The following is a 49885-nucleotide window of genomic DNA, read 5'->3' on the forward strand; positions in this document are numbered from 1 at the left end:
GGGCTGGCTGCGCGCCCGCCGCTGGGTCGCGGTGCCCGTGTTGTTCGTCGAGCGCACTTCGCACCGCGACGGCGTCGCCCGCGCCAAACTGCTCGCCGAGGGCGCGGAGTGGCCGACCACCGGGCTCTGGATCGTCCAGCGGGCGCTGTTCACGTTGCTGGCGGTCCCACTGCTGGCCATACCGCTGTTCGTCTCGGATTTCTCCGGCACCCACCGGTGGCCGGTACTCGTGCTGACCACATCGGCGGTCCTGCTGCTGACGGCATTCGGCGAAGTGGTCGAGGCTTCGTCACGCGTGGTCTGCTACGTCGACCGCCGCTGCCGCCGAGAGGGATTGGACATCCGCATTCCCCGGAGGGAGGCGCAATGAGCGATCCCGCGACGCCAGGGCAGCGGCCGGCCGAGGTCGTGCTGTCCAAAGGTCCGCACACCACGAACGCCCCGGCGCCAGGCACCCCGCGGCTCGGCGCCGCCGCCGAACACCGCGCCGCAGCCGAAACCGCCGCGCGGCAGCGGGACTTCGATCGCGCCCTGCGGGAACGTTTCCGCGCCGTGCTGCGCGGCCTGGAGCAGGGCGGCGTGCTCGAGGTACGGCGGTCGCGCACCGCGCGGGAGACGGCCGACGACGTGACGACCGCGCTGCCGCTCGAGACCGCCACCGAGATCCAGCCCGCCGCACGCAGCTTCGACGAAGTGGTCTACGGCGGACGCCGCGCCACCGAGGACGAATACCGCAGGCTGGAGTACGCCGATCGGTTCTCCGCATCCGCTCCGCCGCCCGCACCGGAACCGGTGGAGATCGAGGCGGTGGAGCAGGCGCCGCGCGCCAGGCGCAGGCTGCCGCCGCTGCCGAACCTGCTGCGCGACCCGAAGTTCTGGGCGGCGCTCGCCGCGACGGCAGCGGTGTTGCTGCTGGTCTACGGCGCCCTGCAATCCTGCGGAGCCCCGGTCGCGCCGACCGCTCCGCCACCGCAACCGCCGCCGGATCTGCCCGATGTCCCCCCGCCGGACCGCCCCGGCTTCGGGACGGGTGAGGACGCGATCTGGGACCGGCTGCCCGCGCCGGTCTTCTACGGCGGCGTGCAGTTCCTCATCGCCGCCGCGGCGGTGGTGTGGTGGCGTGCCCGCAGACGGGGCGCTCTGGTCCGCGAGCCGCGGCCGGTCGAGGTGGCCGCGAACGAACTGCTCGCGGGCCAAGCGGCGTTGTACCGCCGCTCGAAGGACCACGAGCACGTCGCGGGGAAGCTGCGGGCGGCGACGCTGCGCCGCGTTCGCGCACCGCTCGGCATCACCGCCGACACCCCGCCGGACCGGGTCGCCGCCGTGATCGCCGCGCGGATCGGGGCCGACCCCGGCCGGATCGGCGCCGCCCTGTTCGGCCCGGTGCCCGACCCGGCGACCCTCATGGTGGTCGCCGCTCAGCTCGAACGGATCGAATCGGAGATCGGATGAGACGCCGTCGCGCGAGCATCGTCCGGCTCATGGCCTGCGGGAACGCCCGCGAACCACAGGAGAAGCGATGACCAGCACCGAAACCACCCCGACGGCCGAGCAGGCCGGCGCCGCGTTCCACGCCCTGCGCGCCGAGATCGGCAAAGCGGTGGTCGGCAACGACAACGCGGTCATGTACCTGGTGCTCGCCCTGCTGTGCCGCGGCCACGTACTGCTCGAAGGCGTGCCAGGGGTGGCCAAGACGCTGCTGGTGCGGGCGCTGGCCACGGCGCTCGACCTCGAGCACGCGCGGGTGCAGTTCACCCCCGACCTGATGCCGGGCGACGTCACCGGGTCGCAGATCTACGATCCGCACTCCGCCGAGTTCACCTTCCGGCACGGTCCGGTGTTCACCAACCTGCTGCTCGCCGACGAGATCAACCGCACGCCGCCGAAGACCCAGTCGGCCCTGCTGGAGTCGATGGAGGAACGCCAGGTCTCGGTGGACGGAAAGCCGCGGCCGCTGCCCGATCCGTTCGTCGTCGTCGCCACCCAGAACCCCATCGAGCAGGAGGGCACCTATCCGCTGCCGGAAGCGCAGCTGGACCGGTTCCTGTTCAAGGTGGACATCCACCTCCCCGGCCGCGACGACGAGTTCCGCATCCTGCAACGCCATGCCGCGGGCTTCGACCCGCGCGACCTCACCGCCGCTGGACTGCGCCCGGTGGCGGGGCCCGCGCACATCGCCGCCGCGCGCGCCGCGATCGCGCAGACCACGATCAGCCCCGAGGTGCTCGCCTACACCGTCGACGTGTGCCGGGCCACCCGCACCTCGCCCGCCGTGCAGCACGGCGCGTCGACCCGTGGCGCGACCGCGCTGATGGCGGCCGCCCGCGCGTTCGCCTGGCTCAACGGACGCGGGTTCGTCACCCCCGACGATGTGAAAGCTGTCGCCGTCGCCGTGCTGCGGCACCGCCTGCACCTGCGTCCCGAAGCCGAACTGGACGGCGTGACCACCGAGGGCGTGCTGTCGTCGCTGCTGCTCGCGGTTCCGGTCCCGGTGTAGCCGATGGTCGTCACCGGTCGGCTGGCCGCCGCGGCAGGCGTTGCGGCCCTGTTCGTCACCCTGGTCCTGCCGTCCGTGCTCGGCGTGGTGCTGGTGACCTGTGTCCTGGCCGCCGGGCTGCTCATCGATCTGGGCGCCGTGGGGCGCGCGCGGGACCTGGCGCTTTCCCGCGAAGCACTGACCACGGTGCGGCTCGGGCGCTCCGTCGAGGTGGAACTCGTCGCGGTCAACACCGGGGCGCGCCGACTGCGCGGGACGGTATGGGACGACTGGCCCGGCAGCGCACGCGCCGAGAACCGCGCGCACGACCTGGATCTCCCCCCTGGCACCAAGGTCCGTCTCCGCACCACGCTCACGCCCACCTACCGCGGCGACCGGGTCGCGGGCCGGGTCACGGTGCGGCTGATCGGCCCGCTCGGACTGGCGGGCAGGCAGACGAGACGAGACGTGCCGGCCCGGGTGCGGGCGCTGCCCGCGTTCCGCGCGGAACGGCTGCTGCGGTCCAAAGTCAAGAGGTTGCAGCATCTCGACGGCCGCAATCTGGCCGACCTGCGTGGTCAGGGCACCGAATTCGACTCCTTCCGCGAATACGTCGCCGGGGACGACGTGCGCGCCATCGACTGGCGCGCCACCGCCCGCGCCACCGACGTCCTGGTCCGCACCTGGCGTCCGGAGCGCAACCGGCACGTGCTGATGCTGCTCGACACCGGCCGGGTGAGTGCGGGGCGGGTCGGGGACGGTACGCGCCTGGACGCGAGCATCGAGGCCGCCCTGCTGCTCGGCGGACTGGCCGCCGCCGCGGGCGACTCGGTCGACCTGCTCGCCTACGACCGCCGAGCGCGCGCCGAGGTGCGCGGTGCGGGCGGAAGAGGTTTACAGGCGAAGCTGCTGCACGCGATGGCCGGAATCACTCCCGCTCTCGTCGACACCGACAGCGCCGGACTGGTGCGGGCGGCCGTTCAGCGCGCCCGCAGGCGCAGCCTGGTGGTCTGGTTCACCAGCCTCGACGGCGCCGCCGTGGAGGAGAACCTGCTGCCCGTGCTGCCGGTCCTGGCGCAACGGCACCGCGTGCTCATCGTCTCGGTGACCGATCCGGATGTCGCCGCGGCGGCCACCCGGCGCGAGGCCCTGAACGACCTCTACGCCGCGGCCGCCGCCGAATCCGTGCTCGCCGAACGCGCACTGGTCCAGGAATCGCTGCGCCGCACCGGGATCGCGGTGGTCGCGGCGTCTCCGGAACGACTGCCGGAGGCTCTGGCGGACGAATACCTGGAACTGAAGCGATCCGGAACCCTCTGAGTCCTACCCGCCGCGCCGCGCTCTCGTCGAAGAGCGTCCTCGCGCGCCCGCCGAGGAGGATCATGACCCCATGGCCTCAGATCTCGCCGCCTTCGTCCGCGGATTGCCCAAAGCGGAACTGCACCTGCATCTGGAAGGGACGCTGGAGCCGGAGCTGAAGTTCCGCCTCGCCCGGCGCAACGGCATCGAACTGCCGGAGAAGAGCGTGGACGAGGTCAAGCAGACCTATCGATTCCACGACTTGACCTCGTTCCTCCAGGTCTACTACCCCGCGATGCGCGTCCTCCAGCGCCCGGAGGACTTCCACGACCTCGCCTTCGACTATCTGCGCCGGGCCCATGGCCAAGGCGTGCGTCATGCCGAACTCTTCTTCGATCCGCAGGCGCACACCGGGCGCGGAGTACCGTTCCCCACGGTGATCAGCGGATACCGGTCGGCGATCGCACGGGCGCGGCGGGAGCTGGGGATATCCGCCGAACTGATCCTGTGTTTCCTGCGCGACCATTCCGCGGAGTACGCCATGGCGACGCTGCTGGAGGCGCTGCCGTACAAGAGCTGGATCCTCGGCGTCGGGCTGGATTCCGACGAGCGGGGCAACCCGCCGAGCAAATTCGCCGCCGTCTTCGAGCGCGCCCGCGCGGAAGGCTTCCTGCTGACGGCGCACTGCGACATCGACCAGCCGGATTCGATCGAGCACATCCGCCAAGCGCTGGAGGACATCGCCGTCGACCGCATCGACCACGGCACCAACATCGTCGAGGACGACCGTCTGGTCGAGTTGGCCGCGTCCAAGGGGATCGCGCTCACCTGCTGCCCGGTGTCGAACTCCTTCGTCACGGCGCGGATGAAGGCCGAGGAGATCGTCGGACTGCTGAACCGCGGGCTGATGGTGACGGTCAACAGCGACGACCCCGCGTACTTCGGCGCGTACGTGGCAGGCAACTACCTCGCGCTCGCCGAGGAGGGCGATCTCGGGGTGGATCAGCTGGCCGAGTTGGCCCGCAACTCGTTCCGCGCCTCCTGGATCACCCCCGCCCGGCAGGACGCCTATCTGCGCGAGATCGACGACTACGTGGCGGCGAACGGCTGACCGGCGGGCGGCGGGAACACCGGGAACAGCGGCCGCGGCAGCACCCGGCGCTGTCGTTCGGCGACGACCGCGCCAAGCACCTGCGCCGGTGGATACCCGGCCGGTGGCGCGACCCGCAACCGGTCGCACACCTCGGCCACGAGGTCCGTGCCCAGGTGGTGTTGTGCCTCGGGCGTCAGCGTGCGCAGGCGTGTGAGGTACTGCCGCACCGCGAGCGCGAGGTCTTCCGGTAGCCCGGAGAGTTCGAGCTGCGCGCTCCAGCCGGCCAGCCACGGCGGCGCGATCGCCAGCGCAGGCGGCGGCAGCGGGCGTTGCGCGTGCACGACCACGGTGCCGGCGAGCACGTCACCGATCCGCCGCGCCCGCGGCGAGCACATCGAGGTGAGCACCGCGATGGCGCCGAACCCGCCGAGCATCCAGAAATCGACGAGCGCGCCGGCGAGGCCACGGGTGAGCGCGTGCCGGAAGTCGATCGGCCCGCCGTCGTCGCGCACCACCCGCAGGCCGAGCATCAGTTTGCCCAGCGTCCGTCCCCGCCAAGCGGTCTCGCAGGCCACCGGGTATCCGACCAGCACGGTCACGATGGTCACCAGGACCACCACGTCCAGCCAGGCCGAGTCGACGCCCGCGGGCAGCAGCAGCGTGACGATCGCGAACAGCAGCACGAACCCGAGCGCGCACTGGGCCAGCACGTCGATCAGGAACGCGGTGGCCCTGGTGGGGATCCGGGCGATCGGCAGTTCCAGGGCCACTGCTTCGCCGGTGGTGAACTCAGCCATGTCGATAGCATTCTTGCGACCGGCGGGAGTGGGAGGCAACCGAATGGACGTGGACGCGTACAGCCTGGCGCACCGCAGGGCGTGGGACCGGCTCGACTACTTGTCCAAGCGGGGCAAGCTGACCGGCGCGGAGGCGGACGAACTCGTCGTGCTCTACCGCCGCACCTCCCAGCAGCTGGCGCGGTTGCAGTCGCACAGCCCCGACCCGGAGCTGATCGCCGGCCTGAGCGCTCTGCTGGCGCGTGCGCGTGGCCGGGTGCTCGGGACGCGAGCCGACACCTGGCAGGAGATCGGACGGTTCTTCACCCATCGCTTCCCCGCCGCGCTATACCGGTCGTGGCCGTGGTGGGCCTGCGTGGCCGCGGTGTTCCTGTCGGTGTCGGCCGGGTTGGCCGTTTGGGTGGATCGGTTCGATTCCGCTCGGGAAGTGCTCGGGATTCCCGACGACACAGGCAGTCTCACCGCACCGGGCGGCGCGTTCGAGACCTACTACTCGGAGCATCCGCAGGGGGCCTTCGCCGCGCAGGTGTGGACCAACAACGCGTGGGTGACGGCGATCGCCTTGTTCACCGGCGTGCTGATTCTGCCCGCGGTCTACCTGCTGTTCATGAACGCGCTCAATCTGGGTGTCAGCGCCGGGTTGATGGCGGAGGCGGGGCGGCTGGATTCGTTCTTCGGCTTCATCCTTCCGCACGGCACGCTGGAGCTGACCGCGGTGTTCGTCGCGGGTGGCGTCGGCTTGAAACTCGGTTGGACGCTGGTCGATCCGGGGCGGCTCAGCAGGGTGGAGGCGGTGGCCAGGCAGGGTCGGGCGACCGCGACCGTCGCACTGGGCCTGGTCGGAGTGCTGCTGGTGTGCGGCTGTATCGAAGGTTTCGTGACGCCGAGCCCGCTGCCAGCGCCGCTTCGCATCGCGGTCGGGTTCATCGCCGAGGCGTTGTTCCTGGTGTACGTGTTCGGAGTGGGCCGTCGCGCGGTCAAGGAGCAGGCGAATCCTGCCGCCGATGAAGCGAGCGGTGAGCCGGCTACTGTGATGCAGCCAACATTCAGCACACGCTGAGCGAAGTGACTGGGACAATCGGCAGCTAAGTGGCGCCAGATCCGTTCGGAAGTCCCCCATTTGAGTTCCGCTGGCCGCAGCGAGTCGCTGCTCTAGCTGCGGCCAGCGTTACCGTCAACTCTACACAATCGTTACCCCTACGCAACCCTCCCTGCCGAGGTCAAGCGTATTAAGCAGCACCCCAGCAAACCCTTGCGGCAGCACCGTTCAGCCCGGTTCCAGCTAACCGCATGCGATCCTCGCGACCGTGGTTTCGGCGATCGGACAGCGCTCCGGCGACACCGCGCGAATAGTCGCCGCGAATGCTTTCCGGCAATGAATCGGGATGCGACACGGGCGTTAGCCGAGCGATTGGATAGACCCCTCCATGGTTGCTGGCACCCCACCCCACCTGCACGTTCATATGCACGAAGGTCAGTTGCTGAGCACCGCCCATTAGAAAGAGACCACAAGTTTGTTTACGCGGTAATAAACCGGGTAAAGACATAGCGGCACACCGGGAAGACCGGGCAGTTCCCCGACGGGCTCCGCATTAACCAGTGAGTGAAAAGGATCTGGTTCACCCAGGCGGAACGCTCGATTCAGCACCGGGGCCGCAACCATAACGGGCTGTGTGATCTTCGCCTCACCTGCCGTTACCAGGCGTCGCGCGGCGTGAAATCGGCACGATGACAGCCGACTTGGAGAGACGTGGGTCACACTCCGCCCCTCCCCCGCGCCACCGCCCGCCGGGGCAAAGAATCACCTCGTCGAAGTGACCTGAATCACATCTAGGGTGATAAGGGGCCTCAACCGACGCGAAGTATCCCCGTGACCGTGCCTTGCAGCAGATGGCGGTCCTGGGTGATCAACGGCGCGGTCTGCAGCGGATCGTCGACGATGGTGCCGGGGAGCGGGTGCGATGCGACGACCACGCCGGTCTCGGGATCGATGACGGTGAACACGTACCCGTCCATGGGCGTGGTCCGGTCGGGACCGACGCGAGCGACCGTGTAGAGCGCGCTGTCGGCGGTGGACAACCGCGGAACGGCCGCACTGCGGATCGCGTTGTCCCACACCACGTGACATCCGTCGGGGGCGACGTCGACCCGCGTCATCCCGCCGGTGAACGGAGCGTTCGGCGGCGACGCCGGTCCCGCTCCCTCGGGCAACGCCGGATACGGATAGCCGTAAGTGCTCGCGACGAAGACCGAACGGCCGATCCCGACCGGCGAATTCTCGCTTCCCGGCCCGCCTGCGCCGAGCACCGCAGCCGTGCACACCAATTCACCGGTCCCGGAACGGAACACCAAGACATGCACCTGTCCGTCGGCGTTGTCGACGATGGTCAGATAGTCGGCGCCGGTCTCGGGACCGAAGTAGGTGGGCGTCGACCCGGTGCCCCAGCTGAGCTGTCCCGGTTTGCGCGCCGATCCCCGGTCGTAGGCCGCGCGCCACGCGATCTCCGGAGCGCCGGACGCGCCGACCCGCAGTTCGTACAGCGCATGCGTCGTCGCCACGGCGACCGGCCCGCGCGGGGCCGCTGAGATGCTGTTGGCGACCTGTTCCCCCGCGGGCAGCGTCAACGCGGTGACCCGCCCGGCCGGGCTGACGAATCCGACGACGCCGCGGCCGGTCGCGAACCACACATTGCCCGACCAGTCCGGGACGAGTCCCGTCACGTTGTCCCCCTGCGGGATCACCGGTCCTAGGTCGGCGGACTCCTCACCGATCAGCCGCCATGTCCCCGCCGCGTCCCGCTCGTGCCGCACCCGGAGCAACCGGTCGGTGCCGTCCACGACCACCAGACGGTCGTCCTGATCGAGATAGGCGTACACACCACCGAGCAGGCTGCCCTTGGTCAACGGCAGGGCGGCGAGCGAGGGCGCCAACGGGCCGGGCGCCGCCGGATCGAGCAGATGCACCGTCGGCGTCTGTCCCGCGATCGCGGTGCACAAGGCGACCACGAGCCGGTCCGATCCCTCCAGCAGGGTGGGACACGCCGAGGCCAGCGGGTACGCGCCGACCGCGGCGGCGCGTACGTCAGGACCGGCGAGCGGCGTCGCGTCCGAGGACCCCGCGTCGCCGTGCATGGTCGCGCCGCCGATCGGCCCGAGGAACGGATTCGGCGGCGCGAGCGGCCCCCACGGTCCGGCCGCCGAAGCGGGCTGAGTGGGCAGCAATGCCAGCACGCAGGCGGCGAGGAGAGTCATCGGCCGACGCATCGCGGTCCTCTTTCGCTGGGCAACGCGGTCTCCGAACGGACACCGGAGAGAACAGTATTCAAATCTTCGCCGCGCCACCCCGCCGGCAGCGGTCGATACGATGACGCGCATGAACTCGGTCCGAGCCCGTCTGTTGTCCGCCCTCGCCGGTCAGCTCGGGAATCCGCACGGAGCGCTCGGCAAAGGCGTCGCCTTCGTGCTCAACCGCAGCAACAAGGCCGCCATCGCCGGGGCGGTGCGGGCCGCCGACGTCGCGCCGGGCGGCGCCGCGGCCGACGTGGGGTTCGGTGGTGGAGCGGGGCTTTCCCTGCTGCTCGATCGAGTCGGCGCGAGTGGCGTTGTGCACGGTGTGGAGATCTCCGCCGACATGCTGGCTCGCGCCCGCTCGAAGCACGGAAGCGACCTCGCCGCCGGTCGCCTGCGGCTGGTGGAGGGTTCGCTCACCGCGCTGCCGCTGCCGGACGACAGCCTCGATGCCGCGATCACCGTCAACACCGTCTACTTCGTGCCGGACCTGGCGGCGGCCTGCGCCGAACTCGCCAGGGTGGTCCGGCCGGGCGGCCGTCTCGTGATCGGCATCGGCGATCCGGACGCGATGGCGAAGCTTCCGTTCACCTCGTACGGATTCACCTTGCGCCCGGTGCCGGAGGTGATCGCGGCGCTGGAACAGGCGGGCTGCGCGGTGGAGCACCGGCGGCTGGGCAGCGCGCCGATTCCGCACCATCTGCTGGTGGCGACGCCCCGCTGACCTACATCAGCGCGCCGCCGTCGACCCTGATTTCGGTGCCGGTCATGTATTTGCCGTCGTCGGAGGCGACCATGGCGACCACACCGGCGATGTCCTCCGGCGAGCCGAGCGCGCCACCGTTGAGCCACCCGGTCATCCGGGAGAACAGCTGCGGGTCGAAACCCTCCGGCTGGTCCAGGATCGACTTGGTGGTGATGCCGCTGGTGATACCGGCCGGAACGATGTTCACCGCGCGCAGACCCTGCTTGGCGTACTCCAAGGCGATGGCGTGGGTGAAGGCGTTCACGCCGCCCTTGGACGCCGCGTAGGAGGCGAGGTAGGGAGCCGCGCTGAAGGCCGCGGTGGAGGAGATGTTGACCACCACACCGTGTCCGGTGTCCAGCAGCGCGGGCAGCGCGGCCTGGGTTATCAGGAAGGTGCCGGTGAGATTCACCCGGATCACCCGGTCCCACACCTCCAGCGGCATCTCGTGCGTGCGCGCGGGCCGCAGGATGCCCGCCGCGTTGACCAGCACGTCCAGCCCGCCGAGGAACTCCAGCGCCGCCGCGGTCGCGGTGCGCACCGACTCCGGGTCGGCGGTGTCGACCTCGACCGTTCGCAGCCGTTCCGCGCCGTCGCCCGCCTTCGCCGCGGTGGCCGCGAGGCCCGCCGCGTCGATGTCGGCGGCGACCAGCTGCGCCCCTTCGTCCAGCAGCCGCAGGGCGATGCCCTGCCCGATGCCGGATCCCGCTCCCGTCACCACCACGCGGCGGCCGTCAAATCTGCGCATGCCAAGAATTAGAACACGTTCTCATCCGGCGTCAAGGGACTTCCGCCTCTCGTCGGCCATTCGCAGCACCATGGCCGCCGTCGCCGCGCCGTACGCGCGGCTGGCCGCGGCAGGCCGGACCGCGGGATAGTTGGAGCGATGCGTGACGACCACCCCGCTGGGCAGGGTGACCGTCCGGTCCGGCACGGTCGCCACACAGTTGCCACCCGCCTTGGCCACCAGGTCGACGATCACCGTCCCCGAGCCGAGCAGATCGAGCGCCGCCCGCCCGAGCAAGCGAGGCGCCGGAGAACCACGATGCACGGCCGTGCAGACCACCAGGTCGGGCGGCGTCGCGGTGAGCGCGTCCAGCAGCGCCGCGTTGTCGTCCCGATTCGGCAGGAACTCCCCCGCGCCCGCCTCGACCGCGGCGGCCCGCTGTGCGGGGCGATTGCCGACAGCCGTCGGCCGCTCGTCGCCGAACGTGCGCGCGGCCCCGATGGCGGCGAGCCCCGCGGCTCCGCACCCCAACACGAGAGCACGGACCGGGCGGGTGCGCCGCGCCGGAGCGAGCAGTCGCCTGCCTTCGGCGTACCCCACCGCGCCCGCGATCCGGCTCATGGTGGACAGCGCGTCGAACTCGGTGGTCGACGCGTCGCGTGGCACCGCGTCGAACGCCACCGACGCGACGCCGCGACGGCGCAACCGGTCGATCTCGTCGCGACGGTGGTGCGGATCCTGGAAGCCGAGCAGCGTGGTCCCCGGGCGCAGCGGCATCGAATCGAGGTCGAACGCAGGCGGTTTCACCCAAACGACGATGCCCGAGCGCTCGAACACCGCCGCGCGATCCTCGACGACGACCGCACCCGACGCGCGGTATTCCTCGTCCGGGAATCCCGCACCCCGCCCCGCGCCCTGCTGCACGAGGACGCGCAGGCCCGCCGCCGACAGCGTGCGCACCCCCTCCGGGGTGAGCGCCACGCGCGTCTCCCGTGGCGCGGTCTCACGCAGCACTCCGACGATCACCGCGCGGCCCCCGGCTCCGGCGCCAGCGCGGTCAGGCCGCGATCGGCGAGCGCGTCGCGGTAGGTGAGCCCGCCGAGGACGGCGTGGATCAATTGCTCCAGCCGGTCGAAGAGTTCATCGATCAAATCGGGCGACTCGTGCCGAGGCGCTTTGCGCGGAGCGAGGACGTTCAACCGGACGCCGGGACGCGGCGAACCCGTCCGGTCCAGCGCGACGCTGTCCACGCCTGCCACGGCGAGCAACAGGTCCTCCACCTGCGCGCTCGTGCGCACCCCGGCCTGGTCGAGCAGCGCGCGATCGAACACCACCGAGACGAACATGCCCTCCGGGTTGCCCAGTGGTCGCAGCGCGTCGGTTCCCAGCCGGGTGTTGATCGCGGCGATGTGCCCGCATGCCCGCTCGATCTGCGCGCGCATCAGCGCGTGATTGCGGTCGAAGTAGTCGTCGGCGGTGTGCTCGAGGATCGCGCGCGCCAGATGGGTGGTCTCGCGCTGGAACGAGATGGTGAGCCGCTCGCGGATCCGCGCAAGCCACGCGCTGTCGCCGGTGCAGGCCGCACCCATCTTGCACGGACCGAAGGCGTTGTAGGCCTTGGAGTTCCCCGTGACGGTCAGCACCACGTCGTACAGCCGCCGGGCGCCGTGCGCGGTCTCCACGTGCAGTGCCGCGATCGGGATGTGCGCGGCCACCAGCCGATCGAAGGCCATGTCGCAGATCACCGGAACACCGCAGTCGAGCAGCACCTGTCCGAGTTCGGCCAGCTCGGCCGCCGTGTAGTCGACGACGACGGGGTTGCCCGGCAAGGTGAGCAGCACGCCGCACAGCTCACCCGTCGCGCGCAATTCCGCGAGGCAGCGGGCCAGCCGGGCGGGATCGATCTTGAACGCGTCATCCGGAGCCACCGGGCAGGAGACGATCCGTAAGCCGAATTTCTCCACGTGAATGCTGGAACTCTTGTAGAAGCCCTCCGGACACACGATCACCCCGCCCGGCTTGGCCAGGGTGGCCACCGCCTCCTCGAGCAGCATCGTGCTCGAGTACGGGCAGACGATCACCTCCTCCGGGCGCACCCGGACGCCCGGCACTCCTTCCACCGGATGCGACAGGCGCTCGAACAACTTGCGGGCCGCGAGTTCGCGCAGGATCAGCGGCTGCCGCTTGTCGTAGAGCCTGCCGTCGAGATACTCGGCCGAGGGCGCGATGTGCAGGCTTTCGCGCCAGGCCCGGTCCAGCGCCGCGATCGCATGCGCGTCCGGGGCACGACCGGTCTCACCGTGGTAGGCGTCGATGACGCCCGAGTACCGGCGGCCAGCGGTCCCGGCGAACCAGGTGTCCCGCGAAACGTGGCCGCGCACTTCACGTTTCCTGGCCTCGGAGCGATTGGTCAGCGTCGCCAGGTCGGCGAGCGGATCGGTGAGCACCTGGCTCTGAGTCACGGAACCTCGCCTTCTGAAGAGTCTCCCGGTGCGGGCATGGCGTTCCACCTCTCCTCGAGTGCGGCGCGGAACAGGCTGCGGCAGTTGCCCTCGGTGAGTCGTTCGAACTGCGCCAGCGGCGGCTGCGTGACGATCTGGTCCACCACGATGGCCGTGCCGGCGCGCCTGAGGTCGTAGAGCTTCTCGAAACGGCGGACCGCGAACGCGACGTCGTGCTTCAGCGCGGAGAAACGCGTCGCGACCCTGGCCTGGCGGGAGTAGTCGTACTCGCCCACGGCGACATAGCGGTCGTCGACCACGAGCATGCTCTGCGCGTTGCGGGCGTACTCGCGCTTGACCAGCACGCTTTCCACGCCCGATCGGGCTTGCTTCCATAATTTGTCGTCATAGGGCCAGACATCCGAGATGTCGTCGAGCACATACATCCGCCGCACATCGATCTTCGGTGGATGGGTCTGGTCGGCCAGGCGCAGAATCGCCGCGTGATAGTCGTCGCCGACGTCGCCGCCGATCGTGCCCAGGTCCGCGGTGTGGATCGCCCGCACCGACGTGGTGGCCTGCTCCAGGATCGTCAGCCAGTCGGTGACGGTATTCCATTCCCACACCGTGGCGCTGCGCGAGGGGATCTGCGCGAGGATCTCCTCGGCGCGCTCCAGCTGCCGATCGGCGACCAAGCGCAGCGGCTCGATCTCCGCCCGCGCTCCGGAGGCGTCGATCAGGCTCTGCGCGATACTCAGTGCGCGCGAGACCAATTCGGGATCTTTGCCCAGCAGGACGTTGAATCGCATCCGCAGGTCGTAGTAGGCGCTGCTGGTCGGATCGGTCGCCGGATCGGCGCTGCCGTCGGTCGGCAGCTCCGAGCCGAGCGCCAGACTCAGGCGTTCGCGCAGCGCGAGCGGCGGAATCCGGCTACCGTTCTCGATCTGCTGAATCAGGCTGCGGGAGCAGCCCGCTCTGGTCGCGAGCGACGCCTGGGTGTAACCGCGCTCTAGTCGTAGCCTGCGGACCAGGGTGCCGACCTGCTCATCCGAGCCCGAGTCAACCATCCCGCGCCTCCCATCCTGCGCCCTGCGTACGCATGCTCACGGAGTATCACGATGCGACATTTTAGTCATCAAGTGGCAAGCGGTGTCGGATGAATCGCGTACGCCGAATTTCGTTGTCAACCAGCAATGCGGCCCCGGCATCGATTCGCCAGCGCCGTGCGTTCGAGGCTTGCCACATGCGCTTGCGAACACGCTCTACCGATTCCGCCCGCGAGCCATGCAGGCTTTTTCCGCCGATTATCGACAAGTATTGAGCTGCACGACTTTTGCGAAGCATAAAGGCTCACAAAATATCATCACGAAGCGCTAAAGCTTCATTGACAGCATGAGGTGTCACTACCTAGCCTTGTTCTCGAAGCCACCGCAATTCCCTGTCGCCAGCGGGTTTTTCCCACCTGCCGAGCCCGGTGGCTCGACAACTCTAGGAGGTGCCGGATACGGATACCTCGTCACCGCGCGTACGCCAGGCGTGACCATCCCGCCTACCGCGCTCGCGCCGGTCTCCCGACACATTCGAGCACCGAGTAATTCAGGCACGGACGAAGCCACCGCGTACGGGCCGTGGCCGAGCGCGGTCACCGCACTCCCGGCCGGCGGCGGTTCCGCGCCACCCGCACGAGAGTGAATGAGAGCGGATCATGGCACTCCACATCACCGATTCGATCATCACCAGCGACATCACACCGGAAACCGCACGGCTGCTTTCCTCCTGCGCATCCTGGGAACTCAGCTGGTTGCCCACGGTCGCCCTCAGTCGCGAGCAAGCGGTCAGCGGGATGGTGCTCGACGAAATGCTCAGCGACCCAGGCACACTCACCAGCGACCTCGCCCTCGAACTGGCCGCCATCCGTGCCGCCGACCTGAGCCTCACCTTGCGTGACGTGCTGCTGCGGCTGTACGTCCGCATCACCGAACGCGACAACGAAGCGACCTGCCGCGCCCGCCCGCCCCTGGTCGCCTGACACGCCAGGGGCGTTGCGTTCACCGGCGGCAGGTCCGTACGACCGGCATACCGACGGCGAACGATCGGCATGCGTCGGCCACTGGGCGCGCAGCCGTGTGTCGCGCGGCCCCCGGTCAGCACGGTGGGATCGGTCGCCATTCGTTCCCAACTCTGAGAACAGAGGACGCGGGGTGGACGCGCTTCGAGGGGACAATGTCTTCTCTCGGTGTCGTTGACGCAGGTGAAGGGTTTGCCGGGACATGGGTCGAGCGTTGCGGGTGGACACGGACCTGCTGCGAGCGCTGACCCCGGAACTCGCCGCCATCGCCGACACCGCGCAGGAGGAACTCACCCGCCTGAAGGAAAGACTGGCCGCGGAGGGCCACTGCTGGGGCGACGACGAGCCGGGCCGGGCCTTCGGCGACAGCTACGAGCCCGCGGCCGACAAGGGGATCACCGGCTTCGAGAACCTGGTGCACAATCTGCACGGGATGAGCAGCAGCGTCGCCGACGCGGGTGAGGTCTTGCGGGACCAGGACCGGAACATCGGCTCCCAGTTCCGCAAAAAGAATCCGTTCGACTCCGGCCCGGTCGGCAACAGTCCGTACGACCAGCCCCTGGCGCAAGAACCGGCTCCGTCGCCAACCCCAACGCCGATTGCCGCTCAACCCGATCCGGCTCCTGGCACCACCGCGCCCACCTCGTCGGACGACCCGACGGTCCGGTCCGTCCCCACCGCTCAGGCCGCCGACCCCACCGCTCCGGCGAGCGACCCCACCGCCACGCGGGGCACCGGACAGCCCAGCTATCAGCCGACCGGCGACCCGTTCGGGCCCGGCTCGGCGAACCCCGGCGACTACGGCCCAGCCGGCGATGCCGACTCTTCCGGACAGCCGTCCTCCACCTCGACTCCCTCCGTCCAGGACCGAGCCACGCCGGCCGCCCGAGACGCCGCGCCGACCGGGCGACCCCCGTCCGCACCGGCCACCACCACCACGCCGACCGCCGCCGACTCGTCCCCCGCGGCGACACCCAAACCCGGCGCATCCGGCCCGGCGGCCGTCCAGCGGACGCCGGAGAGCCGATGGACGAGGCCACCCACCGAATCGCCGTGGATACGGAACGCGCCCGGCACACCCTGGTCGCGAAACGACGGCGGTCGATCGCCGGGTCAGGTCTTTCCGCCACGCCGCAAGGGGCCTCGGCCCGACGCGGGCGAGCCGGTCGCACCGGGCAAGGACCGGAAAACGCGCAAGCCGAAACCCGCGCCCGCGGAAGCGAAGCACTCCCGCATACGGACCGATCCCGGCGCCGTGGCCGCCGCACGGGCGCTCGCCGCCCGCCATGGCCTCCGGATCGCCGGATTCGAAGACTCCGGTGTGTCGAGACGCACGGTGGACGAGATCGCCGCGGCCATCGACGGAATCCTCGGCAAATACCCCTTCATCGAGCTGTCCGGTATCGAGATCACCGACCTGCGGGACGGCACGGTGTCGCGCGTGGTGCCGAATCGCGCGCCCGACGACACGGTTGACGCGGTCACCGGTGGGTGGATCCTGCTCGACCGGGTGGTGGTGGCGAATCCGGCCCTGCTCGCCGAAAAGGTCGAGGCCGCGGTTCGGGCGGGTGCACGTGTGGCCGGTCCAGCGGACCAGCCGATGTATGCCACCATCGTGCGCGACCTCGGCCGGATACTCGAGGCGGCGGCCGGTCCCCATGTGCGGCAGTCGGCGCAACGGTCGTTGCTCATGGAGTACCGGCGCATCAGCGGACCGTGGGATCGCGGCGACACGCTGGCCGCGATCGTGTGCGGTTATCGGCAGTGGCGCGCCCAACTGGTCCGCGCCTGTTTCTCCGGTGACCGCTTCGATCCCCGCGCGGCCGTGGTGGAAGCCTTCACCGAAGTCGAACTACGCGGCGAGAGCGCATGCGGGCCCGCGAAAGTGCTGCACCGACTGGCGATCGAGCACGCCCGCGGACAGTCGAGCGCCTGATGGTGCAGATTCCGGACTATTTCCCCGACTGGCTCACCGACATGGTGCTGGGGCACTTTCCGGAGGGAGATCCGGAGGGGATGCGCCGCGACGGCGACGCGTGGTCGGACGCGGCGAACGCGCTTGCGCCGGTGCGGCATCGGCTGCTCGCGGCGTTGGAGCGGTTGGACAAGGCGGTCGAGGGCGAGACCGGCGCGGAGATGCAGAAGCAGTACCGCAAGATCCTCGACCAGATCCAGGCGCAGATCGAGTTCAACAACGCCATGGCCCGGAAGTTGTACGACAACGCCACGGATACCGAATACGGACAGTACGTCCTCATCGGCATCGGCGCTGCGCTGCTGGCCCAGGTGCTCATCGATATGGCGATGCCACCGCCCGGCAGCATCGTCAAAGCGATCTCCGATCGCGCCGAGGCGAGGGTGGGGATGGAACTCGCCCAGCGCGACCTGGTGGTGGCCATATTGGGGAAGGCAGCGCGGTTCGTCGCGGAGCATCCGCGTCTGACGCTGGCCACGAAGGGCGTTTTCTTCGGGACGGCGATCGGCGGCGGCGTCCCCTATGTCGCGCAACGTGTCCAGATGGCCCAGGGTCACCGGGAAACCATGGATTGGCAGAAGGTCTGGGTCGGAGCGGCGGCAGGCGCCGCGGGCGGTCTGGTCGGTGTCGAGGTGGGTCGTCGCGTCGCCCCCCTCGCGATCAAAGCGGGCGGTCGGGTGCTCGGCACCGTGGCGGCGGGCGGCGTCGGCGGTGTAGCCGGTGGCCTGGCGGGTGGGCTGACCGCGTGGGGTCTCACCGGGGGTGAACTGCGCGGCAAGGATTTGGCGACCATGGTGTGGACCGGGTTCGGTTCGGGCCTGGTCGGGTCGGTCGGTGCGTCCGTGCGAGCCGGACGATTGGGCGCGAACGCGAACCTGACCGAACCGGTGGCCTCCACCGGTTCGAATCCGCCTCCCGACGCCGCGCCGCCGGCCAGGATTTCCGCGCCAGGGGATGGCAGGCCGCCGCAGCTCCGGACGGCGGCACCGGAGCCCACGTCCGCCACCAGCGAAGTGGACGCGCCTGCGGCGCGGCGTCCCGACTCCGGCGATGGATCGATGGATCCGCCCGACGATCTGTCGCCGGAGATGATGGCCGAGGGCGACGAAATCGTCCGCCATATGGTCGACGACGCCATCGCCCGGATCATGGCGGGCGAGGACCCCGGCCACTTGCCGGACCGCAACGGCGGGACGCCGTTCGGGAGCGCACCCGACCACCCCTCGGGAGGGTCGTCGCCCTCTTCGCCGTCGTCCTCCGGACACGGCGGCGCACCGCCCGCGTGGCGGGACACCGCGATCGCGCGCACTCCGGTCGCCGTGGCCGCCCATCCCGAAGGCGGTCCGGTCACGCCGATGCCGAGCCGTCAGTTCCAGATCAGCGATCCACAGGTACGTCCGGACCAGCGGGGAGTCGATCTGATCACCGATGGGACCCTCACCCAACCGGACACTCCCGCGCTCGGCACCGAAGTCCTTTTCGACGACGGCAGCAGTTCTTACACGAGTCCGTTCCTGGTCGAACACGGCCCTGCCGGAGAGATGTACTTGCTCGCGCCGGAGCAGACGGCGGGCAACGCCTCCCAGGACATGGCGGGACCGCGACCGGCCGGTGACATGCTCGATGGGACCACCCAGGACGGGCAACCGCTGCTCCACATCGATTTCGACGCGGAGATCGCCAGGCTGGAAGCGGAACTGGCGCAGAACACCCCGCCGGTGAGTGCGGATACCACCGCGCCGTCGATGGAATCGCCCACTCGAGCGGTGGACACCGGAACGGACGACGCCGTCGCGGGGCATGCGCAATCGATTCCGGATGCCGGGACCAACGCGCCCGACGCCCTCCCGCAGGCGAGTTCTCCGAGCCCGATGGCCGGCTCCACAGCGGCAGGACACCTTTCGACCACACCGGAGCTACCGAACCCCGTTGCGCAGCCAAGTTCTCCGAGCTCACACACCGGCCACGCACCGGCAGGGCACGCTTCCACCACGCCGGGACCACGGAACCCCGTCGCCCCATCGAACGCACCGGAAGCGGCCGTCCCGGCGGCTACGAGCGGCGCGTCGCCCACTGGCGAACCGAGGCCACCGCTGAGCCACACACCGCCGAGCGGCTCGCGAAGCACCGGCCCGAACACGGCACCGCTGGCGGGCGCCGCACCTGACGCCCACGGTCCCGCCGCCCACACGAATACGCCGACCTCGGCCGTGACCCCGACTTCCGCATCGCCGACGACCCCCACCGCCGCAGCCGTGCAGCCGGGTGCCGACGACGAACCCGCCGCCGATCCGGAGGAGTTCCCCACACCACCGGGCACCGTCGTGGACGACCCGCGGGAACACAACATTCAAAAGGACCCCCGGGAACACAGCGTCCAACAAGACCCCCGGGAACACAGTGTCCAAAAGAAGCCATCCGGGGATTACGTAGTCATCCCCGGCGTCTCCTACCCGCTGGAGGACGAACCGCCCGCCGACGCCATACCGGTCATACCGCGCACACCCGCTCTCACCCCCCTGCCCAACGACTCCGTCGACTTGGGCCGCGCCTTCCAGAACCCCGACGACCCCGAGAACACCTCTGGCCCCACCTCTTCGCGCGCTCCGGACATCACCAATCCCCTGTCGGACCGCCATCTCGCCGCACCGGAAACCGGCTTGGACGCCGGACTGGGAAAGACGCCCGACTCGCTCACGATGCCGAGCAGGTACGCGACCGAACCAAGTCCCGACACCCCCGGCGCTCCACAAAAGCCCGCGGCCCCCCAACTGAATCCGCACGCCCTCGAATACAGCGATGACCCGAGCCGCCTTCCAGCCGTCGGCGGCGTCCCACCCCTGCTGCCAGCCCCGGCACCGAAGAAGACGGAGCCCAAGCGGCTGATCACCCGAATGGGCGCCGATCCACAGGAGCCGGAACGGCGCAAGCGCGCCCGCAAACAACAACCATCCCCACCCCCACCGCCCCCACCGCAGCCGACGCCAGAGCCACCGGTTCCGACGCCGAAACCGGCCCCAGGGCCGAAGCCTCGCAAGCGGACCCAGCCATCAGCGCCACTGGTCCGCGAAGAGTTCGTCGTACGCGAGAACAACGAAGCGAGCGGCACGATCGGTGAGGAAGGTGAGCGGGTCCGCGGCGCCGCCGGAACCCGGCGATGGGTGCGATCGCTGCCGCAGAAGCTGCCCTGGCTCAGCGAAGAGCAGATCGACACCGCGGAACTGCTGCTTTCCGAGATGGTGGCGAATTCGCTGCGGTGGACGCAGGGCAAGGTCGCGGTCATCGCCACGGCGACCGATACCGGCGACACCCGCAGAACCCGATTCACGGTCACCGACGACAGCGATTTCGTCCCGGAGCGCACCGGCATGCCGGACTCGGACGCCGAGCGCGGGCGCGGCGGCGAGTTCGTCGCCATGCTGTCGGATGCCCACGGGGCCACCGTGCACGAGAACGGCAAATCGACCTGGTTCGAGCTACATGGACCGCGCGGTGACGACCCGGACGCCGGCGAGCCGAACTCCCCTGGCAGCGGGCACCCGAGCGCCCCGAGCACAGAACCTGCTCCGAAGCGCAATCCTGTCCCGCCGGACGGCGACCACACGCAGCAGACCGATGAAGCCGACGTAGCGACCCCTGGCGGCGAGCCGGTTCCGATCGACACTCCCCTCGACGATGAGCAGGCCGGTACTGCCATACGGCAAGCCGCGGAAGCAGTGCTCGCGGATTACCACGCCCGGTCGGGACCCGACATTCCCGAAGCCGAGCGGCTGACCAATATCCCGGAAGCCGCTCTCACGCAGAACGACCAGCACACCGCGATCGCGTTCGTGGTGCGTGCGCAAGGGCCTGACCCGAGCGACGAGGCGGCGCGAATGCGTGCGGGCTCACAAGCCTGGGATCAGCTCAGCGACCACATGTTCGACTGGCCTGCCGACAAGATCGATGACGCGGGACTGGAACTGGCTGAACGGGTGACGACCACACTCGAAAACAGCGATGACGGTTCTGTCCGGGTAACTCTGGAGGAAAGCGGTGACCCTGGTGAACGCCTGCTGCACGTCACGGTCGGGGATTCCAGTTTCGAAGTGCGGGAAGCACCTGAGCTGCCGCAATGGCTTGCCGATGCCATAGAACCGGTCCGGCACCTGCGCTTGAACGTTCCGGGGCAGCTGGCCATCGCGGTGCGGTATCGCGATATCCCGAAGATCGCCAGAGCCCTCGCTCCGCTCAACCATCTCGGTGCCCCGGCGGACGTCGCACAGGACGATATCGACCGCGGATTGCGCCATCGGGCGCGAATCAACCGCGGGCGGCTGCACGCGTCGCTGCGCGATGTCATGGCCGAGCCCACTGTGTACCGTTCCGGCGACGCTGTGGTCGAACTCGAGATCTACCCTTTCTGGGACCAGGACTTCCGCAGTGGACTGAGTCAGCTGGACCTGACCGCGCGCAACGACCGGATGCTGCCACTCGACGAATTCGTCGACGCGATCATCACCGCACTCGAGCAACGTCGGCAGGCGTTCGAGCCGCAGGACTCGGCGCCATCGGACGAGGCGAGCGAGAATGTGCCCGCACGGGAGGTGGAGAGGGGCACTACCGACGATGCCGAACGTCCGGCGAGCAGCGATGTGCCGGCGCAGGTACCACCGACCCCACGGCCGGAGGGTGCCGACGCCACAGCATGGCTGTCCGCGGTTCGCCGGTATTCGGGTCTGTCGCCGGGAGAACTCGATGAACTCGTAAGCGCGACACCGGGCACGTGGCAGGCGGCCGAGCTGGGCGAAACAGAGCTGGAAACAGCCCAGGTCCGGGCGTTGCTGCGCAGGCTACTACCCGACGGGTACACCATCTACCCGGCTCTGGCCGCGCAGTATCCGGGTCTCCTGTCGCGTTGGGGAAAGAAGATATATCCGGAAGGTTATGCACGGATCGGCGAATATGTTCGATTCCTTCGCGAGTCGAACGGTTTGACGCAAGCACAACTGGCTGATCTGCTCGGAAAATCCAAGAGCACCATCGAAGTCTGGGAGCGCGGAACACGATCGCCCGGGAAGAAAATGGTCACCGCCATGCTGGAGAAGCTGAGATTCACGCATGGCGTCACCGTGGACGAGATCACCGAGACCTTCGCGCACCTGCCCAGAGAAGTACCGATATTCCCGAACCCAGGTGTCGCCAGGTCGTTTGGCGAATACCTGAAGATCTTCCGGCGCCTGAACAACTTCCAGCCCGCGGACGCGGCGCGCGTTCTCGGATACTCGGCGGAAACGATCCGATCGCACGAGTCCGGCGAGACGGCGCGCTCCGAAGAGCTCGAAATGCTCGCCGCCTACGACCGCGTGCTGCATCGCGCGGGCCCGTGGAACGATCTAGCCGAAGCGTGGGGATACGGCTACCGCATGAATCCCACGGGTGAGACCTTCCCCGTATCGGCCGACTACCGGACGGTGCACGAGTGGATCAAGGCGCTGCGACTGCATCAGCGCATGACCTTGGAACAGTTCGCGGAGCGGGTCGGCAGGAGCAGGCGAGGTCTCGTCTACGCGGAGAGCAGCAAAAAGCCGGGTCTGCGGTTCCTTCGACAACTCCGTGACACGTTGGGGATGCCGAACGACACGCTGGTCGCGGCTCTGCGGCTCTTCTACGCTCGCGACGACGCCGAGCCGATCGACGAAACCGACGAATCCCTGTTCTGGGAGCTGATAGCCACCCCGGTCGGCTCGGCGGAAGAGGAGTCGGTCCGGAATCGGATCATGGAGCGCTACGCCTGGGTCGCACCGACAGCGACACGTTACTGGCGCATTCCGGACCAGCAGCGCGGAGATCTGGTTCAGATCGCCCACCTCGCCATTCTGCACGCTATGACGAATTTCGTTCCGCCCACCGGTAATTTCGCTTCGTTCGCCGCCTCCCATGCGCGCTACGCGATGCTGAAAGCACTCTATGAATACCGATATCCCGGCATCATCGATAGGGATACACGCGAGTTGCGAGCCAGGATAGACAAATACCGGGACGAACAGTACCGTGCAGACGCGGAATACCCCGATGATTTCGAGGTGGCGGAAGCATTGGGAATAGATACGGCCGAGGTCACGAGAGTACGAGCACTGGCGGGGCGACCGACACAACTGGACGCTCCGGTTGGAACGGATTCGAAGAATGATCGATACGATATCGCGGCCCCCGCGCAGGAACCTGGACCGGACACCGACCCGGAACCAGCTGAGTCCTCCTTCTCCGACGCGAGATTGACGGACGCGTGGAATTCTCTCGCCGAACTCCCCGAAGGAGATCTGGCACAGGAAATACTGAGGCTACAGTTCATCGATGACGCGGAATTATCGCTCGCCGAGGTGAGTGAAACTCTGCACATTCCACTGACCAAGGCTCAGCAACTCATGGCGACTGCCATGGAAAGGCTGCGGACGGCACTCCCCCCGTCCGCCGACCGAGCCGAAGCCGAGCAGGACGCGGACGACGACGAGAACACCCCCCGCTCCGACATTCCGGATCGACCCGAACGGTCCGGTGGCGGTGGACAGAACCCAGGCCCGACGGTCTCCTTCCAGGACGTCGATCCGTTCGGTCGCCCCGCCAGGAACCGACGGTTCGGGCGCCTGAGCGGACCCGATCCCCGAGTCTTCCATCACGACGAGAACGACCCGCTGGGCCGACCCTATGAGGCGGTACCGACTACCCTGCCCGCCGCGGAGGGCCGACCACCGGCCGACACGAGCGACGGCATCGCCCACTCGGATCTCTCACCATCTGCCGCTACACCGGATCTCCTGAGCACTTCCTACCCAGAGCTCCGGAGCTGGGCGACCATGCTGTACGTCGAGGACGCGCAAGCCCTGCTCGACGATACGCATGGCAGAGCAAAGGCTCATCTCGCGGCCTTCGAGAGCGGCGAGCCGCCATCGGCGGCGGAGATGATCGGCACGGCACGAGCATTGAACGCGCTCGTATGGGAGCAGTTGCACCGATTCCTGGAAGACACTCACCCCGGACCGATCCGGGATTACCGGACGCTGTTCGAGATCGCACGAAACCTGGCGCCTCGGCTTGCGGAAGCCGGACAACTGTATGCCGCGTCGAGTGACGTGTTCAACGTCGCCGGCGCACTGGCCGCGAACGTTCCGAACGATACGCAGACGCTATGGGCGAACCCTGGCGACGAAGTGAACTTCCTGCACAGCGTGCCGCAACATGTGGGGCGTATGGCGCACTACATGGAGCGCGCTTTGGCCGCCGTACCGTGGTCCGAAGAAAGCTCGTTACCCCCGGACGTCCGCCCCGACGTCGCGCACAGCGGTCCGCTCGCCGCCGCGATCGCCCAGATATCCGGGCTTACCCATCATTTCGAGACTTTGCGGCAGAATTCCGGCACGGACTGGGCGGAGCACATCGACGGCTATCTGCTCGAGCGATTGGAAACCGGCTACGACTCAGATGTACTGAACGCGCTCCGGCTCCTGCCGTCGGAGGCAACGGCTTTCGCGGACGCGCAAGCCGGCGGAAATCAAGCCTTCGCCGCTGCGGCGGCAGCCTACTTGGCCGACCTGACCACGGTGGCGAAGCATCATCTGACCCGCAGCCGGGACGCGTCACAGGCTTTTCAACTCCTGCACCGAGCAGCCGAAGCGTTCGCGGCGACGGCGGCCCGCCTGCCCGATTCGCAGGCCGCGGGCGATGCCGCCGAGACGATGCGGTCGCTGCATCAGCAGATCGCCGATCTGCGCCGGCAACTACAGCACTACGAGGGAGCGATCCTGATCCGTGGTCGCACCGTTGCCCATCTCGAAGGCGACCCGGCATTTACCGAGGCAGTCGGCCGACTCCTGAGCGAACTTCGAGCCATGGCCGCAAGGAGCGATGAGCCGCCTGTGCGCCGGACCTCTGAAGAAGCCGCGCCTACCGGGGGCGAGGCTTTGATCCAGCAGTTGCTGGCATCCGTCGATCCCGGACTCCTGGACTCCATTCGCGAAGGCGTCGCGGCCGAACGTGACGCCGCCATCCTCGATACAGGCGTGGCCGCGGAACCCGCTGACGTCGCGCGCTTCCGGCGACTGGACGACATGCTCGGCCACCTCGACGAGTTACGTGCGGTACTCGGGCGAACAGAGGTGAACGTCGCACCGGACAGGTTCCGTCTACTCGTTCACCATTTCCACGCCGCCGCGGAATGGATGACGGCGTTGCAGACCGCCGAGCATGCCACCACCGGACAGGTGCACTTCGACATCAATAGCCGGACGCGGCTCGCGGCGGAGGCGGCGGACCGCTATCGAGCGGCCGATACTCGAGTCGAGCAGGTCGTCGCCGCGTTGCGCGAGGCGTCGACAGCTGCCGAGCCGCAGCGCGGGTATTTCGGCCTGCTGTCCACTGTCGACTCGGACTTGCTCCAGTTGGTACGCGAAGGCATCGCGGCCGAGTTCGATGCCGCCGTGGAGACCGACGCCGACAGCGCAGATAATCGAAAGCTGCGCGACATGCTCGGCCACCTCGACGAATTGGTGGCCGCGATGCGGCAGACCAATACGACGACCCCCCAGGAACGCCTCACGCTGCTGGTACACCACTTCAACGCCGCCAAGGAGTGGCTGGCAGCGTCGCTGGACGCGAAGAACGCTGCGAACCGGCAGATCTATCCGGATCTTCCTACCCAAATCCGAATGGCAACTGAAGCCGTGGACCGCTATCGAACAGCCGACGCCCGCGTCAGGCAGGTTCGAGCGGCATTGGGTCCACACGAGCGAAGCGATGTGGACGCCGGGCGTCGCGGCTCGACGGTGGAAAGTTCCGCGAATCCCGCCCGGACACCCGCCGCCGACCGGGAGAACGACTCACCGGCCGAGTTCGCGGCGCAGGACGGTCCACCGCAAACCGACATACCGCGGGAACGTCTGGCCGCGTATGTCCAGCTCCGGCGACTCCAGCCAGGCACACCCGAGCACGAGCGGTTGGCCGAGGACGTAGCCCGGCGCGACGCACTCGCCCACCGTTGGCTCTCCCTCGAACTGGCTGTGCTCGGAATGGAGCGGCAGGTCACCGTATCGGACCTCTCCCCCGGCACTGCGGCCGACCTCAACCGCCGCATCTATGATTTGCGCGCCGAAGTCGAGCGCGTCGGATGGGCGCTGGCCCCGAGGCACACCGGTCCAGCCGCTCTACGCGGGACACCGTTTCAGGAGCGGCCCGACGGAGGAATCGAGCCGGACGAGGCACGTCTGGCGTTCCAGGTGGTCAACGACCGCTACGGACGCCGAGTCATCACCATTCCCCCTGGGGTTCGGGAGAAGGAGAACACCCTTTCCCGGCGAGACATCGCGCGGGCGATCGGTGAGGCCAACCTGCATCAGCTCACCTCTTTGGCGGACGCTTTCGACCTCGTCGACCAGATGCCCGGCAGGGCGACCGCGATCGTGCGGTTGCAGTTGGTCGGCAACAGCGATGCGGTGCTGGTACTGACCAAAGACAGCGGCGGCCCTGTCATCGAGATCCGGCCCAGCCTGGCCAGGTTGACGGCGATCGACCGCGAAATGGACGCAGCCCGATATAGCTCGGTCATCCGCGAAGCCTGGGTCGCCCTGTTCGACGAGAAGGGCGTGCTGATACCGCCTCCGAATCCCAGCCCCGGCCCAGGCGTCGCCCCGGCGACCGGCCCGAGCGCGCCCGGGCAGAGGCGACCAGGAGGCGGCAGTCCCTCTCCGGGCCCGGTGGTGTCCTTCCAGGACGTCGATCCGTTCGCACCCGGGCGTCCCGCCCGCAAGCGTCACCGGACGTTGACCGGCGTGATCGGTCCGGACGGACTCGAGTGGGGCGTAGTCAATTACAAGAATCCCGTCACCGGCCAGCTCTCGGGAATGGACGAACCCGAGGAACCAACCGGTGACTCACATCCTGACGGCGACAAGACCGCAGCACCGAACGCAGTCGAGCAGCCCGAAAGCACACCCGACACGAACAATCAGCCGACTGCCGACAGTCGAGTGCCGGAGTTTCGCCGGCCGAGCGGCGAAGCGGTGGATCTCTTTCACCGGATTCTCGATGCCGAGCAAGCCGGCGATCCGCAGGCTGGGGACCTGCGAGCCGAGGCGCAACGGCTCATCCCCGATGACGGAGAGCGTGCTTACGCCGAGCGTTACGTCGGCAATGAGCGCAGGGCAGCGGCGTTGGCGGCGGAGTTGGGCATGACGCCGGATCAGCTCCGCACGCAGATGACAGAGGAGCTGCGGCGGGCGTTCAGTGGCGAGATCGTCATTCGTGTCAGAGCCATGACGCTGCTGAAGGTCATCGATAGCCGGCGATTCAAGACCGTCTTCGAGATGGTGGGCCGAAGCCTGATCACCCGAATACAATCGGAACGCAGGGCGGAGTTCGAACGGGAACTGTTCGGATACGCGCTCGATCTCGCGGCGGAATCGCGGCCGGTGTACGCACGCGTCCGCACGACCCGTGGCTCGTGGGAGCGGGAAGGCGAGATGGCAAACGAGCACGGCGGCGTGGACGTCGTGCTGAAGTCCACCGTCGCGTCGAGGACTACGGCGAGCGTCGGCGATACCTGGGGGGTACTAGCCATCCCGAGCAGCGTCACCGATCCACGACCCGAATCATTCGCTGCTACGCCGAGCCAGCATGGCGAACTCGCCTATTTCGGGCTCGAAGGCATCGAACGCGACTACGCCGGGGAAAGGTTCCTTCGCAACAGTTACATCGAAGCCCAGATCCACGGCGGTGTCACGATCGCCGACATCGACCATGTGGTCTTCCATCGAGAGCCGCCGGACGAGCGACTACAGGCAGCCCTTGCCGAAGCGGGCATCCCCTGGTCGATGGCCTCCGCTTACTCCGGCAACTCGTCGGCGGCCGAGAGTGATACCGCCATTTCCGTAACTGGTGTCGCCAGGGACCAGCGATCGGATTCGCCAGGCGCCACGCCCTGGAGGCAAGCCACGACGTCCGAGCCGGTCCAGGGGTATCCGCGCGACGAAGTCGACCCGGAAGCCGGAGCGTTCGACAAGCCGAGAGGCGAAAAACAGCCAGGGCAGCCTCCTACGAACCGCGCGCCTACGCCGTGGAGCAGAAAACCGCCCGCCCCGCCTTCCACACAGGTGGATTCGCCTCCCTCCAATAGAAAGACACCCTGGCAACGAATCGAGTCGTCCGAAACCGACGCGGTGCGGAAACCGGGAATCGATACTTCTGAGCGTGACGCTTCCGCGGCCGGTGAAAGCAGTCCTGTCGCGGCCCGGCCCACCGGCTTGATCGGGGGCGTTCCCGATCTGGTCAACCCCTTCGACGACCGCGGTGCGCCCTGGGATCGCGGCGGCCAGGCCCCCAGGCACAAACGAATAGAAAGGATCGCGGAACCACACGCCACCGGCGGCGGGTCGGCCCGCGGCGGCGAACAGAACGACCAAGGCGACCTACCCGAGCAGGTGGATGAAACACCTCATGCCGGACTGAGCGCTCGCCAGGCCGACATGCTCGACCTCATCGCCGAGGGCCGGAGCAGCCAAGAGATCGCGGAAGCGCTGGGCATTCCGCAGGATCGCGTCGGCCTCTTCGGCCGCCGCCTTCGGACTTACCTGAGCTATCAGCGCCGCGTCCGCGACGGACTCGCCGCCGCCTCCGCCACCCCAGCCGAAGTCGTCGGCTCCGAGCAGGCGCCGAGCACACGGACGGAGGGTGACCAGGGCACCGCCCCCGCCATCGAAGGCCCGCGATCGGCCTCTCCGACGTCCACGGAAGAACAGCGGTTCGTCGAGTGGTGCCGGACGCGACTCGCCGACGAGTCAGGACTACCGGGACAGGGCCTCGCCGACTATGCCGAGATGCACCACTTGGAAGCCACACAGGTGGATCGCTGGCTTGCGCGCGCGGGCCTGGTCGAGAGCCGTCTCGGTGACCTGCCGGCCGGGCAGTTCCCACATCCGGGCGACGGCGACACCGCGGCTTGGCTGAAAGAGGTACGCCGGTATCTGGCGGTGCCACCTGAGCGGATGGACGAACTGCTGGGCGCACCATCCGGGACATGGCATGCGGGCGAGCAGGGGCGGACAGAACTGGAGATCAGCTATCTTCGGTCATTGCTGCGCCGAGTGCCCGGGGCTCGGGACACTTACTATCCGGTAGCCCGGCTCTATCCCACCCTGCTCACCACGATCGGGACGGCAGCCTATCCGGAGGGATATCGCGACGTAGCCGACTACATGCGGTTCTACCGCGAACACCTACAGCTGTCGCGAGCGCACTTCGCCGATCTCGTAGGCATGGGTTACGGCGCGGCCAAGCACTGGGAATCCGGAAAGGTAAAACCTTCGAGCCGTACCCTGTCGGCGTTGTCCGCGGTGCGGCATTTTCCGCACGGTGCGCGATACGACGAGCTCGCGGAGAACTTCACGTATCTGGCACGGGAGGAATTGGTCTTTCCGAATCCGAAAGTCGCCGATTCCTTGGGTGAGTATCTAAGGCATTTCAGGCGGCTGAACAATCTCACGATATCCGACGCCACGCGCATTTTCGGGCTCTCTTGGCCGACCATACGCAACCATGAGAACGGGTCACAGTCGCGCGATGAGATCGACATGCTGAAGACCTATGACCAAGTCCTGCACCGAGCAGGCAACTGGAATGATCTGGCCGAGGCATGGGGATACGGTTACCGGATCGACCCAGGTGGGGAGAAGACGCCGGACCCGCTGGCCTACGATTCGGTGCACGAGTGGTTCAAGGCGATTCGGTTGCACTCTCGTTCCACTCAGGAAAGTCTGGGTGCGGCTGTCGGGCGATCGGAAACCTGGGTAGGCGACGTCGAAAACGCGCTCATCAGACCGAGCGTAGTTCAACTGCGACTACTCCGGGACGCGCTGGACCTCTCGAACGAGACACTGGTGGCGGCGCTACGCCATTTCTACACGCGCTCGGGAAACAACGTCCCGGACGACGATTCCGAATTGTTCTGGAACCTCATCGCCACCCACCCCGGCTCCGAGGAGGAAAAAAGGCTTCGCAACCATATCATCGAAAAATATTCCTGGGTGGCACGTGCGGTGGCACGCCGTTGGTCCAGCTCACTGCCCGGTGAGCAAGTCGATGAACTGACGCAGCAAGCCGTTCTCGCGATAATGCGAACCACCACCAGATACATGCCACCGGGCTCGTTCGTTCGAGCCGCGTGGTCGTCAGCGCACCATGCCATGCGTCGCACCTACCACGAGCGGCTGTATCCGAACGTCGATACAGAAACGCGGAACCTGCTCATCCGTGTGGATGGCTATATCAGAACACGCTATCGCGAAACCGCGATCCCGCCGAGCAATACCGAAATCGCCCGCGCACTCGACCTGAACCCACAGGAGGTCTCGCAGGCGCGTTCACTGCTCGGGCATCGCGCGATTTCCTTGGATCACCCGGCCGCCCCGGCGAACGCGACACTCCACCGGGACGCCGCCCTGCAGCCGGAATCGCGATTCGCCGACATGGGATTTCTGACCACAGTGCGGGAAGCGCTCTCGGACATGCCCGACCCAGAGCTCGCCGAGCGACTGGTTCTGCTGCACTTCACCGAAGAAGTGCCGCTCGACGAGCTGAGCACACAGCTTCGAATCACGCCGCACGTTGTCCAGGGCATCGTCGAGCAAGCCACTGAACGACTTCGAGAAGCATTCAGTAGCGGGCAATCAGGCGTCGGATCAACCGACCGATCGTCCACGCCGGGCGGAGGCCACCGAGCAGACGGTTCGGCTCCTGGCCCAGAAGTGAACTTCCACGACATCATCGACGAACGCGCGGCGCTCGACCTGCCACCAGCGCGTCAGCACCGCCGGCCATTCGGCCACATGCGCGGACTTCCGGGACTCGATCCCACACTTGCCTTCCACCACAACCCCGACAACGGCCGAGAGTGGGACGCACCCGAAAATGGCGCGGAGGTACCGCCGGCACCCGAGATCTCCAGCTCCCCGGAGGAGCAGCGGTTTCTGGAGTGGTACCGGAACCGGCTGGCCGATAGGCCGGGGCCACGGCAGGGACTTGCCGAGTATGTCGCGATGCACCACTTGGAAATGGGGCAGGTGCAGCGCTGGCTGGCCCGAGCGGGGCTCGATGCGGACGGTCGCGAACCGGCGACGATCGGACAGTTTCCGCAGCCGCAAGAAGGCGACACGAGCGCGTGGTTGTCGGCTGCACGCCAGTACCTGGGAGTCACGCCGCGGCGAATGGACGAGCTGGTCGACGCGCCGCGAGGAACATGGGAAGGAGCCGAGCGCGGCGAAAGAGTATTGGACGTCGTACATGTCCGGGCCCTGCTGCGCCGAATTCCGGGTGCGCGGCAGACATACCGGGATATCGCGCGGCATTATCCCGAACTGCTTACGAAGCAGGGCAGGGCGGCATATCCAGAAGGCTATTCCGGCATCGGCGAATATATTCGTGTCCGTCGCGAACACAAAGAATGGACCAGACCACAACTGGCCGATCTGATCAGCAGGCCGGTAGGCACGGTCAGGAATTGGGAGGACGGGAAGGCACTGCCTCCGAAAGAGGTCGTCGATGTCTTGGGCAACGATGCGCAACTGTTCGCTGATGTGACCTATGACGAATTGGCCGAGAATTTCTCACACCTGCCGAGGGAATCTCTGATCTTTCCGAGCCCGCGAGTCGGCGAATCATTCGGCGATTATCTCCGGCACTTCCGTCGCGTGAACAACCTGCAGCGGACGGACGCGGCCCGTATATTCGACATCTCCCGGCAAACTATCGGTTCGCATGAGGAAGGCATCACCGAGACCATCACGGAAGTCGCCATGGTAGCGATCTACCGACGTGTGCTGCATCGGGCGGGCACATGGAAGGAAATGGCCGATGCGTGGGGATTCAGCTCACAGATGGATCCAGCCGGAGAGACGATTCCCGCTCCGACCGACTATGCATCGGTGCAGGCCTGGCTGAAAGAATTTCGGCTCTACCACGGGATGACTCAGACAGAATTCGCCTCGCATTTCGGGAAAGAAAAGGAGTTCATCTCCGCTTTCGAACGAGGAAAGAACAGACCCGGCGTCGTTTTTCTTCGTGAGCTTCGAGACGCATTCGACCTGTCCAACGAAACGCTGGTGACGGTGTTGCGCCGCTTCTACTCGCACCCGGGCGTAGAGGCGCATGACACGGCCGTGGAACGATTGTTCTGGAAAATGATCGCAATGCGGCCGGGATCACCGGAAGAGCAGGAGGTGCGGAACCGCATCTTCGAACAGCATGCGTGGATCGCGAATGCTGCGGCGACTCCATGGGCGATCTCCGCACAGCACCGGCGAGAACTCGTTCAGCGTGGTTACGAGGCGATTCTCGTCGCCACACGAAACTTCGTCCCTCCTGGCGAGTTCGTCCCTGCTGCTTGGGCGTCCGCCCGCTACGCGATGCTGAGAGCCCACTTCGAACACCGGTATCCGAACGTCGACGGCACGACGCGGAAACTTCTCATCACCGTCGGTTCGTACCTCAACAGGCGGCTCGGTGATACCGGGGCTTGGCCCGACAATGCCGAGATCGGACAGGCCCTGGGCCTGAAGCCATCCGAAGTCACCGAGGCGCGAGTGCTGCTCGCGCAGCAGACCACATCATTGAATGCTTCGCTCGTCGACGCGCCTGATGCAGGTCAGCGCGATGTCGCTACCCCGCCCGCCCCGGCTTCCCCGGAGACCGAGCTGCCTGAGGCGATGCAAACGGCCATACGAGCGGCTCTATCCGATCTGCGCGAGCCGGAACTGGCCGGCGACGTCGTCCTGCATCACTTCATCGAAGGCCTCCCATTGGAGGACGTGAGCACACTTCTGTCGATCTCACGCGAAGAGGCCGTGCGGCTGGCCGAGAAATCCAAAGAAAGACTTCGAGCGGTATTCACCGATCCGGACACTGATTTCCGCGCAAAACCTTCCTCGGCCCCCACAGACACAGACCGCCTGGCCGGGCCGAGCGGCGATGTGGCCGGGAGACCTGGGCCTGCCGCGGCCCGGCCCACAACGCTGATGGGTGGTGTTCCCGACCTCGCAAACCCCTTCGATGATCGCGGTAAGCCTTGGGACCGCGGCGGCCCCCTCCCGGGAAACCGTCCATTCGCGGAGCCGCACGCGGACGGCGGTGGCTTCGTGCGGGGTACGCGAAAAGATGGTACGGCAGACGTCGTCACCACACCGGCAGGTCAGGCCCTCCTCCGGCAGGTGCTGCCCGCCGATGTGCACTCCTCAGAAATTCTCGGCAGCGAACGTAGCCCGGCGCTGACGGTGCGGCTGGCCGCCGAGCAAATGTTGCGTGATCTCGAGCTGCCAAGCGAGCCCATTCCGCTGGCGCCCAACGGGCAGCCACGCTGGCCGGCAGGCATGGTGGGTGGTACCGCCGGTACCGGTAGCTATGCAGCCGCGGCAGCCGCCCCAGGCCAGACGTACCGCGCCATCGGTCTCGATGCCAAAGATCATGAGCCGGTCAGCCGCTTCGCGAGCCTCCGCATCGCAGGACACCGAGAACGTTCGCACCTGCGGAACCTAGCATCCGCACATCGAGGAATCCACTGGACTCAGGTTCTGGCCTCCGCCAAGGACAACGCGATCGAAGTGCAGTTCGGCCTGACGGAGGCCGAGTTGGGCTACCAAGAAATCGAGGTCGTCCTCAGCCCCGATCCCGCGCACCCCGAATCGGGCTCCTTCGAAGTGCTTCCAGCGATCGCCGAACCGAACGCGTCCACCTCGCCGCTGTTCTCCGGGCGCTTCCGCGTCAGTGGCGGCACGGTGCTCACCGCGATCACAGTTCCGCGCGCCCCCGAAACTCCCGAACTCTCCCGTGATCCGGATTTCGGTTTCCCCCAGAGGGATTCGGACGCCACAGTCGCCGCACCGCAACCCGTCGCCGATCCCGGAGGCAGCACAGAGGAACCCGTCTACACCGAGGTGGTGGCCGAGCTGGTGTCTCCGGAACAGACCGCTCCCGCACGTCCTCGGACAAGCGACCCAGTTCACGGCCCCGACCAGGCCGCCAGAGCGGAACCGGACCCCGGGCCGACCACCCCGATCGAGGACGAACCACCTGCTCGGGCAGCCTCAGACGCCACTCCCCCGGAGTCCACGAAGGCGTCGACGCTACCGAGTGAGAGCCTCCCGGCGCTTTCGAGCGGTACAGCAACGGACGCAGTGACCGAAACACCGAACGCCGCGACAACACGGGACGAGCCGGCACCCCGCCCGGTGGCCTTGTCCGACGTCGAGACCGAAATACTTCGAAGGCTCGTGTCCGGCAAATACATCAGCGAGATCGCGGCCGAACTGAGCATCAGCGCCGCAACGGTCACCACCCATGCTCAACATATCCACCGCAAGCTGCGTGCCGGTAACCCAGCCCAACTCGTGGAAGCGGCGCAGGCCGCGGGAGTGGATCTGTCCGCCCCGGCCGAGCAACCGGAAGCCGGCGCGGCCGGAGTCCGCGAACCCGCCGCTGCCCGTTCCACAGGTCTGATCGGGGGCGTTCCCGACCTGGTGAACCCGTTCGACGACCGCGGCGCACCCTGGGACCGCGGCGGCCCGGTACCAAGACACGAACGGATCGAGCGGCTCGCGCAAGCTCACGCGGACGGTGGTGGTTTCGCTCGCGGGAAGCAACCCACACCACCTGCCGACGACAGCAGGCGAGGCGACCAGCCTCCGCAGCAATCCTCTGGCCGCGATGACGATGCCATCGACCAGCATCGCTGGCTCGAGGAAGCCCACGGCGAGCGGCAGCCGGCCGAACAGCCAGCTGCCGGACCCCCGTCCAGAGCTGGCGCCCGCGAGTCCGGTGATGATGCCCAGGGTGCGGGAAAGCCCTCACCGGATGGCGACGCCTTGGTGGCGGTCAAGGCCGCGGCCAAGGCAGCTTTGGAAGCGGCCGCTCGTGGGGAAGAGAGCCAGTTCAGACGGCTGCAGCACACCATAAGGCGACTCGGCAATCCCGAGTACGAGCATTATCTGGAGCGCCATTTCCTGCAGGGTTTGCCTGTTGCCGACGCCACCGCCGCGATCAGCGGCAACCGTACGGCTGATGCTGTCAAGTCTCTGCGGCGCCGCGCTGTGCGTGCTCTCGCCGCGCGGCTCCCGTTGAGCCCGGCAGAGTTGCTTCGGCATCTCGGCGGGGCGACGACCTTGGCCGAACTCGTCAACCGGATCGGTTGGACACCTGCGGTGACTCAAAGTTTGCGGGCGGCGATTCTGTCGGGTCGACTGGCCGAAGACCGCATGCTGCCCGTGTCGACCGCCTTCGCCGAGCAGCTGGGCCTCGCGTCGCGAGACGTGGTGGACAACGCGTATCGGCAGCTCTCCCGCGAAGGCTACGTGGTGATCCAACGTCCGATTGGAACGAGGATAGCCGGCCACGAGCAATGGCCCAGCACACCGCCTCCGGACGTCGCTCTACCGGTCACCGTCGAAGAGATGGTGGAGATCTTCGAAGTGGAGGCACCGATACGAGATCTGTTGAAGGCCACTGATGAAGTGCATCTGTCGGTCCAAGCTGCGTTGCGTCGTGCGCTGTTGTCAGACCGGCTGACCGGCCGGACGCTGCCCACGGCCGAGCAACTCGGTGCGGCACTGCACATGTCGAGACACCCTGTGGAGAAGGCATATAGGCAATTGGGTATCGAGGGATACCTGGTCAGCACACCCGGTTCTGGTACGAGGGTGAAGAACCGCGATCAATGGCCGATCCCGTCCCCGCGCCCCCGGCCGTCTCGAGCTCATGGCCTGTCCGAACTAGAGATCGAAGTACTCGAGCTGACCGCGAAAGGCCTGTCGGCGCGGGAGATCGCGGCTGCGGCCGAGATCACGCCGAAAAAGGTGCATTACAGCTACGAACGCATTCGACTCGCGCTCGGGGTCCATGGTGACCATGACGCGCTCGTGGCGGTAGCCAAGCGGAGAGGAATCATCGGCACCGTCGATGATCCGCGCGCACGGGACGTCTCCGACGACGGTGAGGAACCACGCGCCGGTGCGCCTTCCGCACCACCCGAACCCACCCAAGACGCGCCCCGGCCCGCGATCGCCCGGCCTACAGCACTGTCCGGAGGCGTCCCTGACCTCGTGAACCCCCTCGACGACCGCGGAGCACCTTGGGACCGCGGCGGCCAGGTGCCCAGACACCGCCGAACGAACAGACTCGCCGAAACCAATATCGACGGCGGTGGTTTCGGTCGTGGAAACCGGTCCGATCCGGGCAACCCGCCGCGCCCCGGCGTGGAGCCGAATCAGGTGCGTTACTCGGACCTGCTGTTCAATCCCTCGCCGGAGGAGGCGGCCGTCGCCGCGGTACGCGATCTCCCGACGGCCGCGGGACCACTCGGTCCCGAACTGACCCTCGATCTCCTTCCGTTCTTCGCATCCGACGGCTTGACGACGCAGGAGGACGTGGAGACGGTGGCGACAGCAGTCGGTGACATGCTGCGCGAGCACAATTGGCGGGATACGGCCCAGATCGAGGCCGCGGCCGAGCTGGTACGGGCGACCGGGCTCAACGCGGTGACGTATATGACCAGCTATACCCGCGCGCTGCAGCGTGCTGGCGTCTCGCAGTGGGACGAAGAGCGCGCCTTGCACGGAATCAAAGCGAAGCTCATGCTGCGGCTGTCCGCGCAGGCCGATTCCCGTTCGTTGTACATGGCGTTGGAAATCGATCAATACCGTCCCGAACGATCTCCCGACGACGAGATCTTCACCTGGCCCGCGCCGCTGTTCAGCGATACGCAGGTCGAGGCCGGAGTACGGACATCGCTCGACTCGGCCACCGTATCCGGCGTCGAACAGTGGGGAGAGATCTGGGCCCGCTTCGACGAGCCGCGATCGGACGGTGACGACGCCGGCGACGAGCTGCCGCACGGAGACCTCGAAGCCAAGGCCCGTCTCGTGCGCGGGCTGTACGACGACCACCACATTCGCATTCTGGGATGGGAAGATCCGGTCGTCCCGCCGCAAGCCGTGGAATCCGTCGACCGCGCGCTGCGCGACCGGATTGCGGAGTACGGCAGCCGGTTCGCTCTGCGGGACGTGACGTTCGACGACATCGACGAATTCGGCCTGACCCGGAGTTTCGGCACCACGACTCCGGACGCGAAGGATCACTACACGTCGATCACGATCAACCGCAGAATCTTCACCGACCCGGAAGTACGGCAGGAGTGGGCGGAGCAGGTTCGGAACCACCGTTACGCGGAATCGGCCGAAGACATGATGTACCAGTTGATCCACCACGAGTTCATTCACGTAGTCGTGGATGATGGCAACTGGATGCTCCATGCCCCCGCGATGGCGTTGTTGCGGTCGGCCTATGCCCTCTACCGTGATTCGGAGCTGATCCCGGCGGATCTCGAATTCAACGAATGGCTCGCGCTGCTTCCCCACTACGCGCTGCTTCCCTATATCCACCCCGAGACAGAGACGTTCTATCCGGTCGAGGGAGTGGCGGAAGGAGCCAGGGCCGGTGCGGTGGAATCATCCCTTGCGCTGACCGATCCCGCGCGGCTATTGCATTGGCTGACAGTGACGCGTGATGGTTCGTCACCGGCTCCGACCTTGGCGCAGTGGGCGAAGAGACAGGCCGCTGTGGTCGGGGAAGGCCGCGATGTGCTGCTGCTGTTGCACGACTTCAGGGATGTCACCGGCCGTGACGACATCGAGGTGCCTGCCGAAGTCCGCCCGCAGGACATCACAGCCGACGTGCTGGAGGCCGCGACCGGCGGCCGGCTGCGGCATTTCACCGATGTCGGCGAGGTCATCGCCCGGCTTCGGGCAGGAGGACAGTCACCGGACAGCCCCGACGACGCAGTATCGGCGCTGGTAGTCGAGGACGGCCGCCCCTACTTGCTGGTGCGCCGTGCTACCGGAAGCGGGACGGGCCGGATCGAGGTCAGGAATCCGGGCGAAGGCGTACTACGAGCCAATCACTTTCTGCCGGTGGGATCACCGAACCTGCCGAGCGTGCGCGCGATGTTCTTCGATGAGAACGGCAGACCGGTATCGAACGACGGCACTCGGCCCGACACCCCTCCGCCCGCACCGGCACCCACCGGCCAACCGACAACACCGAATCCCGAACGGCGCACCGCATCCGGCCCTGATCCGTCGCCCAGCGGCTCCAGCCCGGACGCGCCACCGGCACTGGACCTCGTATCGGTGACGACTCCGCAACTGATCGAGATGCTCGACAGCGGACAGATCACCAGCGTGCAACTGACCCAGCTGTGTCTGGAACGCATCGAAACGCTTTCGGAATTGAAGGCGGTGATCGGAATCAACCCGAGGGTGCTGGAGGAGGCCCGCCGGGCCGACGAACTTCGGCGGACCGGCGCCGGGCACAGCCCACTGCTGGGGGTGCCGGTCCTGATCAAAGGCAGCATCGATATCGCGGGCATGCCGACCACCGCGGGCTCGGTGGCTCTGGCGAACTCGTACCCCGCCACGGACGCCGCGCTGGTGACGCAGTTGCGTAAGGCGGGCGCGGTGATTCTCGGCCACTCCAATCTCACCGAGTTCGGGAGTTCCCTGAGCAGCACGTTGCCTTATGGGTACAGCTCCTACGGCGGCCAGACCCTCAATCCGATCGACGTATCTCTGGTCCCGGGGGGCTCCAGCTCAGGATCTGCCGTCGGTGTCGCGGCCGGGCTCGCGCCGCTCGCCATCGGCTCCCAAGCATCCGGCTCGATTACGACTCCGTCCAACTGGAACTCGATCGTCGGGCTCAAACCCACTGTCGGCGCTGTACCCCGCGTGGGTACCGTGCCCCTGTCCACCACCCGGGACTCCCCAGGAGCGCACAGTCCGGACGTCACCGGCGCCGCGGTATTGCTGACGGCGCTCGTCGGCGTCGATCCTCGAGACCCTGCCACCGCGCACAATCCCCTGGCGGGCCACGATTTCACGGCGAATCTGGATCCGGAAGCACTCCGCGGTGCCCGCATCGGCGTCCTGACGCTGGGGATTGAACCAGAGGGTACTCCGAAGCGGCGGTTGTGGGATGCGGCGCTGAGCACGCTGAAGGCTCGAGGCGCCACCCTGGTCACCATCGACCTGGACACCTCACACAGCTTTCAAGACAACAACCCGCCCGTGTCGAGCGTGTTCTCCTACGAAATGAAGCGAGACCTGAACACCTATCTTTCACAGCTGCCCCCTGGCGCCCCTATGAAAGATTTGGCCGACATCATCGCCTACAACAACGCCCACGCCGAAACCGCCTTGAAGTACGGCCAAGACCTCCTCATCGCCGCACAGGCGATGGACCTCGGCGTCGACAGCGCCGACACGGCGAAATACCAGGCAGACCTCCAATTGGACCTCGCCGAAAGCAAAACACGGATCGACGCGGCAATGGCCGAGCACGAACTCACCGCATTGGTATCCGTCTACGAGTACGGAACAATAATGGGCGATAAGGCCGGTTACCCGTGCATCATCGTCCCAGCGGGACGCACGCCGGCCACCCCCGACCATCCAGCCGGAGAGCATGTCAATGTGACCTTCCGAGCCGCGGCATGGAGCGAACCCACGCTGATCGGCTATGCCTACGCATTCGAGCAGGCCCATGCGGTGAGCCGACCTCGCCCGCTTTACGCAGATCAGCTGTCCCGAGCCGCGGCGTCGAAGGGCGCTGTGGACCCCCACAAGTCACGCGGACAGGCCCTGCGACCAGCTGATGCCGGTGCCCCTTCCACTGCACAGCAGGTGACGGCGCGCGGACCCGCTGAAGACGCGGCCCCGAAGCCGAGGCCCGCGCTTGTCCGGCCTACCGCGCTGTCCGGCGGCGTCCCGGTATTCGAAAACCCCTTCGACGAGAGCGGACCGCCTTGGGACCGCGGTGGCCGGATACCCAGACACCAACGAACGAACAGACTCGCCGAATTCAACATCGACGGCGGAGGTTTCGCGCGTCCCCGCAAGGGGGACGACGACCCCGGGACCACCCCTGCGGGCGAACACGCGGTACCCGACCTCGAACGCGCCTCGGCCCCGGCCGGCAATGAGACGAACTCGGAGGCTCAGCCCTCCGTGCAACAGCCACCTGCCGATCCGGCGGCCGACGAACCGGTTTCGCTAAGGGAACTGCTTGTAGTCAACAAGCCGCCCGCGCGGCAAACCCTCAGTGGTCCTGCTGCCACGGAGTCGAGCGCCACCCGCGCATCTCCCACCGTCGGCAATGCCGGGCAACCCGATGGACGCGACTTCATCAGCGGCGGTATCCGCACATCGCCTGCGGGTCTGATCGTGCCCGCCGACCCCACCGACAGCCTGATCGTGCCCGCCGCGTATGTGATTCCCGCCGATCCGTCGCTCGAAGAACTCATGGAACGGCTGCGCCCGTGGAAGGAGATCTTCCACTACTTCTGGGAATTTCCCTTGCCTCGGGAAGGAGAGCTGTCCGGCCGCGAGTGGATCGAGAGCGCGGAGCGTAAAGCCTGGATGAGGCGGCGGGCGTTGCGGCGCACACCACTTTATGCGGGCGTCGACGCCGCCGTTCGGTTGACGCTCGGGGCCGAGCGACTGCTCGGAGCCCCGAATGCGACTCCGGGACCGGCCACCATCGAGCAACGTCGGGTCATTCCGGGCCGTGGTCCGATCGACGCCGGGAAGAACCGAACCATGCGATACGACACGCAGGTACGGGAGGCGTCGCCCGCCAATGCGGAGGAGAGAACGCCGTTCGGGCGGTTCTGGGCTGCGGTCTCCGGGGATGAGCTACCGCAGACCAAGCTGATTCGCCAAGGAAAGATGGCCTACAACGGCGGACGACTGCTCCGCGCGGAGGGCCACAACCTCATGGTGGCGGGGCGTTACGCGGAAGGCTACGAACTGCTGGTGTCGGGGCGTGACCCGGTGCTCACGCCGGAGGAGTACGCGCTGTGGTTGATGTTCGACCACGACGCGCTGTGGACCCTGCACTTCCCCGGCTGCCGTGAACTGGAGCCGCAGTCACCGGAATTCCTGCTCACCCGCTATCTGACGATCGCCATCTTCGACAAGATCGCCTCCAAACCGCTGGAAGCGCAGTACCTGGATGATGTCGTCCGTCCGTACCTGCGCCGCCAAGGCGTAGCGGCGGGCAGGGTGCTGCTGCACGAGCTGGCCCATTACCTACCGGAATCCTGCCGCACCACAACGGAGCGGCTCGGCACCTGGGCACTTCGAGGACTGGGCCGCAGGGTCGGCGCCGAGGTGAAGGAGCACCTGGACAACTGCGCGGCCTGCCGGAACACCGCTGCGTCGCTTCCGGCGGCGCAGGGCAGGTCGGTGGAGCGCAAATTGCTCGTCCCGCCTGGGCCGGCCGGCGACGGTTCGACCCGCCACCCCGCCGCCCCAACGCGAACCACACAGACGACCGGCACACCAGCGCCCATGACGCCGCAGGGCCACATCGCAGCCACCCCTGCGCAGCAGAACCCTGACCAGCATGCAGTGGACACGGCTCGAGTCGACCGGGGCGACCATGAGTCCGGCCCGCACGCCGCCACCCGTCCCGCGCCCCGGGCCAGCCCGCACGGCCAGAGCGTCGCCCAAAAGGCAGCTGAGATCCGTCCGGGCATCTCTTATCCACAGCTGGTGCTCGATCCGACTACGGCACTCGACCTTCCGCCGCGGCGTGCCCGCGGTCTGGATGGGCTCGGTTTCGGTCCGACCTCAGCGGTAGCCGATCCCTTTCGCGGATTGCCCGACGGCGTGGTTGCCCATGCCGCGCATCCGGCTGACCCGGACGGTGGAGCGTTCGGTGGTCGACGAAGCGAGCGAATCGCCAGGGCCGCGCTGTCGAACTTCCGTATCGATGCCACATTCGGCGACCTCCAGACGTGGGCCGCAATCCTTACCGACGACAACCTCGACCAGCTGCTGACCGGCTTCACCCGCACGGTCACCGAACTCATCTCGGCCATCCATCGCGGCGAGCCGCCATCGCTGACCGACCAGGTGATCAATCCCGCCCGCCTGCTGGGCGCGATCGTGGCGGAAGCGACTCGCCGCTTCGGCGACAGCGTTCCCACCACCACCCCTGCCACCTATCGGGAGTTGTTCGCTACCGCGCCGTGGCTGCGGGCGAGCCGACGCACCACCGCCGATCTGCACGCCGCCATGACCGCCGTGCTCGACGCCGCCTTCGCGGTGATCCGCACGTCGGCTGCGCACCGCTGGTCGGTGGACGCCATGCACCATACGGTCCCAGCGCACATCGCGGAGATAGCACGCGAGATCGAGGAGGCCGACCAGCACAGCGTCTGGCGCGAGGAAGATTCGTTCCGGCCGGGGGACGCCCTCGACACGGAACATGCGCGGATCATGTCCTTTCTGGGGCCCCGATTGCGCAGCCCGACGATGGCTCGAATGGTCACGGAATGGGCCTATGTCATGAACACGCTGCTACAGCTGCGATCGAGTAAGAGCTTCTCGACGAGGTACGCCACGATCTTCGAGTCGCTGCCCATCCACGCCGTCGCGCTCGATCGGGCGCGCACCGGCTCGGACCGGCTGTTCGCCGCGACGGTCGCCGTCGCTGTGCCCGACCTGCTCGACGCGGCGTTCTACCTGCTACCCACCAGCAATTCCGCCTTGGGGCTGGACTACCTGAGGCAGGCCGACAGCCTGCTGGCCGAGGCCACCACCCGCTTCGCGGACAGCTCCGCCCGCTACGCGCTGCAGGACGCTTCCGACAACGTACACAGACTGTACGACGACATCATCGTCGCGGACTCCCGCCGATCGCCAGAAGTCCGCGCGCGGCGCATACACGATGTGCTCTCGGACTATTTCCACGAAGCATTCGAGTCCTCCATCGTCCAATCTCTCCGCTGGGGAATGCGGGCACTGCAGGGGCTGGGTAGTCAGAGTCCGGGTATCGACTACGCCCTTGCGCGGCACCGTCTGGATATCGATGCGCCTTGGGACTGGCGTATCACCGACGACGAGCGTGCCCTCACCGCGACCGCGGAGGACTTGCTACAGATCGCAGGCGGACCGGAGGGCGGTATCCCGTCATTGTTGCGCCCCATCGATTCCCCCGATCTTTTCGGGAGCACCTTCGACAGCGTCGGAAGGAACATGCGATGGTGGATACGGCTCGGAAGATGGATCAGCGGGGGCGTGCCGATCGGCAGCCTGCTGGCGGGCGCCACGGACTTCTGGGTGTCGCAAATGCAGTTGGCGGTGCTGAGGCGGTATCCCCACATCATCGGGGCTGCCGGCGGCATCCCTTATCGGGCGCGGGATCTGGCGAATCGGCTGTCGCTCGCCCGTGACCTCGAGTCCCCCCGCCTCGCGCCCGAGCGCCGCCGCGAGCTCGACGCACTGCGCACACAGCTGGCAGAGATCGGGCGCAGTGCCTACCGACTCGCCGTTCCCGGCTCCGCCGCGCCACCGGTGCTGCTGGTCTCCTATGACCCCGTCACACAAGGCGGAACGGGCCGGGCTGTCATCTCGATCGGCGAGGCCGATGCCGCATCGTTCATCGCGTTCAACGTCGCCGGAGCCGACACACCGCTTACCGATATGGCGCAATGGTCGGCGCACGCCTGCCTGCAGTACGAGAAAGCGAAGCAGCATGCGCCCGCCGACACCCGCGTAGCCATCATGTTCACTGCCGGATCACCGCGTGGTGCGAGGGCGCCTTCGCGCAGCGCTGAGCCGGGCACGATGGCACCGGACACCGTCGTCGACGCCCGCGCCGTAGCCGGGGACATCGTGGCGCGGGAACTCCTCACCTACGACGCGACCCGCGAACTGGCCTTGGACGACAGCGACGGAAGCTGGTCGCGGAGGTCTCAGCTGTTCACTGCGATCGGGCACGGCGACGGTATCGGTGTGCTGCGCTCGGCCGCCGATACTCTGCTGCTGAGCCGAGCTGTGGACCAGATCGTTCTCGTTCCCGGCTCGGCATGCGACCGGCTCCCCACCGCAAGTCAGCTCAGGATCGGGACCGAAGATGTGTACACGCTCAATCCCCACCGCGATCAGAACGACGATCCGAACACCATCGGGCTGATCACGGTCGGGCACGGCGCCGATATCGAATCCGCGCCCGACGCCTCCGGCCGATCAGCCGCTCCGCTGATGGAGACCCCCACCAGCGTCCGCGATCTGTCTCAGCTGCTTCCAGCACACGAATACCGGCCCCTCGGGGGCAGCCTGGGATGGACCATGACGCACGACGAGGGCCTGGCGGTGTACCGAGCCGCACAACCACTGCTCGGTGACGCGCTCTCGGGCACCTACAACACCACGGTCGTCCTCGAGGACCTCGGCCTGGTCCTGCGCATCGGGAAACGCGGTACCGGCAGCTTCGATCCACGTTTCGGACCCGAGCACCTGACTCTGCCCGTCATCTCCCAATACGTCCGGAACGCACCGCAACTGCTGAAAATCCTCAACGGCCGCATGCCGGACGGACGCCTCGTCGACGAATCGGCGCCGATTCTCCTCGAAAGGCTCGCGCGGGGAAACGATCTCGCCGAAACATTCCGCCGAGCCGACCGGCGAACGATCCGGTCACATCAGGGCCTGATACTGCGCACCTTCGCGAACATCCACGAGCAGCTGCGCGCGATACCGGACAACCATCCACTGTTGGATCGACTGACACCACCAGGCGTCGCGAGGGGTGACACCGCCGGGTGGTACCTGAACCACATCGACTGGTACACCGAGAATTTCTATCGACCGCACTACGACCGCTTCGGGCACCTCTTCGACGAGTTCGGTCTGCTCCGGGGAGATCCTTTCGAACCGCTGAGAGATGAGGCTCGATCGATGCGGGAATCCCGCCACCACATCTTGCACGGCGACCCGAACGGGGGGAACTTCCTGATCAGCGACGAGCTGCACGTAACGCTGATCGACTGGGAACTCGTCGTCACCGGTCCGAGCGCCTACGACTGGGCCAGGTTGGGCCATCTCGTTCCGGAGATCGAGGTGCCCTACGAACTCGGCGGCCCCGACATGGGCGCATTCGCCCGAGTCGAGAAGTTCAAGCGGGTCATGAACGACACCGTCAAGCTGGCGCCGCTGGCCGCGGCGGACCAACTCACCCCGCAACTGATCGCATTCATCGAGACCGAATTCAGTGAGGCCGTGATTCAGATGCGTCAGCTATCCGGTCACACCGATCTCCTGCCGCCGCGCGCCGAGCTGGAAATTCTTCGCTCCTGGCGACCGTGAAAGCAAGCTATCTTCGACATTCGCGTTGCCACCGCGGAGGAACGCCGCTCGGTGCGGCGAGATCAGTGGCTCGATATCGACATGGAGGACGACGTGGCAGACGACCCCGTTGGGCTGACCGCCGAGCACCCGCTCGCTCGTGCGCTGGCGGCGCACGCGCCGACCGGGTGGCAGCGGGTGGACGCGGTGTTCGCGGTCACGGTGGGGAGTGAGATCGCGCAGCTGGTCTACACGGTCGGCGAGCAAATGCTGCCGGTCGACCCGCCGGAGCCGGTGCTCACCCTTGTGCGGGAGCACCGCGCGCTCGTGGCCGGCGCCGGCGCGGAACCGTGGTGGCGGCTGCTGATCGCGATGACGAGCGCGGGCGATATCGAGGTCGCCTACGACTACGGCGACGAGCCCTTCCCGGACGGTCAGCTGTTCGTCCCGGAGGCATATCGCGCCGACCTCGAGGCGTATCCCCGCCAGAAAGTGCCCGTGTGGCTTGCCGCCTACATCGGCCATGCCGACCGGCAGCGACGCACCCCACAGCAGGCCGCCGCCCAAGCGCGTGCCGACCGGGCCGAAGGCGTGTGGGCGGTACTCGCGGAGAACGAGTTCCCTCCGTTCCCGCAGATGTGGGCCCGCTGGACGACCATCGCGGCGGCCTTCGTGGCGGCGAAGTCGGAGTGGGGCCCGCGGATGTTGCCCTGGGTCGGCATCTTCGAAGGCACCGCACGCGGTGGGTCGACCCTGCACGCGCTCCCGGCCGGGCGAGCCGTCCTGTCCGGCGGAGTCTGGAACGCGCCGACCCTGGACGCGGTGTACAACGCGGGCGCGCCGATGCCGGAGCTGTACGGCGGCGCGCCGGACTGGGTCGCCGACCCCGTCTTGAATCCACGGGCGGCTTCCGGCCTGCTGTCGTTCTGCTACTGGTGGGAAGCGGGGCGCTGGTACCGCGGGCAGTCACCGTCCGCACAGGAATGCGCGCCGGCGGTGCCGGGCGTATGGACGCGGGATACGACGATCAAGATCGTGGCGGGGCTGCGCGCGGAGAACACGGACACGGACGCGGTGGACGCACTGTTGTCCGCCGCCGAGGCGGGCAGGGTGACGCGGGCGGAGCTGTCCGCCGTCTTCGGCGACGACGACCGTTACGACATAGACGGCGCGCTCTACCAGTTCTCGGTGGCCGGGCTGCTGTCGACGCGGCCCGAGCCGATGCCCGCCGAGCAGGCGATCAGCCGGGTGCGGGACTACATCACCGGGCGGCAGCTGGACACCACCGGCTACCCCTTGTCGGAACTGACGGCCGACCGCTTCCGCTTCGGCTGGAAAGTGCACGTGCCCGCACCGGAGAACGCGCGGGCGCCCCGAGCGATCTTCTACCTCACCGACGACGGCGAGTTCGCGCACTCGTCCTCGTCGGTCGATCAGCGGCGAGTGATCGCGGCGTTCGAACAACGCTTCCTCGACCGCCACGGGCCGGTGGGTTGACGGACTGCCACCCGCGGTGGGAAGGCGATGACCGGCGGGCGGCGACGTCGGTCACACCCCGCCGGAGGCAAAGAAAAACCGCGCATCAATATCCGATGCGCGGTTTCTCGTCTGTGGGCGAAGGGGGACTTGAACCCCCACGTCCCGAAGGACACTGGCACCTGAAGCCAGCGCGTCTGCCATTCCGCCACTCGCCCGAGCGACTGGGAGACAGTATCACGGTCGCGCGCCGGATACGAAATCGCCATTTCAGAGGCCTGACCGGGGGGCTGAACGGGTCCGGGAACCCGGGGCCGTCGCCAAGAGTTACAGGTGTGGACGATCGTGGATATCATGCAATGAACGTGGTCGATCAGCGACACGCCATACACGCGTGTCGTTGTTACGAATCAGGAAGAGACGCGCACCGAAGGGAGGGCCGAGATGGGCATCGTTTCGCGATTCGAGCGTCGCCTGCAAGGCGCCGTCGGTGATGTGTTCGCCAGAGTCTTCGGCGGCAGTGTCGTACCCCAGGAGGTGGAGGCGGCGCTGCAACGCGAGGCCGCCGATCATGTCCAGGACCTGGGCGGCGGGCATCTGCTGGCGCCCAACAGCTATGTGATCACGATCAACACCTCCGATCACCAGCAGCTGGATGCCGACCACGACCTCACCACCCGCGCGTTCGCCAAACATCTACAGGACTACATCCGCGAGCAAGGCTGGCAGACCTACGGCGAAGTACACGTGGCGTTCGAGGCATCACCTACGCTGCACACCGGACAGTTCAGGGCGAGTGGCCGCGTCGATCCCGACGTCGGACACAGAGCCAGCGCGGCTCGCGGCCCCGAATCACCGCCACAACGACCTGCACACCCGCAACCAGGAGCTGGCCCCATGACGCAGAACTCAGGCTACGACCCGAGCCGTGAGCCCGCGGAGTCCGATCCACGCAACCGCGGGTACGCACCACCGCCTGCCGGACGCGGCGGCCCGCAGAACGGCGCGTACCGCGACGACTACGGCCGCGGCGGCGCGTACGGGGCGGATTACCAGGCTCCGGACGCGCAGCAGGGTTACGGCGACTACCAGAACGGCTACGACTACCCGCAGGGCGGCCAAGGCTACGGTCAGCAGGGCGGTTACGGCGAGTCGGGCTACGGCCAGCAGGGCGGTTACGGCGAGTCCGGCTACGGCCAGCAGGGCGGCTACGGGGAGCGCGGTTACGGCCAGCAAGGCTACGGCGACTCCGGGTACGGCCAGCAAGGCTACGCCGAGCCGGGCTACGGCCAGCCAGGCTACAGCGACCCCGGCTACGGCCAGCAGGGGTATGCCGAGCCGGGTTATGGCCAGCCAGGCTACGGTCAGCCCGGCTACGGTCAGTCGGGGTACACCGATCCCAGCTACGGCGACCCGAACTACGCCGACCAAGGCGGCTACAGCCAGGACGACCAAGGCGGCTACGGTCAGGCATACTCCCAGCAACCGGGGTACGGCGCGCCGCAGGCCTACGCGGGCGGGCAAGGCTACGGCGCCGCGCCGCAGGCCGGTTCGGGCTACTCCGCGACACTTCAGCTGGACGACGGCAGCGGCCGCACTTACCAGCTGCGGGAAGGCAGCAACATCATCGGCCGCGGCCAGGACGCGCACTTCCGCCTGCCCGACACGGGCGTCTCGCGCAGGCACATCGAGGTGCGCTGGGACGGGCAGACCGCGATGTTGTCCGATCTCGGATCCACCAACGGCACCCTGGTGAACGGCTCCCCCGTGCAGGATTGGCAGCTCGCCGACGGCGACGTCATCCGTGCCGGGCACTCCGAGATCCTGATCCGCATCGTCTGATCCCGTAAGCTCGCGGTGCAGGTCACGACATGGCTCTCGAGGGATTCGTCGGTCGTATCGTGATCGAAGTCGACCGACGGCCCTATGATGCTGCCAACACACGCGCGGCGCCGACACCGGGGCCGGCAAGACCAGCAGGCTGGTGGGGGTGGTCGAACCGCACCTACGGCACCGACGTACACGGTCGAACAGGAGGTGGAGCGCCGTGCAGGGACTGATCCTGCAACTGACCCGTGCGGGGTTCCTTCTGCTGTTGTGGTTGTTCGTGTGGGCTGTGTTGCGCACCTTGCGCAGCGACATCTACGCGGCATCCGGCATTCGGATTCAGCCCAGGGCCGCACGCGGTTCCGCGGTGCTGCCTTCCTTCAGCCGGGGCCAGAAGGGCGCCAAATTTCTTGTGGTGACTCAGGGTTCACTCGCCGGCACCCGCATCTCGCTCGGCACCCAACCGGTGCTGATCGGGCGTGCGGACGATTCCACGCTGGTACTCACCGATGATTACGCCTCGACCAGGCATGCGCGACTGTCTCCGCGTGGTGACGACTGGTACGTCGAGGATCTCGGCTCGACGAACGGCACCTACCTCGATCGCGCGAAAGTCACCACCGCCGTCCGTGTTCCACTCGGCACGCCCGTCCGTGTCGGCAAGACAGTGATCGAGCTGCGATCGTGACACTTGTTCTCCGCTACGCAGCGCGCAGCGACCGCGGTCTCGTCCGAGGCAACAACGAAGACTCCGTGTACGCGGGCGCCCGGCTGCTCGCACTCGCCGACGGCATGGGCGGCCATGCCGCGGGAGAAGTCGCGTCCCAGTTGATGATCGCCGCGCTCGCCCATCTCGACGACGACGAACCCGGCGACGATCTGCTCGGCAAGCTCGACGCGGCCACCCGAGAAGGCAACGCGGCCATCGCGGATCAGGTCGAGGAGGAGCCCGAGCTCGACGGCATGGGCACCACACTCACCGCGATCCTGTTCGCAGGCAAGAAACTCGGCCTGGTGCACATCGGCGACTCCCGCGCCTACCTGTTGCGCGGCGGCGAGCTCACCCAGATCACCCGCGACGACACGTTCGTCCAGTCGCTGGTCGACGAGGGCAGGATCACACCGGAGCAGGCGCACACGCATCCGCAGCGTTCGCTGATCATGCGCGCGCTCACCGGCAACGAGATCGAGCCGACGCTGATCATGCGCGAAGCGCGCGCCGGTGACCGCTACCTGCTGTGCTCCGACGGCCTGTCGGACGTGGTCAGCGACGAGACGATCGCGAACACCATGCGCGAGGGCAGCACCGACGAGTGCGCCGACCGGCTCATCGAGCTGGCGTTGCGCAGCGGCGGCCCGGACAACGTGACCGTCGTCGTGGCCGACGTGATCGACCTGGACTACGGCCAGAGCCACCCGATCGTCGCCGGCGCCGCGTCCGGCGTCGACGACGACACACCGCCGCCGAACACCGCCG

20 protein-coding genes, 1 tRNA gene and 1 pseudogene (1 of these 22 only partly in view) are annotated in these 49885 nt (G+C 67.5%); 15 read left to right on the forward strand and 7 right to left on the reverse strand.

Annotated features, from left to right (window positions below; translation table 11 throughout):
- The 5 genes from NB3_RS10795 to add all read left to right on the forward strand — a co-directional run.
- On the forward strand, nucleotides 1-370 hold the 3' portion of the coding sequence (locus NB3_RS10795; RefSeq protein ID WP_244891855.1) for a hypothetical protein. It extends 503 nt beyond the left edge of the window; the window shows 370 of its 873 coding nt (coding positions 504-873); its start codon lies off the left edge, out of view; its stop codon occupies nucleotides 368-370.
- Nucleotides 367-1452: a DUF4129 domain-containing protein gene (locus NB3_RS10800; RefSeq protein ID WP_084486122.1), complete on the forward strand. Its 1086-nt coding sequence runs from the start codon at nucleotides 367-369 to the stop codon at nucleotides 1450-1452. Before NB3_RS10795 ends, NB3_RS10800 begins: the two co-directional genes overlap by 4 nt.
- A gap of 67 nt (nucleotides 1453-1519) precedes the next feature.
- A complete protein-coding gene (locus tag NB3_RS10805; RefSeq protein ID WP_067800344.1) occupies nucleotides 1520-2497 on the forward strand; it encodes an AAA family ATPase in 978 nt (325 codons plus the stop codon).
- Between the two features lie 3 nt (nucleotides 2498-2500).
- Entirely contained in the window at nucleotides 2501-3796 is a 1296-nt protein-coding gene (locus NB3_RS10810; RefSeq protein WP_067800345.1) for a DUF58 domain-containing protein, read from the forward strand.
- A 70-nt stretch (nucleotides 3797-3866) separates the two neighbouring features.
- Nucleotides 3867-4886 carry an adenosine deaminase gene (gene add, locus NB3_RS10815; protein WP_067800348.1) on the forward strand — a complete coding sequence of 340 codons (1020 nt, stop codon included), beginning with the start codon at nucleotides 3867-3869 and terminating at the stop codon, nucleotides 4884-4886.
- Here add and NB3_RS10820 read toward each other — a convergent pair.
- On the reverse strand, nucleotides 4865-5665 hold the full coding sequence (locus NB3_RS10820; RefSeq protein ID WP_067800349.1) for an RDD family protein: 801 nt from the start codon (nucleotides 5663-5665) through the stop codon (nucleotides 4865-4867). The two genes, add and NB3_RS10820, sit on opposite strands and share 22 nt — an antisense overlap.
- A gap of 43 nt (nucleotides 5666-5708) precedes the next feature.
- On the opposite strand from NB3_RS10820, the gene NB3_RS10825 reads away from it, so the two are divergent.
- Nucleotides 5709-6725 carry a stage II sporulation protein M gene (locus NB3_RS10825; RefSeq protein ID WP_084486124.1) on the forward strand — a complete coding sequence of 339 codons (1017 nt, stop codon included), beginning with the start codon at nucleotides 5709-5711 and terminating at the stop codon, nucleotides 6723-6725.
- Between the two features lie 788 nt (nucleotides 6726-7513).
- Here the strand turns inward: NB3_RS10825 and NB3_RS10830 are convergent.
- Nucleotides 7514-8929: a hypothetical protein gene (locus NB3_RS10830; protein ID WP_067800352.1), complete on the reverse strand. Its 1416-nt coding sequence runs from the start codon at nucleotides 8927-8929 to the stop codon at nucleotides 7514-7516.
- A gap of 109 nt (nucleotides 8930-9038) precedes the next feature.
- Here NB3_RS10830 and NB3_RS10835 point away from each other — a divergent pair, with 109 nt between their 5' ends.
- Nucleotides 9039-9677: a class I SAM-dependent methyltransferase gene (locus tag NB3_RS10835; RefSeq protein ID WP_157111700.1), complete on the forward strand. Its 639-nt coding sequence runs from the start codon at nucleotides 9039-9041 to the stop codon at nucleotides 9675-9677.
- A gap of 1 nt (nucleotide 9678) precedes the next feature.
- Here NB3_RS10835 and NB3_RS10840 read toward each other — a convergent pair whose 3' ends face one another.
- The 4 genes from NB3_RS10840 to NB3_RS10855 are packed head-to-tail and all read right to left on the reverse strand — an operon-like array spanning nucleotide 9679 to nucleotide 13933.
- Nucleotides 9679-10446: an SDR family NAD(P)-dependent oxidoreductase gene (locus NB3_RS10840; protein ID WP_067800358.1), complete on the reverse strand. Its 768-nt coding sequence runs from the start codon at nucleotides 10444-10446 to the stop codon at nucleotides 9679-9681.
- A gap of 21 nt (nucleotides 10447-10467) precedes the next feature.
- On the reverse strand, nucleotides 10468-11451 hold the full coding sequence (locus NB3_RS10845) for a Rossmann-fold NAD(P)-binding domain-containing protein (protein ID WP_067800360.1): 984 nt from the start codon (nucleotides 11449-11451) through the stop codon (nucleotides 10468-10470).
- Nucleotides 11448-12887, reverse strand: coding sequence for a pyridoxal phosphate-dependent aminotransferase (locus NB3_RS10850; RefSeq protein ID WP_067800363.1), 1440 nt, complete (start codon nucleotides 12885-12887; stop codon nucleotides 11448-11450). Before NB3_RS10850 ends, NB3_RS10845 begins: the two co-directional genes overlap by 4 nt.
- On the reverse strand, nucleotides 12884-13933 hold the full coding sequence (locus tag NB3_RS10855; protein WP_067800367.1) for a helix-turn-helix domain-containing protein: 1050 nt from the start codon (nucleotides 13931-13933) through the stop codon (nucleotides 12884-12886). Before NB3_RS10855 ends, NB3_RS10850 begins: the two co-directional genes overlap by 4 nt.
- A 638-nt stretch (nucleotides 13934-14571) precedes the next feature.
- Here NB3_RS10855 and NB3_RS10860 point away from each other — a divergent pair.
- The 5 genes and pseudogenes from NB3_RS10860 (at nucleotide 14572) to NB3_RS10875 (ending at nucleotide 46602) form a co-directional block, all read left to right on the forward strand.
- A complete protein-coding gene (locus tag NB3_RS10860; RefSeq protein ID WP_067800369.1) occupies nucleotides 14572-14895 on the forward strand; it encodes a hypothetical protein in 324 nt (107 codons plus the stop codon).
- Between the two features lie 241 nt (nucleotides 14896-15136).
- The gene (locus tag NB3_RS10865) at nucleotides 15137-16870 is read left to right on the forward strand and encodes a WXG100 family type VII secretion target (RefSeq protein ID WP_067800372.1); all 1734 of its coding nucleotides are present in this window, start codon (nucleotides 15137-15139) and stop codon (nucleotides 16868-16870) included.
- Nucleotides 16871-16911: 41 nt separating this feature from the next.
- A pseudogene (locus NB3_RS36905) lies at nucleotides 16912-17193 on the forward strand (WXG100-like domain-containing protein); the annotation flags it as partial.
- A 405-nt stretch (nucleotides 17194-17598) separates the two neighbouring features.
- A complete protein-coding gene (locus NB3_RS10870; protein ID WP_218020564.1) occupies nucleotides 17599-45126 on the forward strand; it encodes a sigma-70 family RNA polymerase sigma factor in 27528 nt (9175 codons plus the stop codon).
- Nucleotides 45127-45219: 93 nt separating this feature from the next.
- On the forward strand, nucleotides 45220-46602 hold the full coding sequence (locus NB3_RS10875) for a hypothetical protein (RefSeq protein ID WP_244891856.1): 1383 nt from the start codon (nucleotides 45220-45222) through the stop codon (nucleotides 46600-46602).
- 114 nt (nucleotides 46603-46716) lie between these two features.
- On the opposite strand, the gene NB3_RS10880 is transcribed toward NB3_RS10875, so the two are convergent.
- Nucleotides 46717-46799: transfer RNA gene (locus NB3_RS10880), tRNA-Leu, on the reverse strand.
- A gap of 226 nt (nucleotides 46800-47025) precedes the next feature.
- Between NB3_RS10880 and NB3_RS10885 the strand changes: the two genes are divergently transcribed.
- From NB3_RS10885 to NB3_RS10895, 3 genes are all read left to right on the forward strand, one after another.
- Complete coding sequence (locus NB3_RS10885) at nucleotides 47026-48423, forward strand: FHA domain-containing protein (protein ID WP_067800379.1); 1398 nt, start codon at nucleotides 47026-47028, stop codon at nucleotides 48421-48423.
- Between the two features lie 205 nt (nucleotides 48424-48628).
- Nucleotides 48629-49096 carry an FHA domain-containing protein FhaB/FipA gene (locus NB3_RS10890; RefSeq protein WP_014980860.1) on the forward strand — a complete coding sequence of 156 codons (468 nt, stop codon included), beginning with the start codon at nucleotides 48629-48631 and terminating at the stop codon, nucleotides 49094-49096.
- Nucleotides 49093-49885, forward strand: a 793-nt coding sequence (locus tag NB3_RS10895) for a PP2C family protein-serine/threonine phosphatase (protein WP_169810668.1), incomplete at its 3' end; no start/stop codon positions are given. The genes NB3_RS10890 and NB3_RS10895, both read left to right, overlap by 4 nt.

Source organism: Nocardia beijingensis NBRC 16342, assembly GCF_001612785.1.
Taxonomy (GTDB): Bacteria; Actinomycetota; Actinomycetes; order Mycobacteriales; family Mycobacteriaceae; genus Nocardia; species Nocardia beijingensis.

Coding starts and splice junctions, on each gene's coding strand:
- NB3_RS10825 (WP_084486124.1), top strand. CDS start 5,709: ATGGACGTGGACGCGTACAGCCTGGCGCACCGCAGGGCGTGGGACCGG.
- NB3_RS10820 (WP_067800349.1), bottom strand. CDS start 5,665: ATGGCTGAGTTCACCACCGGCGAAGCAGTGGCCCTGGAACTGCCGATC.
- NB3_RS10865 (WP_067800372.1), top strand. CDS start 15,137: ATGGGTCGAGCGTTGCGGGTGGACACGGACCTGCTGCGAGCGCTGACC.
- NB3_RS10885 (WP_067800379.1), top strand. CDS start 47,026: ATGGGCATCGTTTCGCGATTCGAGCGTCGCCTGCAAGGCGCCGTCGGT.
- NB3_RS10840 (WP_067800358.1), bottom strand. CDS start 10,446: ATGCGCAGATTTGACGGCCGCCGCGTGGTGGTGACGGGAGCGGGATCC.
- NB3_RS10835 (WP_157111700.1), top strand. CDS start 9,039: ATGAACTCGGTCCGAGCCCGTCTGTTGTCCGCCCTCGCCGGTCAGCTC.
- NB3_RS10855 (WP_067800367.1), bottom strand. CDS start 13,933: ATGGTTGACTCGGGCTCGGATGAGCAGGTCGGCACCCTGGTCCGCAGG.
- NB3_RS10810 (WP_067800345.1), top strand. CDS start 2,501: ATGGTCGTCACCGGTCGGCTGGCCGCCGCGGCAGGCGTTGCGGCCCTG.
- NB3_RS10800 (WP_084486122.1), top strand. CDS start 367: ATGAGCGATCCCGCGACGCCAGGGCAGCGGCCGGCCGAGGTCGTGCTG.
- NB3_RS10860 (WP_067800369.1), top strand. CDS start 14,572: ATGGCACTCCACATCACCGATTCGATCATCACCAGCGACATCACACCG.
- NB3_RS10830 (WP_067800352.1), bottom strand. CDS start 8,929: ATGCGTCGGCCGATGACTCTCCTCGCCGCCTGCGTGCTGGCATTGCTG.
- NB3_RS10805 (WP_067800344.1), top strand. CDS start 1,520: ATGACCAGCACCGAAACCACCCCGACGGCCGAGCAGGCCGGCGCCGCG.
- add (WP_067800348.1), top strand. CDS start 3,867: ATGGCCTCAGATCTCGCCGCCTTCGTCCGCGGATTGCCCAAAGCGGAA.